Source organism: Pseudobutyrivibrio sp. C4, from assembly GCF_900111635.1.
Classification (GTDB): Bacteria; Bacillota; Clostridia; order Lachnospirales; family Lachnospiraceae; genus Pseudobutyrivibrio; species Pseudobutyrivibrio ruminis.
In genome coordinates, this window is the sequence record NZ_FOHF01000007.1 from 57,672 (window position 1) to 115,342 (window position 57,671).

The window sequence follows — 57,671 nt, forward strand, 5'->3', positions numbered from 1 at the left end:
GAGCAGAAGAGGCTGGTAGAAATAAACTATACAGAGAAAAGTTTGATTTAGTTGTTTCCAGAGCTGTTGCAAATATTAGTACTTTATCGGAGTACTGTTTACCTTTGGTAAAACTTAATGGATATTTTATTAGTTTTAAATCAGGTGATATAAAAGAAGAGGTATCTTTATCTGGAAATGCTATTCAAAAATTAGGTGGCTCTATGGAAGAACTTGTATATTTTTCTCTACCTGATACTGATATTAGTAGATCATTTATTATTATTGATAAGAAAAAATCTACACCTAAGGCTTATCCTAGAAAAGCTGGTACTCCTAGTAAGGAACCTTTAAAGTAATATTTTCACATGAAACATTAATATGGGGGATGGTTTATGGTAAATGACTTCCTAAAAAAATATCAGGAAGAACTTATTTCTGAAAAAATACAACTAAAAGAAGATATGGATTTATTAGAAACTAAGATAAAAGAAGAAAAAAAGTTTCTTAATGTATTAGAAGAATCTAATGAATCTTATTTTGTTGAGTTTACTCCTAGAGATATTAATGCCAAAAATAATGAAAAGGCAGCAGAAATACGTCAAATTCTTTCTGAGTTAGAATCACAAATGAGTAATAAAACTAAGCAAATGAAGTTTTATGATAGCAGATTAGTAGAACTTAATGCTTTGATAAACAATACTGCTGTTATAAATAGACCATCTGATACTAATAACAATCAAACTACTATTAATGATAGTATTGATGATAGTTTTAAAAATCAGCTTGTATCTATTAAAGATATTATAGTTTTGGACCCTTATAGAGCAAAAATTGAATTAGAAAAATTAATTTCTACACTATAAAATAGTTACCAAAACTAAATATAGAAAATGTTTCACGTGAAACATTTTCTATTTATTAGCATTATAAACACAAAATATAGTATAAGGATTTTTGAATCAACTTCTATATATTGCTATTTTTAACAATAATGTTTCACGTGAAACATTTCTAAAGCGGATATAATTAATCAATATCTAGTAAATAAACATCCATATATCGCAAACTAAAACAGAAATTCTTGGTAGAATTGAATATATTGGAATGATATAATTTTACTGTTCACAAATTTAAATACTAAACTATAAAAGAGGGAGACAATAAATGAAGAGAGTAATTGCAATAGCCAACCAGAAGGGTGGAGTTGGTAAAACTACTACAAGTATTAACCTTTCAGCATGTTTAGCTGAAGCAGGAAAAAAGGTTCTTGTTATAGACACTGATCCACAGGGAAATGCAACAAGTGGACTTGGTCTTGATAAGGATGAATGTGAGAATACTGTTTATGATTTAGTTCTTGATCAATGTAGTATTAAAGAATGTATGTATAAGGTGGAAAATATTCCAAACCTTACTATTATTCCTTCAAATGTAGACTTGGCCGGAGCGGAGATTGAGCTTCTTGGTATTAATGAAAAGGAATATATTCTTAGAAATGCAGTTGACTATGTAAAGGATGACTTCGATTATGTAATCATTGATTGTCCACCATCTTTGAATATGTTAACTATTAATGCTATGACAACAGCTGACTCAGTACTTGTACCAATTCAGTGTGAGTATTACGCACTTGAAGGTATTAGCCAGTTGATTCACACAATCGATCTTGTACAGCAGAGACTTAATTCAAAGCTTAAGATTGATGGCGTTGTATTTACAATGTACGATAAGAGAACAAATCTTTCTTCTGATGTTGTTGATACAGTTAAGAATAATCTTAATGCAACAGTATATCAGACAATCATTCCTAGAAATGTAAGACTTGCTGAAGCTCCATCTCATGGACTTCCAATTAATTTATATGATGAGAAGTCTGCTGGTGCAGAAAGCTATCGTAATCTTGCAAAAGAAATCATTGGAAGAAAGGATTTATAATTATGGCAGCTAAAAAGGGAGGATTAGGTAAGGGACTTGATTCCCTTATTGTTAATAAGAACGAGGGTGTAGTAGTAGCAAACCCAGAGCAGCACGGTGCACCTGTTGAAGTAGAAATTGATAAGGTTGAGCCAAATAAACTACAGCCTAGAAAAAACTTTGATGAAGATAAGTTACAAGATTTAGCAGAAAATATTAAAATACATGGAATCATCAATCCACTTCTTGTTCAGGACAGAGGTTCATATTATGAGTTAATCGGTGGCGAGCGTAGATGGAGAGCTGCTAGAATTGCTGGTCTTAAGAAAGTACCAGTAATCATTATGAATCTTAGCGAGCAGGAATTCGTAGAGATTTCTCTCATTGATAATATTCAGCGTGAGCAGTTAAACCCAATTGAAGAAGCCATGGCTTTTGCTAGACTTATTGATGAGTTTAAGCTTAAGCAGGATGAAGTAGCAGAGCGAGTTTCAAAGAGTCGTACTACAATTACAAATGCTCTTAGATTATTAAAGCTTGATAAGCGTGTTCAGGATATGATTGTAGATGATAAGCTTACTACAGGTCATGCTAGAGCAATGCTTGCAATTACTGATTTAGATAAGCAGTATGAATTCGCTGAGAGAGCATTCGATGAGAAGATGTCAGTTCGTGATGTAGAGCGCGAGGTTAAGAAGCTCTTAAACGACAAGGCTGATAAAAAATCTAAGGCTGCTGGTCTTGATCCACAGCTTGCTGCAGTTTACCAGCAGACTCAGGAAAAGCTTAAGGGTGTACTTGGCACAAAAGTATTTATAAATGCAAAAGATAATAAATCAGGAAAGCTTGAGATTGAATATTATTCGCAGGATGAGCTTAACAGAATCGTAGATTTGCTTGAATCTATAAAATAAACATATGTTCGATTGGAGAAATAATAATGATAGAACAATATCTTGGAATTAGTACAGACTACATTGTAATAGGACTTGCAGCACTAGTTCTGATAATGACAATACTTTTAATTGTATTTATCGTGCAAATGCATAAGCTTAAGAAGAGATATAAAATCTTTATGCAGGGCAGCGATGCAAAATCATTAGAGGATACACTTGTTTACAGATTAGAGCAGGTAGATGAGCTTATCGAAGCAAATGCTAGCAATGAAAGAAATATTGATGCAATCTTCAAGAACATGAAGGATTGCTTCCAAAAAATTGGTCTTGTTAAATACGATGCATTTAACGAGATGGGTGGAAAGCTTAGCTTTTCACTTTGCATGCTTAATGAAAAGAACTCTGGTTATATCATTAATGCAATGCACTCAAGAGAGGGTTGCTATACCTATGTTAAGGAGATTATAGATGGTAACTCTATAATTCAACTTGCAGAGGAAGAGGAGCAGGCTCTCAATCAGGCTTTAAATGTTTAATGGACGGTATATGATGCATAAATTTTTACCAGCAATTGGATTTAGTAAACTTAATAAAGAAACACTAGAAAATCTTATTCAAGAAATAATTCTTCGACCTGATTACCAGGAGTCTGCAATAGATTTCGAAGGTAATCAGTTTGTTGAGCTTAGATATATGGTGGCAGACAATGTTGGACTTGTTTTGCGTGGAATCTATAACGATAAAGATGAATTTATTTTAGATTACTATTATCCAACTTATCTTGGTGAGAGTATATCATCTAATAACGAGGTAGATGTAATAAAGCAATCTGATAAAGAATGCTATCATGTTATGGTGGATGAATTAAGATTAGGTGTTAATCTTATTTTTCATCTCCAAAACATGGGAGAGTATCTCAGAAGAAATAACACCAACGGTAAAGGTGTTAAGCGTGATATTAGATTGGCAGCTTTATCTTTGGAGGGAAAAGTTATTCTTCCTCTTTACGACAATGAAAAAAGTCGTATAAAGGAGAAAATGAATAACAAAAAGCGTATTGATCTTGTAGAGCAGGCTAGAGAGGGAAATGAAGAAGCTCTTGAAAGCCTTACAATGGATGAAATTGATTTATATCAGCGTATTACAAGAAGAGTCTCACGAGAAGATATCTTGAGTGTCGTGACAAGTTTCTTTATGCCTTACGGAATAGAGAATGATAAATACGAGATTATGGGTGACATTCTTGATGTTAAATCTGTTGTAAATCATCTCACAATGGAGGAATTATATCTGCTTGTAGTAGAAAGCAATGATGTAGTTCTTGAAGTGTGCATAAACAAGAATAATTTATATGGAGAACCTACAATAGGACGCCGTTTTAAAGGCACTATTTGGCTACAGGGAACTGTTGATTTTTCTTAAGCTTTAGATTAAAATCAAATAGTTGTCGAGTTTGAGTAGCTCAGCTGGATAGAGCGTCCGCCTCCTAAGCGGAAGGCCGTGGGTTCGAATCCCATCTCGAACATGATTGGAAGGAGTCTATGAAATAGGCTCCTTTTTTTAATTAGGAAATATAACACTTTGTCCACACAAAATTCGCAACTTTGGGGTAAAATACCTTTGTATGGAGAATTGTATATTGTATAATATAGAGGAATAACACAATTCTAGGAAAAGGGGGAAAATAAATTAGAGGAGGACGGTAGTGTATGGCAGATTTAAGTTTAACTAAAGAGCAACAGGATACTCTTGGAGAAATTGCGAACATCAGCATGGGTTCATCTGCAACATCTCTAAGTGCATTATTAAATAATTTAAAGGTAGATATCACAACACCCAAAATCGAGTTAATTCGTAAAAGCGAATCGCTTGATGATTATCACAATGTTTGCGTGTTGGTACATATAAATTATATTAAAGGATTATCAGGAAGTAACGTATTAATCCTAAAAGAAAATGATGTAAAAATAATCGCTGACCTTATGATGGGTGGCGATGGAACAAATACAAGTGGTGAAATTGGCGAGCTTCAGCTTTCAGCTGTTTCAGAAGCTATGAATCAGATGATGGGAAGTGCAGCAAGCTCAATGTCACAGCTACTTAATAGAGTAGTGGATATTTCACCACCAAAAACAGATAATATCGACGTAGAAAGCGTAAAAATATTCGAGAGATTATTTGAATCACCTGAAATAGATTTTGTCAAAATAACATTTGATTTAAAAATAGGAACGATAATAGATTCAGTTATGGTACAGCTGTATCCTATTTCGTTTGCGAAGGATATGGTATCTCTATTTGAAAAAAAGGATTAACTAGGGGGCACAATGGACGAGAACACAAAGAAAATTCAAACAGAAATAGCCAAGGATAAGATTCAGATTATTCTATCCAGCATAGCACTTGCTGTGTTAATTATCATGGAGTTTTATATCATGATAAATTTCAAAAGCAATTTCATGGCTATGGCGGTAGGAATACTTCTGATGATAGTTGCTTTGTTTTTCCTTATAAGTGCCATGTTAGATATATCTCTTAAACAAAAGAACATGGAGCAGGAAAAGTATGAGGAAATCTACAATGCACAAAAGGCATCGTATCTCGTCATAAAGAAAAGCTTTGATGAAATGGATCAAAGACTTCGAGCAATTGAGGAAAATAGTGCTTTACCTGCAGAAGATATCATAAATGCACAGAAAGCAGTAGCAAAGGTTACTATTTCACGAAGCAAGGAAAACACAGATGCGTTGATGAACTCAAATGATGAGTTAATCAATCAGCTGGTAAATATCCAGGAAAAGCTTGAAAACAGTAACAGTCAGATTCTTGAAAAACAGCAAACTTTATTAAAAGAAACAAACCTTGATATACAACAAAAGATAGCAGCACTTACATCACAGATATCAAATATCGAAGGTAAAATTCAAAATGGAATTCCTGTTATGGCTCAGCCAATGCAGATGCAGATGACACCACCTCCAGTGATGCCAGTAATGCCTGAACCTGCAGTAGCACCTGAACCTGAACCAGAGCCAGTTATGGAAGAACCAATGGTTGAGGAAGTTCCATTAGAAGAACCAGTAGTAGAAGAAGCTCCAGTGGAAGAAACCCCTGCTGAAGAAATACCAACAGAAGAACCAATTGAGGACGTAGGCCTTGACTTAGACGCTGTAATCGAAGAAGAATCTACAGAAGAGCCAGTCGAAGACCTTGGCCTTGATTTAGATGCTATAGTAGAAGAACCTTCATTGGAAGAGGAAATTCCAGTAGAGGAATTGCCAGGAGCTGAAGAACCAGTTGATGATATAGGCCTGGATTTGGATGCAGTGGTAGAGGAAGAAGCTCCGATAGAGGAACTTCCAGAAGTAGAAGAGCCGGTAGAAGACTTAGGACTTGATTTAGACGCTGTTGTAGAAGAAGCTCCGGTGGAAGAGGATATTCCAGAGGAGCCAGTAGCAGAAGAAGCCTCAGTGGAAGAAGTAGTTCCAGAGGAGCCAATAGCTGAAGAAACTCCAGTAGAAGAAGTGATTCCAGAGGAGCTAATAGCAGAAGAAATCCCAGCCGAGGAGCCGGTTGTAGAAGAACCTGCAGCTGAAGAAGCCCCAGTAGATGACATAGGTGCAAACTTGGATGCTCTGTTAGAAGAGGTTGGAGATATTCCAGAAGAGGAACCAGAGCCGGAACCTGAACCGGAGCCAGAGCCTGAGCCAGAACCAGAACCAGAAGATGATTCAATAGTTATCCCAGATGTAGGAATAGATTTAACTGATCCTAATAGGGTAATGAGTCCAGAAGAAATAGAAAAGCTATTTGCAAATATATAAAATTAAGATACCTGTCTCAAATCAGAGGCAGGTATTGTTATTTTTATAATCAATAAATTATAATAAATAAGCGTGTTGGAATTTTCAGATAATTATAGTAAAAAAAGTTGTTAAAAAACGAAAAAAAATAAAAAAAAGACTTGCAAAAATGTTAATCAGGCTATATACTTATATTCGTTGCTGAGGCAATAACAAATAAATGAGCGCGATTAGCTCAGCTGGCAGAGCACCTGACTCTTAATCAGGGTGTCCAGGGTTCGAACCCCTGATCGCGCATTTGACCATCGAAGTTTCTTCGGTGGTTTTTTTATATCTAAAAAATATATAAAATAAAAGCCTTGATTGTAATAATCAAGGCTTTACTATTATCTACTTGTAATGAGCTTACAAATTGGATTTCCTTTACTAGAAAACTTTTCTTCATATTCAGTCATAATATTGCCGGCGTTCATAGTCTCATCATTATGTAAATCGTAAGTTACGGCATCAAGTTTCCATAAAGGATGATTGTCTATTTCTTCTACAGAAAAATCAAATAAATCTCTGTTGTCAGTTTTGAATTCAATATGTCCTTCCTTAGAAAGAATTGAATTATATCTGTTTAAGAAAGTAGAAGATGTAAGGCGACGCTTTGCATGTCTGTCCTTTGGCCATGGATCGCTGAAGTTAAGATAAATTCTATCTACTTCATGGCAAGCAAAGATATCAAGTATCTCAGCAGCATCAAAACAGATAAAGCGAAGATTAGGAATTTCTTCATCCTGCACCTTCTGAACGGCTCTAAGTAAAACAGAAGTGTATCTTTCGATACCTATATAGTTGATATCAGGGTTCTCTTTTGCAAGAGTAGTGATAAACTGTCCTTTACCCATTCCGATTTCAATATGAATAGGATTGTCATTGCCAAATACTTCTTTTTTATATGAGCCCTTGAGCTTTGTAGGATTCTGAATGCAATAAGGACTATTTGCAACAACCTCATCAGCTCCTGGGATATTTCTTAATCTCATAATAACCTCCAAAAATAAAATCAAAATGGATTATAACATAAAAATCGTAAGATTAGTATTGCAACAGACTAAATAGAGAAGTTATACTAAATAGTCGTAAAGGAAAAAGAGTATGAATATAAAAAGAAAACTTGCAAAGGCATTAGCCTTTATTTTTATTGCTAATAGTATATTTACAATGAAATCAATCCAGGCAGAGGCTGCAGATTATTGGCCTAGTGGAGTTGATGTAGTGGCGGAATCAGCCATTGTAATGGAAGAGGAAACAGGTACAATTCTGTATTCTAAAAATATGGATGATGTACATTATCCTGCCAGTATCACAAAAATAATGACTGCACTTATCGTATTGGAAAATTGCGATTTGGATGAGACAGTCACATTTTCGGCAGAAGCGGTATATGGTACAGAGCTTGGTTCTTCAAGCATTGCCAGAGATGTTGGAGAGGAAATGACTGTTGAGCAGACGCTCTATGGAATGATGCTAGAATCAGCAAATGAGTGTGCATACGCATTAGGCGAGCATGTTGCTGGTGATATGGATAGCTTCGTTGATATGATGAACGCCAAAGCCAAGGAGCTAGGCTGCAAGAACACTCACTTCAACAATTCCAATGGTCTTCCTGATGAAGAGCATTATACAAGTGCTTATGACATGGCGTTGATTTCAAGAGCTGCATACAAGATTCCAAAGTTTGCAGAAATAGTTGGAACAAAGAACTACACAATCCCAGCTACAAATAAGCATTCAGATCCAACGCCACTTAATAACCACCATCAAATGCTTCATTACTACAAGACAAATCAGTATTTGTATGAGTATTGTTTAGGTGGTAAAACAGGATACACTGTAGTGGCAGGCGCAACACTTGTTACATATGCAAAGAAAGATGGAATGACACTTGTGTGTGTTGTAATGAAAGATACAACCACAGATGAGTATACTGATACAACAAACCTGTTTGAGTACTGTTTTGACAACTTTAGCAAGTATGCAGTAGCGGATTTTGCTTCAATATCAGAGGATGATGTTAATGTAACAGGAATCCTTAGTGAAAACAGTGAATTAATAAAAGTAGATGAAGATGGAATAATCGTTATTCCAAAGACAGCCAGCATATTAGATGTAACCTCAACAGTAGTTCCTTATTCTGATTCGGAAGATTCGTCAGTTATAGGCCAGCTACAATACTCATATGCAGATAAGTCTGTAGGATATGCAAATCTGATATTTACAAACGCAGAAACAGCCGGAAGCTATCCATTCGATAATATTCCTGTAGAAAATGGTGGAAGCGGTAAAGAATATATACAAGTTGACTATCCAAAAATTGGATTAGTAATCCTTATAGTTCTTGCGGTTATTTGTTTGATTATGTTTATAAGAAGTAAATCAAGTGAGATACTTTTATTCAGACATCGATTCATGAGCAGACATCAAAGACCACAAAAGACAAACATGACTATCATTAGAGATAATGGTAAGAGAAGAAAAAGACGTAGATAAACGACAAGAAATGTCCTAATTCTTTATAATAACGACATAGTATAATAAAAACGACAGCCTATTTTTACTAGACTGTCGTTTTATATTTTCACAGACATCAAAATTATTTTCACGTTTGTAGAAAATATTTATCTATTAATCAGACTATTTATCAGAATTTCCAACTGATGCTTGTTGTTTGTAAACAATATGATTCCATTTGAAGAGTTAATCATGGTGATTACCTTATCTGCAAATGTATCTGATTCAGAAAGAAGCTGGAATAGATAATCCTTATATTTTCCATCGGCCTTCAAAAATAAAGTTTCATAATTCTCAAAAGGAGCAAGCTCGCAATGAGACTTTGTCATAAGAAAAGCGATTTCTTTATCCTGGCCAAGCTGTTCTTCAGTTTTGTTTATAATGAAATAGCCTCGATCATCCTTTGGCATACCAAGAGCTTTCACTGCACGTTGAACCTGTTTTGTTAAGCTGTCACTGGCAGGATATAGAGACTGGAAGTAGCTCATGAAATCAGAAGCGCTTTTGAAATGTTCATTTGTACCTCGCTCAAGGACCTCGGTCATTAGTATCTTTTTAATTACCTTCTCACATTCTTTACGAGAAGGATTTTTTCTAAGAGTGATTTTTTCTTCAGACATATATTCCTCCAAAAAGACAATATTAATTGCTATATTTGTATTATAGGACAAATATACGACAAATAGAAGACAGATTATAAAATATAATAGAACTAAGGATTAGTTGACACCTCAATAATAGAATGTGATAATGAAGAAAATAACCTCGTAAAGCAAGCAGGAGTGGAAAAAATGGAAAACTTATTTTCAAGAGATGAAAAGAAGCAGTATCAGCTGGAGCAGATTAATGATTTAGTAGAAGCTAACGGCGGATTAATTAAAACAAGTGAAATTGAAGCCCTGGGAGTAGACTATCGTCGCGTGCTTAAGTTCGTAGAAGAGGGATATTTAATCAGAGTAAAAAGCGGATACTACACTACAAAGTATTTTGAATGCAGTGAAGAACAGTGGATTTATAAGTTGTTTGGAGAAGATGGCATCCTCACAATCGAATCTGCATTATGGGTATATGGTTATTTGAAGGATAGACCATACAAGTGGAGTATTGCGATTAATAAAAACACAAGTAAATCTAGATTCCATATTGATTATCCAATTGTGGAGCCATACTATACAGAGCCAGAAGTTCTTGAGCTTGGTGTAACAGAAGCAGATTTCGCTGGTGGTCGCATGAAAATCTACACTAAAGAAAGACTTATCTGCGACGTTTTGAAATATCAAGAAAAGATAGATAGAGAAATATTCAAAACAGGAGTATTAGCCTACATCATGGATGAGAAAAAAGATGTAGCGAAGCTTATGGAATATGCCAAGGAACGTAAGGTCCTTAAAAAAGTCCAGAATATGATAGGTGTGTGGTTGTAATGATTAACAAAGGAAACATAAAGGAAAAGTCGGAACAACTTAATATTCCTTTCAAGAATTTGCTTTCTGCAGCAGTATGTGAAATTGTAATAGAACTGCTTGCCAATGGAAAATATTGCAACGAGCTATATCTTTGTAATTCAGCAGAATTCAAATCCGATGTCTACAAAGATCTTTGCATCAGTAATATCTACTACGAGTATGTAAGAGACCTTGATGACAAAATGGCAATCCTTTATATGCGAGATATATTGAAGGAGATAATGGCCAAAGGAGCTCTCGAGGGCATGGCGGTAAATGGTTCTGTTGGAGAAACAGGAATTAGTTTAAAGATAACCGTCGATGATATGTATATTCCAATTAATCTATATTTCAAAAAGCACGGTGCAAGCCATGAACCGGAAAAGATTAGTTTGGAACTCATTGCCTATGGAAATCGAAAAGTCGATGTGCTCATCAATCCAAAAGAGGAAGAGCTATCAAAGCATTTGCTTGAAATAATAGATAAACTAGAGCTTATTAACAACATGGATCATTATTATGATGCATATGAAATCCTTACATCAAATCCAGTAAATGGACGAAAGGTGAAGGACAGATTAACTGAGCTTGTAAAAGAAAAAGGTATAACCATTGATGATTCAAGACTTAATATGCTAAAAAGCTACGGTGACTACACCTACATGAAAAGAAAGTGGAAGGTTGAGTTGAGGCAAAAAAAGAAGTCCGAGCCACAGTGGTCGGACGTTAATAATTGCCTAATGAATTTTTTAAGCCCAATCTGGGACGCCATGGAAAAGAACATGGTCTTCCTTGGAGATTGGATGCCACAGCTTAAGCGCTTCCTTGATTAAGGATTAGCAAACAAAGTTGTGTTTTAAAATGGAGAAAACAGCATAGTAATAAGAGCTTCTGTCGTTTACTTTGTAGAACTGTTGCTCCATGGAAATAGATGAAATGCTCTTAATAATTTCCGTATCCACAAGATTGGTATAGCATCTAGCCTGAATGTAACTCTTGGTAGTTTTTTTGAAAAAGATACCTTTGAAAAGAGGGCCGATGCAACGCTTGTGATAAACACCACAGATGGTATTTAAAAATTCACCATCAAACTTAAAAGATGTGATGTCGTAATTATATGAATGGTCATAGAGATAAGCTGCAATGCGTGGATCCATAAATGGAGTGTCCACTGACATGAAAAAAGCTCTATCTCCTGAAATCATTGTAAGGCAGGAAAGAATGGCGCCTACAGGGCCGGCGTTTCGATAGATATCAGGGATTTCCTGAGCATCAAGGCCCAAATGAGTAAGGTCACCACGCTCATTTACTGAAAGGTAAATTTTATCAAAAAATGGACTGAATTTATCGTAGATATATTCAACCATAGTTTTATCTTCAAAGGGTAAAAGTGCTTTCTTTGTACCCATGCGGGAACTATCGCCACCGCAAAGGATAACTAAAGTCCTATTCATAACATCCTCCTTGCTTTGATAAAATCCATTATATTGATTCTTTGTAGAAAATAAAAGCTAGAAAATGAGTTTAGAAAAAATATTAGAAGATTATTCAAAATCGAATATGTATCCATTCCACATGCCAGGCCATAAGAGAATGATTGATGGACCATACAAAATTGATATGACGGAAGTGGATGGAGTGGACGATTTGCATGACCCGCAGTCGGTTATAGCAGAGGAGCAAGAAAGGTTAGCTAGAATTTATGGAGCTGATAAAAGCTTTATTCTGGTTGGCGGCTCTACTGTTGGAAACCTTGCTGCGATATACAGCAGCTGCAGTGAAAATGATTTGATATTAATCCAGAGGAATTCCCATAAAAGTGTTTATAATGGTGCAATCCTAAGACACTTGAAGGTTGGATATATTAACTCCAAGGCAGATGAAAATGGAATATACAAGGCAGCAACTTTAGAAGAGATTAAATCTGCAGTAGAAAAGTATGGTCAGCCTAAAGCAATTTTACTGACAAGCCCTACATATGAGGGATATCATTGCAAGCTGGAAGATATTTCAAAATACTGTCACGCAAAAGGCATAATACTGATAGTTGATCAAGCTCACGGAGCACATCTAGGATTCAATGATGAATTCAAAGAATCTGCAGTTGGTAAAGCAGACATAACTATCCAAAGTCTTCATAAAACTCTGCCGGCACTTACACAGACGGCGGTAATCCACGTGGATGGAGATAGAGTTGATAGTCGAAAGATTGCAGCAGCTTTGGATATTTTCGAGACTAGTTCACCAAGCTATGTACTGATGAATTCCATTAGTCACTGTATGACCATTCTTGAACAATCTGCGGATATGTTTAGGGATTATGTGGATAACTTACAGGATTTCTACAAGATTAGTGGACAATTAAAGCACCTAAAAATAGTCGTTGAATCTGGCGAAACAAAGGACCCGGGAAAGCTTGTAATAATTACAAAGCACACAAATATCTCCGGAGTGGAGTTGGCTAGAATCCTTAGGGATAAATACGAAATAGAAACAGAGCTTTCAAGCTTTTCATATCTGCTTGCCATGACAAGCATTATGGATTCCAGGGAAGGTTTTGAGAGATTAAAAAAAGCATTGCTTGAAATTGACAAAGAACTAGAAGCAGGCAATATTGATGTGCCAATGGTCTGGATTGATAGTGAAAAAATAATGGAGCCTTGGGAAGCCAAGAAAGGCGCAGGTCGACAGGTCAACCTGGCGCAGGCTACAGGACTTGTCTGTCAGGATGAGATTTGTCTTTATCCGCCAGGGGCACCTGTTGTAGTACCTGGAGAAGTCATTTCAGCGGAGGCAATCAAACTGATCCGCCAGGCAAAGGAAAGTGGAATACACGTAACAGGAATAAATAATGACTGTATCTACGTTGTCAATTAGCCTTGGCTGAATTATACTTTAGATACAAAAGAAAAAAGAGGACAAAATGGGAAGTATTTATTGCATAATGGGCAAAAGCTCATCGGGAAAAGATACAATATTTAAGCTTTTGCTAGACAAAGGGGATTTAGACCTAAAGCGAATTGTTTCATATACAACCAGACCAATCAGAAGTAATGAAAAGCCTGGTGATGAATACAATTTCGTTTCCATCGAAGAAAAGGATAAATTAGTAGAGGCGGGAAAGGTAATCGAAATTCGTAAATACGATACTGTTCACGGTCCATGGTTCTATTTTACTGTAGATGATGGCCAGATTGATTTATCGAAAAATGATTATCTTATCATTGGTACAGTTGAAAGCTTTGTAAAGATTCGTGATTATTACGGAAAAGACGCTGTTTTGCCGATATATATAGAGGTAGATGATGGTGTTCGTCTTTCGAGAGCACTTGAAAGAGAACGCAGTCAGGAACACCCAAAGTACGAGGAAATGTGCAGACGATTCTTGGCTGACCAGCAGGATTTCTCACAGGAGAATCTGGATGCAGCGCAGGTTTCAAATGTCTTCAAAAACGATGATGACAGTAGAATCACTTGCGATAGAATCGCCGCCTTTATAAAAGATAGAAGGGGTTAGCATGGATATTAGAGTAAATGATGTGAGCCAAGTTCAACCTACAGACCAGGCAAAATCCACAGCACCTGTAGATGACACATTCAAATTTACACTTGCAGCAGCCGTAGATGATGCTGAGCTTCAGGAAAAGCTCACAAATCTTTTAAACGACATAACCACTCAGGGAAAGCTTTTGTCTGAGCATATGGACATTCGTGACATGAAGCGATATCGCGGATTGGTCAAGGATTTCCTTAACGAGGTTGTAAATCGAAGCCACAAGTTTTCGCGAGAAAACTTTTTAGACAGACGTGGCCGCCATAGAGTTTATGGTATGATAAAGCTTGTAGACGAGCATATGGATGAGCTGGCAACAGCCCTTGTTCAGGATGAAAAGGACCACATTGATATATTAAATAGAGTAGATGAAATCAGGGGATTGCTCCTTGATATAATCACCTAGATTAGGAGAATTTTGTTAGATGAGCTTTGCGCAGATAGTAGGGCAGGAAGAGGCAAAAAGCCTATTAAGAAATGCAGTTAAAACAGGAAATCATAGCCATGCCTATATTTTCAGCGGTGAAAAAGGCTCAGGAAAGATGATGCTTGCAGAGGCATTTGCGGCAATGCTTCAGTGTGAAAATCCATCTGAAGATGATGCTTGTATGGAATGTCATTCCTGCAAACAGGCATTATCAAGAAACAATCCTGATATTATTTACGTTAGAAGAGAAGATGGCAAAAACAACATCAGCGTAGATGTAGTACGTGAGCAGATTGTAAATGATGTTGATATCAAGCCATATAGCAGCAAATATAAAATCTATATCGTAGATGAAGCAGAGAGAATGAATCCTCAGGCACAGAATGCCATTCTTAAGACCATTGAGGAACCACCTGAATACGCGATTATCATTCTGCTTACAGCAAATCATAATGCATTTCTTCAGACAATCTTGTCTAGATGCGTTCTTATCCAAATGAAATCCGTAGATACAGAAAGCATAAAGCGGATATTGCAGACACAGTATGAGACTGTTGATTATCAGGCTCAGATGGTGGCCAGCTTTGCCCAGGGAAATGTGGGAAAAGCCATAGCGTTAGCTACAGACGTCACCTTTAATGATGTAAAAAATCGCGTTGTTGCTCTTTGCAAAAAAGCAAGCAAAATGGATGAGCAGCAGATAGCCGACGAAGTAAAATCCATCAAAGAGGACAACGATAGAGATAAAAAAGAAGATTCCGATAATGAGAAATTTCAGCCATTTATCGAGCAATTGCTAGATTTAATAACTCTTTGGTATCGAGATGTGCTATTATATAAATCGACATCGAGGGATGATTTACTGCTATTTTCAGAGGATGCCTTCGATATTCACGACCAGGCACAGAGCCTGTCATATCATGGCCTAAACGAGATTTTTGATGCAATCTCAGAAACTAGAGCCAGACTAAATGCAAATGTCAATTTTGAATTGACCATTATGCTTCTTATACAGAGGATGAGAAATCCTGAAAACTAAAGGAGACACTAGATGATAAAGGTTATTGGAGTACGCTTCAGAGGAGGCGGAAAAGTATATTATTTTGATCCAAACGGCATAGAGCTTAAGCGTGAGGATCAGGTTATTGTTGAAACAGTTCGCGGTGTAGAAATCGGAACAGTTTTACTTGTAGACAAGGAGATTTCGGATGATGAGGTTCCAGGACCTATCAAGAAAATCATCCGCAAGGCTACCGAGGAAGACGCTAAAAAAGCTATAAAGAACATTGAAAAAGAAAAAGAGGCTATGCGTATTTGCGAGGAGAAAATCGCAAAGCGTGAGCTTGAAATGAAGTTAGTTGGTGCTGAGTACACATTCGACAACAACAAGCTTATTTTCTATTTCACAGCAGATGGACGTATTGATTTCAGAGAGCTTGTAAAGGATCTTGCAGCAGTGTTCCATACACGTATCGAGCTCCGTCAGATTGGTGTTCGTGACGAGACAAAGCTTATGGGTGGCATCGGAATCTGCGGTAGAGAGCTTTGCTGTAAGAGCTGGCTTGGTGACTTTGTTCCAGTATCAATCAAGATGGCAAAGGAGCAAAACCTTTCACTTAACCCTACAAAAATCTCAGGACTTTGCGGCAGACTTATGTGCTGTCTAAAGAACGAGCAGGAAACATACGAATACCTCAACAGCCGCCTTCCAGGAATCAATGACTCAGTTACAACTCCTGAGGGAATCAAGGGTACAGTTCAGTCAGTAAACGTTCTTCGTCAGACTGTTCGCGTTCTTTTTGAAGATGGCGATTTAAAAGAGGTAAAGGATTATCCTACATCAGTTCTTAAGTTCAAGCCTCGTAAGAAAAAGGTACAGGTTTCTAAGGAAGAGGCAAAGGAACTTGCCGACCTGGAGGATAATTAATGAATAATCTGTTGCAGGAAGACGAGCGACTAGATGATTTACAAATAAATGGATATCAAATAATTCAGCATCCTGACAAATTCTGTTTTGGCATGGATGCTGTCTTGCTATCGGGCTTTGCTAGTGTCAAGGAAGGAGAAAGAGTGCTGGATTTGGGAACGGGCACAGGGATTCTGCCTATTCTTCTTGAAGCCAAGACCGAAGGAAAGCATTTCACTGGCCTTGAAATTCAGCCTGAAAGTGCAGATATGGCACGACGTTCAGTATTGTTTAATCATCTGGAAGAGAAAATTGATATAATAGAAGGTGACATCAAAAGTGCTAGTGAAATCTTTGGGAAAGCTTCCATGGATGTTGTCACCAGCAATCCACCATACATGACAAATCATCATGGATTAAAGAATCCAAACGACGCAAAAGCTATAGCTCGACACGAGCTGCTTTGCACCCTGGATGATGTGGTGAGAGAAACAGCAGCTGTTTTAAGGCAGCGAGGCAGATGTTATTTTGTACATAGACCATCACGCATAGTAGAAATCTTTGAAGCCATGAGAAAGTACAAGCTTGAGCCAAAGAGGATGCGCCTGGTTTACCCATACGTGGACAAGGAACCAAACATGGTTCTGATAGAAGGTGTGCGTGGCGGCGGAGCCCAGCTTACAGTGGAGGCGCCATTGATTGTTTACAAGGAGCCAGGCCAGTACACAGATGAAATCTACGAGATATACGGATTAGATAAATAATTATCTTCCAATAGGAGATTATAAATGTCACAGACAGGAACAGTATATTTAGTTGCAACTCCAATAGGAAACCTTGAGGATATGACTTTTAGAGCAGTAAGAATCCTCAAAGAGGTGGATTTAATTGCAGCAGAAGATACAAGAAATTCAATAAAGCTATTAAATCATTTTGAAATAGACACACCTATGACCAGCTACCACGAGTTCAATAAAGTGGAGAAGGCCATCACTTTAATAGAAAAATTAAAAGAAGGTCAGAACATTGCGGTAATCACGGACGCAGGCACACCTGGAATATCAGACCCAGGGGAAGAGCTTGTTAGGATGTGTTACGACGAGGGAATCGAGGTCACATCAGTGCCAGGACCAGCAGCATGTATCACAGCTGTTACCATGTCTGGACAGGCTTGTAGAAGATTCGCTTTTGAGGCATTTCTTCCAAAAGACAAGAAAGAACGTCGTAGAGTTCTAGAGGAGACCAAAAACGAGACAAGAACTGTCATTATTTACGAAGCACCACATCATCTGATAGGCACATTAAAAGAGCTTGCGGAGGTGCTTGGTGAGGACAGAGGCATCACACTTTGTAGAGAGCTTACAAAGAAACACGAAGAAAAAGAGAAGACCACAATCGGTGGAGCTTTAAAATCCTACGAGACCAAAGAGCCTAGAGGAGAGTACGTTCTTGTTATAGCTGGCAAATCTAAAGCAGAGGTTTTAGAAGAAGCAAGAGCGGCATATGAGGACATGACCATTGAAGAGCACATGGATATGTACTTAAGCAAGGGCATGGATAAAAAGGAAGCCATGAAGGCAGTGGCAAAAGATAGAGGAGTCAGCAAGCGAGATATTTACAACGCTTTGCTATAGGAGATAGGAGAATATAATGCATTTCATCGTGGATTTGTTTACAAACAAGATTTTTTTAGCACCTGCAGCAGGATGGTTTATTGCGCAGATTATTAAAATCATTATTGATACTGTAAAATCAGGTTTTTGCAAGGAGAGACTATACGGCGGAGGGGGAATGCCAAGCTCTCACTCAGCCACAGTTACAGCGCTTATGGTTGTGACTGGCGCAATTTACGGGGCTTCCTCATTTGAATTCGTAATGGCATTATTCTTTGGAATCGTTGTCATTTATGATGCAAGAGGAGTTCGATTTGAAACACAGCGCCAGGGCAAGGCACTGAACAATCTTAACGAAGAGCGTAAGGAAGAAGGCAAGCAGCCACTTGATATCAACAGATTTAAGGAAAAGATGGGTCACACCATTCCAGAAATTGCTGTTGGAATACTCATCGGAATCATCTGTGCTGCAGTTGTTTTACACCTTAACATTTAGAATTTAAGAAGGGGGGAAATGTTTTGGATAAAATTGAAGAACTGAAAAATATGATAGAAGAATCATCGAAAATCGTATTTTTTGGCGGAGCAGGAGTATCCACAGAGAGCGGAATTCCAGATTTCAGAAGCAAGGACGGTTTGTACAATCAGCATGATGTCAGATTCGATATGTACCAGCCAGAGTATCTACTTAGTCACAGTTGTCTGATTAGGGAGCCAAAGGTTTATTTCGAATTTCATCGTCAAAAGATGGATACACGAAACATCGAGCCAAACAATGCTCATAAATATCTGGCAAAGCTGGAAGAAATGGGTAAGCTCACAGGCGTGGTTACTCAAAATATCGACGGCCTACACCAGAAGGCTGGCAGTAAGAAAGTCTATGAAATCCACGGCAGTGCACTTCGTAATTACTGCATGAACTGTGGAACAAGCTATCCAGTAGATTTCATTTTCGATTCAGAGGATGAGATTCCAAAGTGCGATTATTGCGGTGGCACAGTCAGGGCAGATATCACTCTCTACGAAGAGGGATTGCCTGAGGACGCAGTAGAAGGCGCAATCAGAGCCATTTCAGAAGCAGATATGATGATTATTGGCGGAACATCACTTACAGTGTATCCGGCAGCATCATTTGTTAATTATTTCAGAGGAAAATACCTGGTAATAATCAATCAAACCGATTTATCTGTTCGTAGAGCAGAGAACACACTGGTGATTACCGACAGAATCGGACAGGTGTTTACAGAATTAGCAAAGCTTCAGGGAATAGAATTGTAATTCACTGAGAATAATACAAAAAATACAATAAAAATTCAGTTAAGCCTTGAAAAACGCACAGCTTCATGCTATTATCTTAATTCGTGGTATAAAACATTTATATCCTTGCTAGGCTAGCATTGCTAGTTTGGCCAATAGACCAAAAGGAGGTAGAAAGCATGAACAAGTATGAATTAGCACTCGTTGTTAATGCGAAGATCGAAGACGATGCAAGAACTGCCACAGTTGAAAAGGCAAAGGAGTATATCACTCGCTTTGGTGGACAGATCTCAGACGTCGATGATTGGGGCAAGAAGAGACTTGCTTATGACATTCAGAAGATGAATGAAGGATACTATTACTTCATCCACTTCGATGCTGAGCCAGGCGTACCTGCTCAGATCGAGGAGAATGTTCGCATCATGGACAACGTACTTCGATTCTTATGCGTTAGAGCTGACGAGGCTTAATAGTATAAGATAAGGAGATTAATTATGAATAAAGTTATTCTTATGGGACGTCTCACAAGAGACCCAGAAGTTCGTTACGGTGGAGCAAACAACAGCGCTGTTGCAAGATTTTCATTAGCAGTTGATCGTAGATTTAAGCGTGATGGAGATGAGCAGACAGCTGATTTCATTAACTGTGTTGCATTTGGCAAGACAGGTGAGTTCCTTGAGAAGTATGCTCGCAAGGGCACAAAGTTCGTAGTTGAAGGTCGTATTCAGACAGGCAGCTACACAAACAAGGACGGCCAGAAGGTTTACACTACCGATGTTGTATGTGAGAATGTTGAGTTCGCAGAGAGCAAGAATTCTCAGGGCGGCGGAAACAGCAGCTTCGACGGTGGCGCAGGTTTCGCACCAAGCTCAGATGCAGGCGACGGCTTCATGAATATCCCTGATGGAATTGACGAGGAATTACCGTTCAACTAAGTCAAGGCAACGAAAGCTTTGACTAACATCTATAGGAGGTTAAATCATGGCTTTTAATAAGACAGGCGATGGTCAGCAGAGAAGAAGACCAATGCATAGAAGAAAGAAAGTCTGTGTTTTCTGTGGTAAAGATAACGTTATCGACTACAAGGATACAGCAAAGCTTAAGAAGTACATTTCTGAGCGTGGAAAGATTCTTCCACGTCGTATCACAGGCACATGTGCTAAGCACCAGAGAGCTCTTACAGTAGCTATCAAGCGTGCTCGTCACGTGGCACTTATGCCATACGTACAGGATTAATTCTTGATATGATTATAAAGCACTTTCTAGGGAAACCTAGAGAGTGCTTTTTTATATTTAAACATCTAAAATCAGCCTTCCATAACTTGTTACTGGCTTTCTGAATTTTGCAGGATATAGCAAAGAAATAAGTGGTTAATATAATTATCGACTTTTTTATTCAAAGCCTAGTTTTTAGTAGGTCATAAATTATCCTCAATTTTGTTGTATTATCACCATATACAATTATGTCAAGGATGAAATCAACCTATGAAGCTTAGTCTTAAGAGAAAAATTATATCTATAAATATTATATCGCTAATTCTTGTTATCCCATTTTTTATATCTGGGGTTTCTTTTGCTGCTTCAAGCAATGAGAATACCATCATTGTCGGCGTTCCAACAGATAGATGTCCTATGATTTATATAGATGATTCCGATGGTTCAATCATTGGAATTGGTCCAGAATTACTTCGTATAGCCTGTGATAACATTGGCTATAACGTTGAATTTAAAGCTATGGAAGAACCTTCGTTGAAGGATGCGCTAGATAATACATCCTATGATATAGTCATGCCTTTAGGAAGCGAAATTGAAAGTGCATCTGGACAGTCATCAATCGTTTCTGACGATTTAATGCTAACTCCTCTCACTGTTGTAACTTCTGAGGGCGATAATGTATCAGACATTAATCGTGCAAAAATTGGAATGCTTCAGTCTCAAGCTGGTATAGCAGACACGGTAAAAAGCTTATATCCAGATATTGAAGTCATACTTTATAAAGATATGTCCAAGTGTGTAGAAGCCCTACGTAAAGACGAAGTTGACGCATTACTTCAGAATTCCTACGTTTGGAGTTATGTCCTTCAGAAGCCTTCATATATCGATTTACATGTTCAACCAACTACAATGCTTTCAATGGATTTTAGAGTTGGTGCTTTAGATACACCTAAAAATCAGGCGCTTATAGAAAAACTTAATGAAGGTATTGCTATGATTAGTGATACCCAGCGTCAGGCTGTTATTTTAGATTATACTTCTCGTAAACTGTACAAATATGATGTACAGGACTATCTTTACGCCAATAGATATGTCTTTATCATGTGTGCAATTATAATTGTTCTTGTAGCACTTCACTTTCTAGCAAAGCAACAACTGTTAAAGGAAAGAACCCAAAATCAAATTCGCCAAATGATAGACTATGACTCACTTACTGGTGCTCTTAGTATGGCCGGATTCCGTGAAAAAGTAAAAGAACTACTACTGGAAAATCCTTCCACTCCATATATTATTTCTTACAACAACATTAAGAATTTCAAATTCATAAATGACAAAATGGGAATGAACTCTGCTGATGAACTTCTATGCTTCTGGGTAGAAAAATCATTGGAGTATTTCTCTGACAAAGAGGCTATGGCCAGAATTGATGCAGATCATTTTGCTGTTTTATGCTGCCTACCTGATGACAACGGTTTCGAAGCAATGGAAACAAATGTATTTGAACCAGTCAAAAAATATTATATTAATCAGGGCAACGACTATGAAGTTCAGATATCCAGTGGTCTTTATGTCTTAACTCCTGAAGATTATAAAAATATTAACGTTGATAAGATGCTAGACTGTGCTAGATTAGCTGAAAAGAAAGCACATCTATCTATTACCGGGGGGTACGAAGTATATAACATAGATCAATGGGAAGCAGGAAGACTGCTTTCAGATATCTGCGGTCATTTTTCTACTGCTGTAAAACAGAATGAAATAAAAGTCTGGTATCAACCTCAAGTCAACTATAGAACTGGTGAAATCATAGGCGCAGAAGCTCTCTGTAGATGGAACCACGAAAAGCTAGGTTGGTTGAGCCCAGGTCAATTTATCCCAATGCTAGAACAAACTGGTCTCATCTACGATTTGGATTGTCTAGTTTGGGAAATAGTTTGCAAAGATATTCATAGATGGAACGAGCAAGGATTTAAACGTTCTATATCAGTTAACCTATCTAGATTTGATATAGAAAAGAACAAAAACATCTCAAAGCACTTCAAGAATCTTATCGAAAAGTACGATATTGAACCTTCTCAGCTAAGAATAGAAATCACTGAGAGTGCCTATGCTGATGATAACGAATTACTATTAGAGACAACTGCTCAGCTACAGGATATAGGATTTGAAGTTGAAATGGATGACTTTGGCAGTGGCTATTCATCCCTAAATATGCTTACAGAAATTCCAGTTGATGGAATTAAACTTGATTATGTTTTCCTAAAAAACACTAAGAACTTTGAGAAAAGCAAAATTGTGGTCAAGCATATCCTACAAATGCTTCGTAACCTAAAATATAAATATATTGCTGAAGGCGTGGAAACTAAAGAACAAGCCGATTTTCTTATTGCTATAGACTGTGAACGAATGCAAGGCTTCTACTTCTACAAGCCAATGCCTGTAGAAGAATTTGAAATTCTCGATTTCGATAACATAAACAATAGACCACACTAATAAAAAATCTAATATTTTTCCATGGTCGGAATTAATTTTGCATTCACAGAGGCTGATTGCCTAAAGAAAGCACAAGCTCAATTCAAGAGAGACTACAAGAGCGTTGAGCTCACAGGTATCAGCATTTATATTAAGCCTAAAGAACATAGAATCTACTTTGTTGCTAACGGAGATAAAGTTGGTTCTACAGAGTTGTAATATTGTATTATAGGCTGCCGATGGCAGCCTTTTCTCATGGACTATCTTTCATTAATAGGATCAATACTGATATTCTGTGTGGGCTTAAATTTTTTTGGGGGCAAAGAGATTATGGGTTTTGTTATATTCTTGTAGGAAAATTGTAGGGTTTATGTAAGGGCCCAGAGTCTTTTTCTTTATATTTTATAATCGTGAATTACAGTCGCATCGAATTGGTGCGGCTTTTTTATTTGTAAAGGTTGTCAAAGCTGAATACTATGGTGTTTCAACAGCCTTTTTGTTAAAATATATGAGATAATGTAAAGGCGGAAGCAAAAGGACAAAGGAGATAATGTAATTTGAAAAACATAAGATTTTATAAGGCGGAAAAGTACAATACAGATAAATATGAAAAAGTAGAAGATATGATCTACAAAACTATAGATGAAAGGCCAAGAGGTGAATATTTGGCACTTAAGGGGTGTTCAGATAAAGAGTTGGCCTCAAAATTGCTTAAATCAGAAGACTGGGTTCAGGGAACTGGAAAATTTATTGAGGATTACCTCATTCTTACATATGATGGAAAAAGATACTACCGCAAAATAGAAAATGTCGGAACAGATGATGATATTGTTTTCGAAGATTTACATGATTCTAATGAAAAGGATGTTATTTATGTGACTTCTATAGTTTTTGAGCCAGAACCTGAGTTGGAAGAAAACGAACCTAGTGATCCTTACATTTCGCAGTATCCTTTAGATGATATACTTGATAAGTTTTTTGTGTATTGTGAAGACATGTACGAAAAAGAGAATGAGAATGATAAGAATCATTCATATGTTGAATTTGCAAGTGAAAAAATAGAAGAAATTAGGGATTTACTTTCTATTATTGGCAAACATGTTTATAACAAACTTGAAGGCGAGTATGTATATCTCAAAATAGAGTAACTGCGTAGATTGTAAAAAGAGCACTTTCTAAGGGGACTATTGCTAGATAAAGAGAAAGAACTAGGAAGTATATAAACATGGATCATTTTTATTTTATTAGACACGGGGAAACCGTTTGGAACGTAGAAAATAAAATTTGCGGTGAAACAGACATCGAGCTTACAGAAAAAGGGCATGAACAAGCTATAGAAACAGGAAAAAAGATATTAGAGCAGGGAATTACTGCGGATGTAATCCTAACATCGCCTCTTGTAAGAGCAAAAGAAACAGCAAGACACATTTCTGAGATTACAGGAATACCTATGGAAATAGAGCCAAGGCTCAAAGAGCAGAATTTTGGAAGATATGAGTCCACGCCAAGAGATGGAGCAGAATTCCATGAAGCAAAAAAGGATATGGCAAGCAGATTTGGAACTGGTGAATCTATGCTCCATCTTGCTCAGAGAATATACAATCTTATAGATGATATAAAGGCATCAGATAGAGAGGTCATATTGGTAGCCCATAATGGAATTGCAAGAATGGTGGAATCCTACTTTACAGAAATGACAAATGAGGAGTTTTCATCTTGTGGAATTAAGAACTGTGAGGTTAAGAGATACGATTTTTAATATAATTCAGTAATTATAACATCATGAAAGTTGAGGGGGATAGAATTATGAATAAGAAACTGAGCATAGCACATTTATTGATTATAGTAGCCTGGCTCATTCCTTATATTCCATTATTGGAACTACGTCAGATTGTGACGCCTTTCGTAGTAACGGTTGTTTTCATATTTATTGATGTAGTTAAAAGTAATGCACATAAGGAATATAATCAATATATTTTTAAAGTATTATGTGCCAATATCGTAGGAATGATAATTACGACATTAGAGTATGAATTCTCGAACTATGCATTTTGGCAGGATGCTAACTTTGGACCAGGGATGGGAATTGTCTTTGCTGGGATTTGGGATATTATATATTGTTTTTTATTGGCTATAGCACTTCTAATAGGTTATGTTGCAATCAAAATTAAGCTTACCCGCTAAAATATATAAGGCTGCAAGGAGTAATCTTTGCAGCCATTTACTTTACGGGGTGTGGCTCAGATGGTAGAGCGCTACATTCGGGATGTAGAAGTCGCGCGTTCAAATCGCGTCACTCCGATTATTAAAAACTAAGGTTAGACAATAGAATAACTAAATCCCAGCATGTAAAAGATTTTAAACCCCAATATCGATATTCATTCCAGAGAGGAGGCCAGCATCGGCTTCCTTTCTGTTTTTTTGATAAGGATTATCTTCGTTTGGATAGGCAATCTTGGTGTGGGTGGTGCCGCCTGAAACGTAGGTGCGGCCACACTCAGGGCAGACAGCAGTATGGATAGAAACAGAGGCCTGAAGGACTTTGCCGTCGCTTTTTTCAGCTTTGTCGTAGGCATTATTTACGTGCTCTTGCTCATGGCCGCGGACACGAGCCGCAGCAGCATTAGGTGATATATGAGCAGCAGATTTAAAGGATACTTGTTCGTCAGATCCGTCCTGGTATTTTCTGCTGGCGCAAGTTTCGCATTCAATTATGCCAGCTCGCTTTGCAGCGCGTTCGCTGGTAATATTCTTGGCCAAGGACTCACTTTTGCCCTCAGCGCGCAATTCATCTGCAATTTTAGAATCAACAGGAGTTGTAGCGCCAGAATTAAAAGAATTACTATATGGAGAAAAGTTAGTGTTTATGCCATTAATACCAAACATAGAATCACCACCTTAAAACGAACAAAGGTCATATATAAAGATAATAACATTAATGTACGTCTAAAGTATGAAGTTGTATAATAGGAGCTAAAATTAGTTATATTAGGGAGTTAGGAAGGAAAAGTCCATGAAAAGAAGGATAGCTTTATCAATATGCTTGGCCTTATCGCTAGTAGCATGCGGCAAGCAAACGGTTATGCAAGAGCAGGTGTCGGCCCAGGAGGCCAACTATAGCCAGCTACAGCCTTTGGAATCTACCACAGAAGATAATGGTGAATATGATTTCACATTATGCTTCGCCGGCGATATCAACTTTGATGAAAATTGGGCCACAACACAGTATCTAAACACATGTGAAAATGGTATCGCGGATTGTATTTCACCGGAGTTGATAAGTACCATGCAGCAGGCCGATATAATGTGGATAAATAACGAGTTTACATACAGCGACCGTGGACAACCACTGCCAGGAAAAGCCTATACTTTCAGAGCCAATCCGGCCAGAGTAGAGAACCTGAAGTTGCTTGGGGTTGATATCGTGGGCCTTGCAAATAATCATGTGTACGATTATGGAAAAGACGCATTGCTTGATACCATGGATACCTTGGATGCAGCAGGGATTCCATATGTAGGAGCAGGCCATAATCTGGCCGAGGCTAGTGAGCCAGTATACATGGAAGTCCAGGGGAAGAAGATAGCATTCGTGGCTGCATCCCGTGCTGAAAAGAACAAGATGACACCACAGGCCACGGATACAGAGCCTGGAATCCTCAGATGCTATGACACAGCCCTTTTTGACGAAGAGATAAAAGAGGCTGATGCTAATGCGGATATTGTGGTGGCGTTACCACATTGGGGCACGGAATATTCCACAGTGCTGGAGCCGGTACAGACATCCACAGCCCACGAGTACATCGACGCCGGCGCGGATGTAATAATAGGCGCCCACACCCATTGCCTTCAGGGCTTTGAGTTTTATAACGATGTACCAATAGTCTACAGTCTTGGAAATTATTGGTTCAACGAAAAGACGTTAGATACCATGCTTATCACACTGCATTGCTATGGCGATAATGATGAGGAAAATATGGACGTTATCATTACACCAGCATTGCAAGCAAATTGCACAACACAGTACGTTGCTGATGAAGCAAAGCAGCGTCAATTGTATGATAGGCTTGAAAGCATATCAGTAAATGCGCAAATAAGTAATGGCGGAATCGTTACACAGGAAAAGACAGAATAGAGGAGAATATCATGACAGAATTACAAACAGGCAGACCAACGGACACAACGGGCCGTTTAGACAGGGAAATCAGAGTATATGATTATTTGGATAACCTTGGAATAGAGTACAAGCGTATAGACCATGCACCAGCGGATACAATGGAAGTTTGCGCCGAAATAGATAAATCCCTTGGTGCATTAATTTGCAAGAATCTGTTTTTGTGTAACAGACAGAAGACAAACTTTTATCTACTGATGATTCCTGGAGATAAAAAGTTCAAAACAAAGGAGCTTTCAAAGCAGATAAATTCAGCAAGACTTTCATTTGCAGACCCAGAGGATATGCTTAAGTATCTGGATATCGAGCCAGGCTCAGTTAGTGTAATGGGGCTGATGAACGATAAAGACCATGTGGTGCAGCTTTTGGTAGACGAGGATGTGAAAAACAGCGAGTTTATCGGTTGCCATCCTTGCGTAAATACATCAAGCATGAAGATAGCGGCAAAGGATATTTTTGACGTATATCTTCCTGCAGTAGGCTACGAGCCAAGAATAGTTACATTGCTTGGCGAAGACTAGAATTCAAAGGATGGAGGAAAAGACATGGACAGGTTGATACTAGGATATTTGGTCATTGCTAATATTGCAGGCCTCGCCGTAATGGGAATCGACAAAGCAAAAGCCATCAAAGGTGCTTGGCGCATTCCAGAAAAGACATTATTCCTATTCAGCTTAATAGGCGGAAGCATCGGAACATGGGCAGGGATGTACCTGTTCCACCACAAGACAAAACACTGGTATTTTGTAATCGGCATGCCAGCAATTCTGATTATCCAATTGGTTATAGCGGCATATTTAACGGGCTTGATATAGGAGAAAAATCATTAGTGAAATATAAAAATATAGTAGAAGCAAAGTTCATATCACGTCCAAATCGCTTTATAGCTCAGGTTGATATTGATGGGCAGGAAGTAACTGTTCATGTGAAAAATACTGGCCGTTGCAAGGAATTATTGCTTCCTGGCAGGACGGTTTACCTGGAAAAGGCCACAAATCCAGAGCGCAAGACACCATATGATTTGGTTGCCGTTGAGACACCTATCGGGATAATCAACATCGATTCTCAGGCGCCAAATGCGGTGGTGAAGGAATGGCTGGAAAAGCAGGATTACGATTATATTGATCCGGAGCATAAATATGGCGATTCCAGAATCGATTTCTTCATGAAAAAAGGTGAGGATGAATATCTTCTAGAAGTTAAAGGTTGTACACTTATTAAAGATGGTGTAGGCTATTTTCCTGATGCGCCTACAGAGCGTGGAGTAAAGCATTTGAGAGAGTTGGCAAAGGCTACAAAGCTTGGCTATAAGGCAATGGTAGCTTTTGTAATTCAGGTAGATGGAGTTACAGAGGTGCGTCCCAATGTGGATACTCACCCGGAGTTTGGTATCGCTTTACAAGAGGCGCGGGACGCAGGCGTACAGGTGCTGTTTTTACAGTGCCACGTAGAAAAAGATTTATTGGAGATTATTAATTAACAGATGAAACGTGATTATAAAGGAATATTGCTTACAATCTTGGGAGCCTCCTGCTGGGGGCTCTCAGGTTCTGTGGGCCAGTATTTATTTGATGTGCAGCAGATGGATAGCCAGTGGCTTGTGCCGATTCGCTTAGGCTTGGCTGGAATAATACTGATTATCTATTGCCTTGCAAAATATAAAAAAGAGACTTTTAAGCCATGGGCCACACCTGGCCAGTCTATAAACATGCTGATATATGGACTGCTAGGAGTTAGTTGTTGCCAATTTCTATATTTCCTAACGATAGAGCTTTCGAACGCAGCTATCGGCACGATTTTGCAGGATCTAGCACCTATTTTTATACTTTTTGTAACCTGTCTACAGGGAAAAAGATGGCCTAGAGTAGGGGAGATATGTGCAATTCTACTGGCAATCCTTGGTGTATTCTTCCTTACAACCCATGGAAACATCGAAAACCTTTCGGTTGCTAAGGGGGCTCTGATAGCGGGAGTTGGTAGTGCAGTATGCGTAATGATTTACAATGTTCTTGCGCCAAGAATCACCAGCGACACACCTGTAGTTATCGCTCAGGCATGGTCATTTTTGATGGGTGGCGCATTTGGATGCCTTGTCTTTAGAATATGGCAAATCCCTTACACACCAAACATCTACGGACTTCTTGGCATAGCCTTCGTAGTACTTGTTGGAAACATCGGGGCATTCACGCTATACATCAGCGGTGTTAAGCGAATCGGTCCAAACAAGGCCAGCCTTTACAGCTTTGCAGAGCCTATAACTGCTGCAATCATCGGAACTACAATCCTTGGAAACAAGTTCACAGTGTACGATGCGCTTGGTTTTGCGCTGATATTCCTGATGCTGTGCAGTATTACGTTTTCAAAAAAAGAATAGAGATTATAAGACAACAGACAAAAGCTGTTGTCTTTTTTATTGAAAAAATAGATGAAAGTGTCATACTAGAAAATGCAGAAAAAAGGAGACATAATATTATGAAAAAGAAAGCTTTGTTATTAATGTTAAGCGCAAGCCTTATTTTAACAGGCTGCAAAACAATTAAAATTACAATTGAGGATGATGAGGATACACAAGCTACAGATTCAAAGGCGGATTCGCAGACAGAATCCACAGAAACAGCAACTACAGATGATGAGACTGAGGGGCTAGAGAACAACGATGAAAATATCACAGAATCACCAGCAGCTATCACCATCAAAAATCCATCATGGGATAAGTTCAATAACACAGGATTAAATGCTGATGATTACCCACATCTTTCCCTTACCAAGACAAAGGAGGAGAGTCAGGACTGGCTCGATACTGATGTGTGGTGCCAGAAGAATGGTTTCGAGTATCAGAAGCTTCCATACTCAGATGGAACATTTACATACATGGGGCTCTATCCAAAGGATGATTATTCATGCACAGCACTTACAATTTCATCCGAGAGCACAGGGGATATCATTTATTATTTGGATTTATACGAGCTTTGCTATGGACCAGATGAATCAGGCAGATATTCACAGGCTGTGCAGGATATTCAGTATGCAGTGATGGATGAAAATGCCAATATCCTTTATGTTTCAATCATGCACAACGGATATTCTAGCGAGAACCCATTATCAAGCCACATCGTAGCTATCGACCTTCAGAAAAATGAAGTGATTTGGCGAAGCGAGCCACTTGTATCAGGCCTTTGTAACTTCATCGTGGATGATGATACAATCATCTGCGGATATGGTTTTACATCCGAGCCAGACTACATCTACTTGCTTGATAAGCACACAGGCGACAAGGTGGATGAGATTTCGGTAAAATCAGCACCAGAGCAGTTTGATATCAAGGGTGACACACTTTATGTGGCCACATACAACACAGCCTACGAGTTTACTATTCAAAGATAGAAAAGGATAAATAAATGAGCGAAAACGAAAAACTTCAGTGGGAAGAGGTATCCTGCGAACATATTGTAAATGACGAATGGATAGATTTCAGAAAAAGCAGATACAGATTTCCAGATGGAAGAGAATTTGAGCCATACTACAGCTACAGCCGCCGCGACTATGTGGTAATAGTAGCCACAGATGAAGAAGGAAATTATATCTGCGTAAGACAGTATCGTCAGGGAATCAAGCAGGTGACTACAGAGTTTTGCGCAGGTGGAATTGAGCGCACAGATGGCAAAGAATACGGAAACCGCCATGATGCTGGCAGCACAGAGGACGCTCTAGCGGCAGCAAAGCGTGAGCTTATGGAGGAGACAGGTTACGAAAGCGATGACTGGAAGTTCCTCCTTACTGTTCCATCAAATGCTACTATGGCTGATAATTATGCTTACATCTACGTTGCGAAGAATTGCAGAAAGGTGAGCGGGCAGAACCTTGATGAGACAGAAGTCTTAAACGTTCATCTTTACAATAGAGCACAGATTGATGAGATGATTGCCTCAGGTGAATTCCCACAGGCTAATCACATTCTTGCGTTGCTCCTTGCAGATAAGGAAGAGAATAAATAATAAAAAAGTGATTACTCCGATAATACAGAGTAATCACTTTTTGAATTCCATAAAATCCATTCATCATAGCCGGCATCGTAGACAGCCTGAATTTCGCTGTCGATGGCGGCTTTGTCATATTCTATGTGGCCTTCCAAATTTTCAGCGGTGAAGGCCTGAAGCCATGGGCGAACGGTCGATTTATCCTCATCTGGGATGGAAGCCAGCGCATCTGCGGAGCCTGATAAAGCACCGTAGATGGTATCGTAAGGATTGGCATCAGGTACATCTAGACCGAAATCTCCGGCAGCATAATGAGATGGATAAATCATTGGGCTGATGCAATCAACAGTTGAGGCGAAGTCAGTGTAGCTTTGGCCGATGTGCTTTGCATCCACATCACTTGTAATAATTGTTCCGAAGACATTGGCGCTGACAGGAGTAAAAGCTTTTTCATGAACAGCAGAAGTGATTTGTGAAAGGAAGCTGTTGATGTATTCTTGTCTGCTTTCATCATCAGAGGCAACGCCATAAACAGCATCTTCCGAGTTCTGGCCTACTGGAAAACGAACATAATCAAGCTGAATCTCATCAAAACCGAGGAGAGCGCAATCTACGGCAATGTCTGTCACATAATCCCATACTTCCTGTTTGCATGGATTAACCCATGCATTTCCCATTGAATCAACCACTGGCTCACCAGTTGAATCCAGCAACGCCAGCTCAGGATGAGCCTCAGCTAAAACTGGGTCCTTAAAGCAAGAGATTCGGCCGATGACGTAAATATCGTTATCGTGAAGAGTTTGTAAAAGCGCTTTAATATCCTTTATGTATGGGATACAAGCTTTGGTTTCGTCGGTATCTGGATTGTCTAGATAAAAGGAGACGTTTCCGGAATCTTCCTTAATATCAAGTACAACAGCATTCAAATCAGTGGAGTTTATAAGATCTATTAATTCATCCATTTTTTCAGTGCCGGCAGTTGGCGCAGTCACATAGATGCCATGGACCTTAGGATGTGAGAAGGTATGTTCATCAGGTGAAATAATAGGAGCGGATCCATTATCATCACTATGTTCTTTGATAACGGTGGCTTTACTAACCGAACTTATAATCAGCACGGCAACAAGAATGGCCGCGGAAATTCCAAATGCAATAGCTAAAGGTAAATATCGTTTAATATATTTCATAAAAATCTCCCCAAATGTATGTTAGGTATAATAATACAACATATTTAAATAATTTTAAAACGCTCTGGCAAAATAGTGTTAGAATTAGAACAAGAGATTTGTTGTAATGAGACCGATTCTATGATACAAAATATAGTAAAAATCTTAGGATAATAGGAGTGGATATGACATATTTAACTTGTTTTTTTCTCGACAATGAGAAGGATATTATTGTAAATCTCTACAAGGATCTAGACAGGATGTATTATGTCCTGACCACGCCAAATCACAGTACAGGTAATCTTATTCGTAACATTTCAAAGACCTGTAACCTTCCACTTTCACAGGATGACAATGGAATGCTTATTATCACAGACGAAATCCCATGTTTTATAGATGGAAATAATCAGGAAAGCTATATCTTCAAGCTGGCAGACACTGAGATTGCCAGCATTTATCCTGATGGCACGGTAGATAGAAAAGCTACAATCCCAGCCATTGCAAAGACTCTCATGAGTCAGACAAAGGATTTCAAGCTTCCTGCTGGAAAGACAATATTCAAGACATTCATCCGAAAGGATTTAAAATTCAGAGCAGATTTGCACACCCACATGAACGGCAATTTGACAGGCGATATCCTTATTGCATTGGGAATTGCTCACCAGATTCGCTATCCACTTTATTATGTAAAGAAGCTGGAGCTAGAGCTTACTGATGCCCAGTGGGAAAAGGTAAATGCCCAGCGTGAAAAGGTTGCCAGACAGTTCGTATCATCAGATTTGCAGGGCAAGTATTTGGACCGCAGAATCAACGACAACACATTTATAAACTTTGCAGACCTAATCCTAAACAACCTGGATAATGCAGAGATGAATATCGTAAAGATTAGAAATTCTCTGGCTGTTATCAAGGATGGACAGGCCGTATTTACAAACCTGGAAAAGGTTTACCTGTATCGCTATGTATTCTGTAAAGGAAAGGAAAGCGAGGAGCAGATACCTTTTGCAAAGGTGGATATGATTCCAGATGAGGATGTTAAAAACGCCCTTAAGCAGATGCTTCGTGATAGGGAAAATCCTGATTATTGCCACAATACAATCTTCCAGGATAAGCTTCTTTGGATTGCCAGAAGCTACAAAAAGCAGGGCGTTTGCTATGCAGAAATCAGTGACACAACCCTTGTTAAAAAGTACGAATCAATCGAAATGCTTAGACAGGTTCATGCAGTTATGCCAAGCATTTACCAGGAGACAGGTGTCATGATTCGATTTCTTGCAGCGATGCGTCGTATCCCTCTTACAATCGTTAAGGATGCTGTCACTCCAGCCAACTACCTGGAGCAGAACTTAGAGGTGCTTAAAGCAACAGCCCTTGATCCATATGTGGCAGGCTGCGATTTCGTAGGCGAGGAGATAAACGATATTATCACCCTCAAGCCTGCCTTCAAAGAAATCGTAAAGATTGCAAAGGCTGATCCAAGCTTTGTTATCAGAGTTCATGCAGGAGAAAATGATAGCCAAAAGGACAACATCGCCCATTCAATTGCCTGCGTAAAAGAATCATTGGAGCCAGGCCAGCAGATGCCAAAGATGCGATTAGGCCATGGACTTTATACATATAGCCTTGCTTCAAAGAAGGGCAAGGAGACTTTAAAAGAGCTAAAGGAAAACAACGTGGTTCTTGAGTTCCAAATCACAAGTAACGTGCGTTTGAACAACCTGAACTCACTTCAGAATCATCCACTTAAGCAGTACCTTGAAAAAGGAATTTCCTGCGTACAGGGTACAGATGGTGCAGCCCTCTATGGTACAAACTCTATCGACGAGCAGCTTTCTCTGGAGAAAATGCTTGGTCTTACGGACGAAGAATTAAGAAAGATGCACGATTCCGAGAGCAAGATAATCGAAGAAAGCCAAAAGGCATATTCAGTAAAGAAGGCAGCCTTCACAGAGCTTTTAGGCGAACGCGACATGGAGGAGGTTCTCCTTGAAAAGATGCAGGCCGTTACCATTTCAAAGGCAAAGGCCAAATCTGCACCAAAGCTTGATGCCAACACAGAGCTGAAGGACCAGATTGAGGAAATCACATGGGATAGAACACCAGTGGTTCTCCTTGGTGGAAGTTTCAACACAGAAAACAGAACAACAAAAATCAGCGCCAATGCTATAAAACAAATGGATGACATGCTCGAATACATGAGCCCAGATGAGGTTTGCTTCGTAATCGGTCACAAGCTTTCCGGTTATGAAAAGTACTTGCTAGACCACAATGACAAGGGCTTCAGAATCTATTCATTTGTGCCTGCTCTTATCACAAAGAAAGAGGCAGAAAAGATTAAGGAAGCTGATGTTAAGGTTCGAGTTTCAATCGAGGCTGAAGGAATGGGAATATACAAAAGTATTAACTATGAGATTTTCGAGCGTCGCCCATCAGTGGTAGTAGCCTTTGATGGAAATAGTGCAGCAGCCAATCTTATCCAGGAGGCAAAGAACGGAAAGGGCCGCTCAGCCATCCTTATTTGGAACCATTCCAAGACTCTTATGCAGAAGGCAAAATCCCTTCACGGTTATGTATATTCTTTCGATGGGGAGACACCTTTGACGGATATTTTTGATTCACTAAAAACTAAATTTAAGAGCAAATAAATAGCTCAAATTTATTTACTAAAAAAAGCAAATGAGCTATATTTAAAGGAGCGAATTTTAGCGACATAATAACAAAAAGGAAGAATATTTGTTAAGGAGGCAAAAATGGGTTTTTTTGATGATTTTGGAAAAAAGATTTCCGATGCTAGTCAAGGAGCTATTGCAAAGACAAAAGATTTTGCAGATGTAGCAAAGCTAAACTCAAATATTTCAGATGAAGAGCGAAGAATCAACAATGCATATCAGCAGATTGGTAAGCTCTATTTTGAAATGCATCTTGAAGACTTTGAAGATTGCTTCAAGGATCACTTTGCAGCAATCAATGAATCACTTGGAAAGATTCAAGATTACAGACAGCAGATTACAAACATTAAGGGTGTTGTAAAGTGCCCTAACTGCGGAGCTGAGGTTCCTAAGGATTCAGCATTCTGTAGCTCATGCGGTACAGCAGTACCAAAGCAGGAGGCACCTGTTGATGTACCTGCAGCAGAAGCTGAGGTAGTATCAGCACCAGAGGCAGCTCCAGTAGAGGAAGCAGCTCCTGTTGAAACACCTGTAGAGGAGGCTCCAGCAGTAGAAGCCCCAGTAGAAAAGAAGTGCCCATCATGTGGTGCAACACTTGAAGACGGTGCATTATTCTGCACAAATTGTGGAACTAAAGTAGAGGAGAATTAATAGTTATGGAAAAGACAAAATTAGGTTTACCAGTAGGTTTATTTGGAGCATTTGCAATTGCAGCAGTTGGTTTTGGCGGATATGTAGCAACAGCTCTTGTAGTAGGATATGTTCTTCTTAGAGAAGAAAACACATGGTTAAAGAAGGCAGTAGTTAAGGCTGCAGCAACAATGGTATTCTTTGATTTCCTTATTGCATTAGTTGGACTTATTCCAGACGCTGCTGATTGGGTTGTATCTCTCATCAATGTATTTGGTGCAGATATCTACGGAAACTTTGTTTCAGATATCTTCAACCTTGTATGCCGTGTTCTTAGCATTTGCGAAGATATCATCTTCATCGGTCTTATCTTCAAGGCTCTTAACCAGGGCACAATCGCTATTCCATTTGTTGATGGTTTAGTTGAAAAGAATATGTAATACAAATTTCATCATTTAAACAAACTAATTTGTTATACTGACCCCACAGTAAAGGTGGGATGCAGTATGGATTACAATTGGGAAGACGAGAGCAAGCCTTACAGCTCGGATGATGCATACGAGGATTTAGAGAAGCTTAAAGAAATGCTTCACGAGGCTCAGCGTAAAATCAACAGAGGCAAGCTTGAGAAAAGCGATATTGATTTGAGTATCAATATCGAAATGGATGAAAATAATAAATAGTGTTTAAACCCCTGATTATTTTTAATCAGGGGTATTTTTTTATATAAACCGTGAAAACTCGGTGAATTTTGCAAAAATGATTGCGTGCTACTTAATAAAAAATATATAATGAATCCGTAAATTAAATAAAGAAATGAGGAAAAATTATGTGGTTATTTTTTACCCTCGCAACAACCTTTATCTGGGGTCTTGCGGAGCTATTCTATAAGAAGGGAGCTAACCCGGACGAGAAGTTCGCTCATTTGAAGATATGCGTTTCCGTAGGTGTCATCATGGGTATGCATGCAATCTTTACATTGCTTACTCAGGATATTGGATACGATCCAATCAACCTTGTTCGCTATCTTCCAGTATCCCTTTGCTACATTCTTTCAATGGCATTTTCATTCTTTGGAATGCGTTTCATTGAGGAATCAATCTCAGATCCAATCGAGAACACATCAGGTGCCATCGTATCACTTATGTGCGTAATCATCCTTGGTGAGACAATTGCAACAGGCTCAATCATCGCTATCGTAATCATCGTTATCGGTATTCTTGGACTTGGCTTCCTTGAGAACAACGGTGATACAGACAGAAAGAAAAAGCTTGGAAAGAAGATGGCAATTATCGCATTTGCGATGCCATTCTGCTATGCAACACTTGATGCACTTGGAACATTCCTTGACATCTATTATTTGGAAATGGAAACAAGCCCACTTGCAAACGTAAACGAGGCAACAATCGAAGAGGTAGCTAACACTTCTTACGAGCTTACATTCTTCATCGTTGCAATCATTCTTTTAATTTTTATGTGGAGCCGTGGAGAAAAGTTTGAGCTTCCAAAGCAAAGAGATAAAGTGCTTGCAGGTGTTTGCGAGACAGCAGGTCAGTTTACATACGTATATGCTATGAGTGGAAACGGTGCAATCGCTGCGCCAATCATTTCAGCAGTATGCGTAGTATCACTTACACTTTCAAGAATCTTCCTTAAGGAAAAGCTTACAAGAAAGCAGTATCTATTCTTGTTCCTTGTTATCGCAGGTATTCTTATTTTAGCGACAATTGAGGGAGACTAAAAATCGTAAATACGATATAATTAAGATAAATAAGGAGACACAATGGGGCGTACATTATATTTAGAATGTAATTCAGGCATTAGTGGTGATATGACTGTAGGTGCGCTTTTAGACTTGGGGGCTGATAAGCAATATTTATCAGAGGTCCTAAGTACAGTAAAGGCTGAGGGCTTCAAAATCGTATACAGCAGAGTGAAGCGCGCAGGCTTGGATTGCATGGATTTTGATGTAATCCTTGATGAGGAGCATGATGGACATGATCACGATATGGATTATCTTTATGGACATCTCCATGAGGAGCATCACCACGACCACGAACATAATCATGAACATAGGGGCATGAAAGAGATAAATCAAATTATTGATTCTACAGCCCTTACAGATAGAGCAAGAGAGATTGCTAAAAGAATTTTTAATGTGTTGGCAGAGGCAGAATCAAAGGCTCATGGGGTACCAGTGGAGCAGGTTCATTTCCACGAGGTGGGAGCAATTGATTCTATCGTCGATATCATTTCCATTGCAGTTTGCATGGACAATCTGGATATCACTGACGTGATTGTCCCAAAGCTTTATGAGGGCCAGGGAACTGTCAGATGTCAGCATGGCATTTTGCCAGTGCCAGTGCCAGCAGTAACCAATATTGTTTCTAAATACAAAATTGGATTAGAAATTCTAGACATCAATGGAGAGTTAGTTACTCCAACAGGAGCTGCCACAGTTGCAGCACTTAGAACAAGCGACACATTGCCAAAGGAATTCGTTATCGAAAAGGTTGGCATGGGTAGCGGTAAACGAGACTACGGTTTAGCAGGTTTTTTACGAGCAATGATTATTAAATAATCGGGGAGAAAAGGGGTTTCTACATGGAGAAGATTGAAGAATTTAAGGATTACTCAGCTAGTGAAGTTTTGTATATGCTAAAGGATTTGCCTGACGCATGCTGCGTTTTCAGGATTATGACAGATCCTTTTGGAACTGTACATGACATGCAGTTCATTTTCGTAAACGAAAAATACGCATCTTTAGTTGGAAAACCAACAGCGGAATTAATGGGTGCAACATACTATACAACTGTTGCAAACAGAGATGAGGATTGGATTAGACTGAGCTATCAGGCTGCAGTCATGCGCCAATCTGTCATCAACCGCACTTTCAATACACAGTTCAATAAATGGTTCGAATTCTGGGCAGTTCCAGTTTATAAAAAAGGCTTTTGCGCCTTCATCATTCATGATGTTACAGCTGAAAAGCGCAAGGAGGAAACCCAGGAAATTGTATCTAATTCTAATAATCTAATCTTGGATTGCGCCAAGGTTCTTTCCACAAGCGATTTTAAAAGAGGTATCAAGGCTACACTTAAAGCTCTTGGAACAAAAATAAAGGCAGACAGAGTCTATATTGTAGAGTCTAAGGGCGGTGACCTGGGAGATATCTATGAGTGGACAGATAGAAAAAGCGGCACAGGCTTGCCAAACAGAAAAGACTTTGAGCGATTCGATTTCTTCACAATGTGGGATAAGCAGCTGCTGGAGAATAGAGTTGTAATTGTTGAAGATACGAAAGAAATCATTAAGAAAAATAAAGAAGTATACGAGGATGTGCTTCAGGGAACAATTTCACGTTATATTATCACGGCTATACAGGACAAGGGTGAGACAATCGGCTATCTTGTAGCTGACAATTTCTCATTGTACCTGGATATAAATCTGGCAGAAGTATTTGAGACAGTTGCCATCTTCATATCGGAGGAGCTTAGAAACTACATCCTTGGTCAGGAAATGCAATATATGAGTTCCCATGATGCTATGACAAACCTAAGAAACAGGAATGCATTTACAGCAACCCTCAACATGATAGAGGGTATGAAGATACCTGTTGGCGTGTGCTTTGCTGATATTAATGGTCTTAAGGCAATCAACGATGAGCAAGGCCATGATGCAGGTGACGAGCACATAAAAGAAGCGGGAGCCATTATAGAATCAGTCTTTAAAAAGAAATATAGCTACCGAATTGGTGGAGATGAATTTGTGGCAATCGTACCTCAGGTAGAAAAGGAATATTTTGAGGAGCTGGTAGCAAAGCTTCGTAAGAAATGTAAAAAAGTATCAATGGCCATAGGAGCAACATGGCAGGAAAATGCAGAAAATATGGAAGAGATGATTAACACTGCCGACAAGCTGATGTACAATGATAAGGCAGAGTTTTATTCTGCAAATAACGATCGAAGACACTAGGATTTATTATGGCAAAACAGAAAAAGCAGATTGAATACAGATATTATGAGATTCCTGAAGGCCATTATGTAATGGCGCTTTTGGGCGATAGTTGGGTTCGCAGTTACGGAGCGGAGCAGGAAAATCTGCTTCATTTCCACAACTACATGGAAATTGGTTACTGCTACTGGGGCAATGGCCAGCTCACAATCGAGGAGGCTAATGTTAATTACAAAGGCGGTATAATCACCATCATCCCAGAGAATATTCCACACGAGACAAAAAGTATCAACAACGGAATCTGCAAATGGGAGTATCTGTACATCGATATTAACAGCTTCATAAAAAAGGAGATGCAGTTCAAGCGCATGCTTCCTGAGGAAGTAATAAAGCGCCTTAACAATCAGGGCTATGTAATTCAATGGAATCAGAATAAGACCTTGAATACCATTGTTAGAAACATCATTGAGGAATATCGTGAGCAAAAGCCTTACTACAAGGAATCTGTAAAGGGCTATCTGAGAGCATTCATAGTGGAGCTGCTTCGTATCAACGAGGATATGAGCTCTTCCCTTACAATCGAGGAGAAGCGCTTAAATAGCTACATCGAAAAGAGTATTAATTACTTTGCAGAACACTATGCAGAGGAAATAAAGATGGCAGATGTGGCCGATGAATGTGGTCTTTCTGAAAGCCATTTTAGACGAATATTCGAAGAGACCATGAGCATGAAGCCTTTAGATTATTTGAATATGGTTCGAATAGACAAGGCATGCGAGATAATCCAGAACAAGGATTATGCCATGGAAGAAGTTGGATTTAGAGTTGGATATCAGACTCCATCCACCTTCAATCGTAATTTCAAAAAGCTTACTGGTAAGACACCTTACCAGTGGAAAAAAGAAGAGAATCATTTAGGAATAACAAAAAAGAATTATCAAATCAGTGCCAAGAAGGGATGGTAATTTAGCTAACGCTAAATCACCATCCTTTTTTCACGTTCTTAACATATTTTCGTAGAAAAACAATTATTTAACAATCTTTGATAGTCGAATTTGCACTTTTTTAGAGCAAATTTGTCAGACAATAACTATATATAACTAGTATTATGACCATATGAGGGGTAGGTATTGGGTAATAAGTTGTGCATGATGCACAATAACCCCCGAACAATTTAAACAAATAAGGAGAAGAAGAGAATGAAGAGAAGATTACTTTCACTCATGTTTGTTGGTGCAATGGCAGCTTCTATGGTAGCATGCGGCAGCTCAAGCTCAGACACAGCAGCAACAGGCGATGCTGCTACAACAGAGGACGGCGCAGCTGCAGCCGACGTTCAGTCAGATGACGAAAACACACTTACAGTTTACGCTTGGGACGAAAACTTCAACATCCCAGCACTTCAGGCAGCTGAGAAGGATTACCAGGAAGTAAATCCTGATTTCCATCTTGAAATTATCACACAGTCACAGTCTTCAGATGTTGAGAATGCTGTAACACTTGCAGCAGAGGCTGGCGACTACAGCACATTACCAGATATCGTACTTTTCCAGGATCACTACATCCAGCAGTACGTTACAAATTATCCAGATGCATGGCAGGATGTTGACGATGCAGATTGCGATTGGTCAGGACTTGGAGCTGAGAAGCTTTCATACTCTACAATCGATGGCAAGCATTACGGATTCCCTGTAGATGCAGGAACAGCAATCTTTGCTTACAGAACAGACCTTCTTGAGCAGGCTGGTTACACAATCGATGATGTAACAGGTATTACTTGGGATGAGTTCGATGAGATTGGTAAAGATGTATACGCTGCAACAGGCAAGTACTTACTTTGCATGGACGGCGATGGAAACGACTTATTCTACATGATGCTTCAGGCTGAAGGTGCTTCACAGTTCAAGGATGGTGAGCCATACTTCACAGAGAACCAGCAGCTCGTAGATGTATTTAACGTAATTGTTAAGCTTGCTCAGGACAATGTTCTTTACCTTGCAAATGACTGGTCAGATTACACAGATCAGGCTATCCAGGGCGACATGGTTGCAGGTGTTTACAATGGTAACTGGATCATTCCTACAATCGAGCAGGTTGCAGATAACGCAGGTAAGTGGGAAATCACAACAGCTCCTACACTTACAGGTGCAGAGGGATACGCTTCAAACGGTGGTTCTTCACTTTACATCACAGCTAACTGCTCAAAGACAGACCTTGCTAAGGACTTCTTAGCTTACACATTTGGTGGTCGTTCAGCAGAGGACGGACAGTCTACAACATATGATGAGGCACTTACAAACGGTGGTGTTATCGGAACATGTGCAGCAGCTGCAGAGTCAGATGTTTACCAGCAGGGTGTTGCTTACTTCAACGATCAGCCAATCTACGCAACAATCGTTGAGTACACACAGCACGTACCAACAGTTGAGCAGTCAGATTATCACTACTCAGCACGTACACAGCTTGCTACAGCTCTTCAGAGCGTACTTACAGATGGCGTAGATGTTGATACAGCACTTGAGAATGCAGAGCAGCAGCTCAGATTTGATATGGGATTATAATTCCAATCAATAAAAAAGTACTAAAAGATAATTTTTGGGGAAGTGGTAAACCCACTTCCCTTTTTTAAAAAGAAGAGGGAATCGCCGTGGAAAAGAAAAGAAGAGGAATGACGCTTGCTAATAAGCAATTAGCAGCGGGCTGGATTTTTCTTACACCAGCAACAATACTCATTTTCATAATGAGCTTTTATCCAATTATTAAAGCTTTTATTACATCATTAAAAACAGGTAAGGGTGTCAATATCGCATTTGCTGATCCACTTACCTACAATTACACTCGAATGCTACAGGATAGTATTTTCATGACATCCATGAAAAATACATTCTTTTATTTAATAATACAGGTCCCTATTATGTTGGTACTTGCCATCCTTTTGGCACAGCTCCTTAACAACAAGGACTTAAAGTTCAAGGGACTTTTCAGAACATGTATCTTTTTACCATGTGCTACATCACTGGTTTCATACTCTTTGATTTTCAAGTCAATGTTTGCAACACAGGGTCTTATCAATTCAGTTCTTATGAAGATTGGTATCATCAGCGAGAACATCAACTGGCTTGGAACTCCAGCAACAGCAAAGGCCGTAATTATCATTGCTTTGATTTGGAGATGGACAGGATACAACATGGTATTCTACCTTGCAGGACTTCAGAACATTGAATACTCAGTATATGAAGCTGCAAAAATCGATGGTGCAAGTGGTTGGAAGACATTCTGGTACATTACAGTACCACTTCTTAAGCCAACAATCGTTATGACAGCAATCATGTCAATCAACGGTACATTACAGCTCTTCGACGAGTCAATGAACTTGACAAGTGGTGGACCTGCAAACTCAACAATCACAATGTCACACTACATTTACAATCAGGCATTTGGTCAAGGTGTTGGTCAGTTAGGATACACATCTGCAATGTCATTTATCGTATTCATTTTGGTTGGTATTCTAGCGTTTATTAGTTTGAAAGTAGGTGATTCACGTGACTAAAAAGAGAAATAAATCAATGATACAGCGTAGGCTTATACCTACTTACATCTTTTTGATAATCTGCTCGCTAATATCAGTTTTCCCATTGTATTGGATGATTGCAGCAGCAACAAATGAATCACTTGCAGTAGCTAGAGGTTCAATTGCATTTGGAAATCAGCTTGCTGTAAACTTTGAGCATTTACAAACAGCTGTACAGGGCACACTTTGGAGCAGTATGGGAAACTCATTCTTCTACTCAATTGTGCAGACAGTATTTACACTTTTTGTTTGCTCAATCGCAGGCTATGGCTTTGAGCTTTATCACGACAAGGGCAAGGATAGACTTTTCGGAATCCTTCTTCTTGCTATGATGGTTCCTGCAGTAGCAACAATGGTTCCTTTGTACGGACTTATTTCAAAAGCAAAATTACTTAATACTGTATGGGCTTTCATACTTCCAGGAATCTCAACACCATTTATGATTATGATGTTCAGACAGAATTCTCGTAATTTCCCACCTGACATCATGGAAGCAGCCAGAATCGATGGACTTCCTGAATGGAAGATTTTCTTCAAGATGTATGTTCCAATTCAGAAATCAATCTATGCAGCAGCTGCTGTTATCACATTTATGAACGCATGGAACGCATATATGTGGCCAAAGGTAGTAATGAGCGACAACCGTGCTCAGACAATGCCAATGTTCATCGCAAACATTTCAAGTGGTTACACCGTAGATTACGGTATGACAATGCTTGGCGTATTGTTCTGCTCAGTACCAACAATGTTTGTATTCTTCGTACTTCAGAAGCAGTTTGCAGAAGGAATTACAGGATCGGTAAAATAAAATGAATGAATTCAATTATGAAATTGTAAAAGACCCAAGAGTTTTTCAACAAAATAGATTAGATGCTCACTCAGACCACGAGTATTACGACAGCGAAGCATATGCATACGGTGAAAAATCTAATTTCAAGTACTCTTTAAATGGCACTTGGAAATTTGAATTTGCCAAGAATTATGAGTGTTGCGACAAGAACTTCTATGAGGATGGAAGAGATTGTAAGGGATGGGACGATATTAAAGTCCCAGCCCATATACAATTAGAAGGATACGATAAAATCATGTACGTGAACACTCAGTATCCATGGGATGGTCACGAGGCCGTAGAGCCTGGCGAAATACCAACAGAGGAGAATCCAGTTGGTAATTACGTCAAGTATTTTACAGTTCCAGAATTCATGAAAAATGGTCCAATCTACATCTCATTTCAGGGTGTAGAAAGTGGATTTGCACTCTGGCTTAACGGCCAGTATGTTGGTTATAGCGAAGATTCCTTTACTCCAAGCGAGTTCGATTTAACACCTTTCATCAGAGAGGGCGAGAACAAGCTGGCAGTTCAGGTGTTCAAATGGACAGCTGGAAGCTGGTGTGAGGACCAGGATTTCTTCAGATTTTCAGGCATTTTCAGAGAGGTTTATCTGTATACAGTTCCGGAGACACACATTCGCAACATCCGTATCCAAACCCTTCTAGATGACGATTATAAGGATGCTACTCTTGTAATTGATATGGATGTTGTGGGAGAGGGACTTGTTCAGATGACTCTTTCTGATGATGATGCAGATGTGCTGAACAAAATGGCAGTAGAAAATGGCAAGAATCACATGGAAATTCATGTGAGGGGGCCAAAGCTGTGGAGTGCAGAACATCCTTATCTTTTCGATTTACAGCTCAATGTATTCGGCCCAACAGGCAGACTTTCAGAGGTAGTAAAGGAAAAGGTAGGCTTTAGAAGATTCGAGATGAAGGACCATATGATGCATATCAATGGTAAGCGCATCGTATTCAAGGGTGTTAACCGCCACGAATTTTCTTCATCAACAGGACGTGCCCTTTCAGAGGAGGACATCCTCAAGGACATCATTACAATTAAGCAAAACAATATAAATGCAATCCGTACAAGCCATTATCCAAACCAGACATTCTTCTACAGATTGTGCGATATCTTTGGATTGTACGTAATAGATGAAACAAACTTAGAGACTCACGGAACATGGCAGACACCTATCCAAATCCTGAAAATGAGGGATGATAGCTACGCTGTTCCAGGAGATAGACCAGAATACACAGACAACGTTATCGACCGCGCCCACAACATGTTTGAGCGTGACAAGAATCATCCATGTGTCCTTATTTGGTCACTTGGAAATGAAAGCTACGGCGGAACAAACCTTAGAAAGATGCAGGACAAGTTCCATGAATGGGACAGCACACGTCTTGTACATTACGAGGGTGTTTTCAACGATAGAAGAGTAGATTTATCAGATGTTGAATCTACAATGTATGTCTATGTAAAAGATATTAAGAAGTGGCTTTCAGAGCATAGAGAGAAGCCTTACATCAACTGTGAGTACATGCATGCCATGGGAAATAGCTGTGGCGCCATGAGCAAGTACACAGAGTACGCCTATGAGGAGCCATTGTTCCAGGGCGGATTTATCTGGGATTACATCGACCAGGCTATCACCAAAAAGGATGTAAATGGCGTTGAATTCGAAGGCTACGGCGGAGATTTCGACGATAGACCAAACGACGGCAGCTTCTCAGGAGATGGCATCTGCTACAGCAAGGACAGAGAGCCTAGCCCAAAGATGCAGGAGGTTAAATTCGATTATTCAAACATCAAGATAACCTTTGATGAGGGCAAGGCCATCATTGAAAACAGAAATCTGTTTACAAATACAAACGAATACACAGCCATTCTTACAGTAGAAAAGCTTGGGGATTTGATAGCAGAAGAGGAGCTAGTGATTGATTGTCCTCCGCTTGAGACTACGGAATATGCGCTAGAGCTTGATTTACCAAGGGATGATGAGTATGTAGTAACCCTTTCATTTGTTCTTGCAGAAGATACAATGTGGGCAAAGGCAGGCCATGAAGTAGCTTACGGTCAGACTACAGTTGGTCGATTCACCTTCGAAAGAGGACCAAAGCAGCAGCTTAAGGTTACTCAGGGCTTCCACAACCTGGGTGTAAAAGGCGATGATTTCGAGGTGCTATTCGTAGGACAGAAGGGCCTTAGCTCATACAAATATCACGGAAAAGAGCTGTTAAAGCGAATCGTAATGCCAAACTTCTGGCGCCCAATGACAGAAAACGATTTGGCAAACCAATTGCCATTCAGAGCAGCTCAGTGGAAATTAGCAAGCAAATACATTTCAACATCTGTTATGGATCAGGGAATCAACGAGTTCCCGCAGGTAGATGCCACAGATGAACGAGTAAAGGTAACTTACACCTATCACTTGGCTACAAAGCCTGCAGGAACATGTCAGGTAGAGTATGTGGTATATGCAGACGGACTTGTTGAGTGTAGTTTAAGACTTCCTGCATCAGCGGAAATAGGCGAGCTTCCAGAGCTTTCCATGACATTTGCACTTGATAGCCAGCTTGAAAACCTGGAATGGTACGGCAAAGGTCCAGAGGAAACATACAACGACCGTGACCATGGCAAGCTAGGAGTATTTAGAAATAAGGTAGCTGATAACATGGCTAAATACTTAGTGCCACAGGAATGCGGAAATCACCAGGATACAAGGTACGCAAAGCTTACCGACAATCGAGGAGACGGAGTCCTCTTCCTTACAAAGAACAATGGATTCTCGGCCCTTCCTTACACAGTACACGAAATCGACGAAGCAATGCATCCAACAGAGCTTCCACCAGTTCATTTCACACACGTGCGAATTGGCAAGCAGATGGGTGTTGCTGGAGACGATACCTGGGGTGCAAAAACACATCCAGAATTCATGCTAGATAATAGCAAAGACATGGAGATTTGCTTTAGTTTCAGGGGTATATAAGGTATAATTAGATTCGGCTACACACGTGGCCGGATCTTTTTATTTAGGAGGTAGGATAATGTTTGAATCAAACGACACATTCGTAGAAGAGGCAGTAAAGGTTATAGAAACAGCCCAGGATAAAACAAAAAAAACAGGTGCTGCTGTAGCAACATTTGTTTTATTAGTTGGAACGGTTGGCTATTCAAGAGGGATTTTAACACTTATAATGGCGATTTTGCTCATTATTATGGGTATATTTACGATAATCTTATATTCGAACAAAAACATCGAATATGAATATGACTACACAAATGGTAGCCTTGAGATTGCGAAAATCATTAATAACGAAAAGAGAAAGAAGGTTGTGACAATCGAGTCTAGTGAGATAAAGATGGTTGCAGCAGTTGGAACAAACGAATCACTTAAGTTTGATCATGTTCAGCTTAAGACATATGATTGTTCAGCACACGATGAAGACGTAAAAGATTACATCTTAGTAGCTCATAGCGAGGCAAAAGGCAACGATTTCAAAGTAATATTCAATCCTACAGACAAGTTGCTTACAGCAATGGAGAAATACAATAAGAGAGACATTTATCGTTAAAATTAAAGGAGAAATGTGATGAACGAGCAGGAGTTAAAAGTAATTTTTGAGGAAAAGTTCGGCCAGGGTGGCGATATTCGCACATATTTTGCACCAGGCCGTGTAAATCTTATAGGAGAGCACACTGATTACAACGGTGGCCACGTATTCCCATGTGCCCTTACAATCGGTACATATGCAGTTGCAAGAAAGCGTGAAGATAGAGTTATCAAGCTTTACTCAGCAAACATCGAGCACGTAGGAGTTATCGAAAGCTCACTTGATGACCTTACAAATAAGGATGCATATCACTGGGCAAACTATCCACTTGGCGTAGTTTGGGCTATGATTGAGAAGGGTTCAGAAATTAAATCAGGATTTGAAATGTGTGTTTGGGGCAATATTCCCAACGGTTCAGGCCTTTCATCATCAGCATCACTTGAGGTACTTACAGGCACAGTAATCACTGATTTATTCGGTATCGACAAGACAATGACAGAGTTAGCCCTTATCGGACAGTACTCTGAGAACAATTTCAACGGATGCAATTGCGGTATAATGGACCAATTTGCGGTTGCAATGGGTAAAAAAGACCACGCCATTTTCCTTGACTGTGCAGATTTATCCTATCAATATGCCAGCGTAAAATTGGACGGAGCAAAGATTGTAATCACAAATTCAAAGGTAAAGCACTCACTTGTAGACAGCGCATACAACGACAGACGTAACGAAAGCTCACAGGCTCTCGCTGATCTTCAGACAGTATGTGGCATCAGCACACTTGGCGAGCTTACAGATGAAGAATTCGAAAAGTATGGCTCTGCAATCAAGGACGAAGTAAACTATCGTCGTGCAAAGCATGCCGTAGCAGAGAACCAGCGTACAATCAAGGCTGTAGATGCTCTTAACAAAAACGACATCGAGACATTCGGCAAGCTTATGAATGCCAGCCACGTATCACTTCGCGATGATTACGAAGTATCATGCGAGGAGGTTGATTTCCTTGTAGAGACAGAGTGGAGCGTTCCAGGTGTAATCGGCGCCCGAATCACAGGCGGCGGATTCGGCGGCTGCACAGTAGCCATCGTAAAGGACGAAGCTGTTGAGAACTTCAAGGAGACAGTAGGAAAGGCATACAAAGAAAAGTATGACTTAGACGCAGAGTTCTATGTAGTAGACATAGGTGATGGAGCTAGAAGATTAAGCTAAGCATAAGAATTATCATAATCTAAAGAAAAGCCAATATGTAGGTTTAATCCGTACATATTGGCTTATTTTAATTGCTACCTTTTATAGGAAATGGGCACGAAGCTCTTCTGCAGGAATTGGTGAAAGGTAAGCTGGTGCGATGTCGAATACTGTCTTTGCACCTGTAGCGCCTTCCTTGTTCATGCGAGAAATTGCTCTTGCATATGCTGTAAGAACTGCGCCTGTAAACTCTGGGTTTGAATCGAGGTTTAAGCTGTACTCGATTACGTGCTTGTTGCCATCAAATCCTGTCTCGCCTGTGTAGATAACGCTTCCGCCATGTGGTAAACCACTGTGGTTCTTCTTCAACTCTTCCTCAGAGATAAAGTTTACTGTTGTGTCATAATCTGAGAAGTAGTTAGGCATTTCCTTGATTTCCTTCTCGATACGTGCCTTATCAGCACCTTCCTCAACAACTACGAAGCATTCTCTTGTATGTTTTTCTCTTGTTGTAAGCTCTGGATTCTCACCATTTCTAACTCTCTCAAGTGCTTCTGGAACTGGAACTGTGTACTGTCTAGCATCAACAACACCTTCGATACGACGAATTGCATCTGAGTGACCCTGGCTAACGCCCTTGCCCCAGAATGTGTAAGCCTGTCCCTTTGGAAGGATTGATGTTGCGTAAAGACGATTCAATGAGAACATTCCTGGATCCCATCCGCATGAGATAAGACCAAGCTTTCCAGCTTCCTTTGAAGCCTTATCTACATTTGCAAAATGCTCTGGAATTCTTGCATGTGTATCAAATGAATCAATTACATTGTAGAGCTTTGCGTACTTTGGTGTCATTTCTGGTAAATCTGTAGCACTACCTCCGCAAATAACAAGTACATCTATATCTTCTTTTCCTGTATCCAAATCTGCTGTAGATTTAACAGGTGCGTTAGACTTTACTGTAACTGTACTTGGATCTCTTCTAGTATAGATAGCTACAAGCTCCATGTCTTCGCTAAGAGTAACAGCAGCTTCTACACCACGTCCAAGATTTCCGTATCCTAAAATACCAACTTTAATCATGTCATACCTCCATTATTCTTTTTAATCTTTTGTAATTTTAAAACAAGGATTAGTTGTATGCAACTGTTTAGATTAAAAAAGAGACTATCCAAATGGATAGCCTCCTCACATAGCTGCTTTCTTTATTTAGATAAATTTATAAATTGTAGTTGAGTGAGCCTTCTGGCCAGCCTTTGCAATTGGCTGCTCAAATTCAGGTACGTTCACTGCATTTGGGAAGTACTGAGACTCGAAGCATACTCCAAAGCGCTTGCCGTAAGGGCAGTCACCCTTGCCGATGTGGCTGTCATCAAGGTAGTTGCCAGCGTAAAGCTGTACGCCAGGTAAATCTGTGTAAACTTCCATCTTTCTGCCGCTAACAGGATCTTCAAGTGTACAACTTGGCTTTGTAAGAGATGGATTGTTTAGGCAGTAATTGTGGTCGAAACCGCCTGCCCAGTTGAGCTGGTCGTAGTCAGCCTCTGTATCCTGCTTGAGAGCCTTAGGAGTAGTGAAATCCATTGGAGTTCCCTTTACTTCACGGCATTCTCCGTGAGGAATAGACTCTGAATCTGTGTGAGTATATTTGTCAGCATCAATCCAAACGATGTGATCCATAACAGAACCTGAGTCGTGACCGTTCAAATTGAAGTAGCTGTGGTTAGTTGGGTTGAAGATTGTATCAACATCAGAAACCCCTGAATATTCAAGCTTTAATGAGTTGTCATCGCCAAGAGTATATGTGATTGTGATATCCATTTCTCCTGGGAATCCGCACTCGCCATCAGCCTTGTGGCATGTGAATGTGATATGGCTGTCATCAACGGACTCTACATTCCAGATGCGCTTGTGCATTGGATGGAAGCCTGAATGAAGATTGTTCTTGCCGTCGTTGGCATCGAGCTTGTACTCAACACCATTTAAAGTAAATTTAGAATCGCCGATACGGTTGCCATTAGGGCAGATGCAGCATCCAAATCCAGGTGAATTCTCAAAATAATCCTCAATATTGTCATATCCTAAAACAACATCTGTAAGAATTCCTTCCTTATCTGGAACCCAAAGCTCTAAAAGATTACAACCAAAATTCATGATTTTTGCCTGCATACCATTCTTATTGATAAGAGTATATGCAATCATGTCTTCGCCGTTTTTAGTAACGCCTACTTTTTCTTTTTCCACGATAAAAACCTCCCTATAAAAATAACTACCCTAATGATAAATGTATGTGGTTTTTAATACAAGAGATACAAAATAATTAATCAATTTATAAAGGTAAAAATGTCAAAGAAATGACATTATGGTAATATATTTATATCAAAACAAGGCGGTCCGCGAATGAAGGCCAATAACAAGAAAATCTTTCGACTAATCAAACTTCAAATAGTACTGTTACTGCTGCTGGTTTCGGCCGTCACCTATTACTATGCCAGCGGTTATGCAGCTCAAGTCTCTGAGTTAAAATCAGAGGCTACTTCTCTTGTAAAAAAATCCACGGAAGATACATTCAGACAGATAGAAACCAGTGAAGTATACGATGCAAATGGCAACACGATTTCTGTGTTGAAGGGCGAAAAGGATGTGTACTACATCACCTACGACCAGATTCCACAGAATGCAGTGAAGGCATTGGTTTCCATTGAGGATAAAAAGTTCTTCGAGCACAATGGTATTGATTATAAGGGAATTGCCAGAGCCCTTTACACCATGCTAAAGGATAAGGAAATCACCCAGGGTGGAAGTACCATCACCCAGCAGCTGGCCAGAACAATCTTCCTCAGCAATGAAAAGACCTGGCAGCGTAAGGTGGAGGAGATATATATTGCATCGGAGCTGGAAAAGAAGTATTCCAAGGAACAGATATTAGAGTTCTATTTAAATAATGTTTATTTCGCCAACGGATATTATGGCATTGAGGCGGCAGCCAAGGGCTATTTCAGCAAGGATATTTCGGAGCTGACTCTCTCGGAGGTTTGCTATTTGCTTGCCATTCCAAATAGCCCAACCTACTACGACCCGGTAGTAAATCCGGAAAACACAATCACAAGACGGAACACTATTTTGTCGTCGATGCTGAAGGACAAGGTGATCAGCGAGGCAACTTACACGTCAGCAGTCAACGAAGAAATCGTGCTGACAAGACCAGACAGTATCAAGAATAACTACGTAGAAACATACGCATATTACTGTGCAACCAGGGCGCTGATGAAGGCAAACGGCTTCGAATTCAAGACAGAGTTTGACTCGGACGAGGAAGAGGAAGCCTACAACAGGGCATATGATGAAGCTTACAATCAGTGGAACACTACATTATTTACATCAGGATATCGAATCTATACATCCATAGATTTGAACATGCAAAATGAGCTACAGGCGGCAATAGATTCTCACCTGGAAGATTTTACAGATGTCAATGAAGATGGCATCTATACCGTGCAATCCGCAGGAGTGTGCATCGACAACGAGACAGGCATGACAAAAGCCATAGTTGGAGGACGTAGCCAGGATGTGACAGGCTACACATTAAACAGAGCCTATCAAAGCTTCCGCCAGCCAGGCAGCTCAATCAAACCGCTTATTGTTTACACACCAGCCATCGAAATGGGCTACACCCCAGACAGCAAGGTGATGGATGTAAAGACGGCGGATGGTCCGGAAAATGCAACAGGCACCTACTCAGGAGAAATCACATTGCGCCAGGCTGTGGCACAGTCCAAGAACACAGTCGCTTGGCAGTTGTATTCGGAAGTGACACCACAAAAGGGAATCCAGTATCTGAAGAACCTGGGATTTTCCCACATAGAAGATGACGACTATGGCATGGCAGCATGCCTTGGAGGCCTCACAGTTGGCGTAAGTCCTTTGGAAATGGCAAAAGGATATGCCACTATCCAAAATGATGGCTACATGCGAGAGCCAGATTGCATTTTGCAAATCACTGATTCTGAGGGAGAGGTTCTTTACGAAGCCCAGGAAGAAGAGGTGCAAGTTTACGAAGAAAATGCTGCCAGAACCATGACAGATATGCTACAATCGGTAGTGGCTGAGGGTACTGCCAGAGGCATCGACCTTGGTGAAATGCCAGCAGCAGGCAAAACTGGTACCACCAACGACAACCGCGATGGATGGTTCGTTGGCTACACCAGATATTACACCACAAGCATCTGGGTTGGCTCTGATCAGCCCAAGAAAATAGCGGGCTTGACTGGCTCATCTTACCCAGCTAAAATCTGGGAAGAATACATGAATACCATTCACGAAGGCTTGCTTCCTGCAGAGTTCAAAAAGCCAGTGGAATACATCGGCACAGAAGAGCAGCAGGATGAGGTGGAGATGGATGAAGAGGGCGAATCAGAAGAGGAGCCATACGGCGTCTTTGATGAGGAAAATCCTGGGGAAGCCCCTCAGGAGCCTAACACATACAAAATTATTACTGAGACTTTCGACGGCACGGAAGTGCCAGAGGGCGCAATACCAGATGGCGCCACAGATATAGAGATAACAACCACCACTGAAGAAGTGGAGGATCAGGTTGAATAGAAGTAATATGGAGGATTTTGAAAGAAATGGCAAAGTACGGATTTGGATTGGATCTGGGGGGAACAACATGTAAGTGCGGCTTATTCACAGCAGAGGGTGAGCTACTTGAGAAGTGGGAGGTTCCTACAGACACATCAAACGGCGGTGTAAACATCCTTAAGAATCTTGCACAGACAGTTGTTAAGAAGATGGATGAAAAGGGCATTGCTGCTGACGATGTAGCAGGCGTAGGTATCGGAATTCCTGGACCTGTATCAGATGACGGTGTTGTAAACCGTTGTGTAAACCTTGGTTGGGGCGTTTTCAATGTAGAGAAGGAATTCTCTGAGTGCCTCGGCGGTCTCAAGGTTAAGGCTGGTAACGATGCAAACGTTGCAGCACTTGGTGAAGCTTGGATGGGAGCTGCAAAGGAATATTCAAGCTCAGTTATGGTTACTCTTGGTACTGGTGTTGGCGGTGGCGTTATCATCAACGACGATATCATCAGCGGTGCAGCAGGTGCAGCAGGAGAAATCGGTCACATCAGAGTAAATTACACAGAGGAAAATACTTGCGGTTGCGGCAATCACGGATGTCTTGAGCAGTATTGCTCAGCAACAGGTATTGCTCGTCTTGCAAAGATTCGCCTTGCTCAGAATGATGACGCAAGCAGCCTTAGAGATGTAGAGACACTTGATGCAAAGGCTGTTTTCGACGAGGCAAAGAAGGGCGACGTAGTTGCAAAGGAAATTGCAAGACGCGCTTGCGAATATTTGGCACAGGGCCTTCAGGTAATCTCTTGTGTAGTAAATCCAGAAGCTTTCGTTATCGGCGGTGGCGTTTCAAAGGCTGGCCAGTATCTTGTTGATGAAGTAGAATACAGATTCAATCAAATCGCATTCCACGGCTGCAAGAGCACAAAAATCGTTCTCGCATCACTTGGAAACGATGCTGGTATCTACGGCGCAATGAAGCTTATCCTTTAATTAGAAATAAAGCATACAAAAAGGCAGGTCATTACGACCTGCCTTTAATAATGCATATTTATTTTTTAATAACGCCAGCGTATCCCTTGCCAACAAGAACACTTGCAACATCTGTAAGTGTCTTGAATTCTACGTCGCGGCCACTTGCCAACCAATCCTTGTAAATAGATGTGATTGCCTTTGTGTATGAACGTACAATTGAAGGATGCTCAGTCTGGTTGAAGAACTTAGAAAATTCGTCACTGTTCAAAACCTTATCTACAACTGCATTGTAGAAGAATGAATATGACTCATCGCACATAAGCTTCTTCTGTACCTTGCTGCATGACTCAAGATATTTGTAGAAGTATGTGATACATCCACTAAGATCCATATCTAATGCATACTTTCCAATGTGCTCTAATAAGTCTGAAGAAACCTCTTCTTCAATTTCATCAATCAAATCATCTAAAGATGTATAGTGAAGATAAAATGTCTTTCTGTTGATTCCTGCTCTTTCTGTAAGATCGGTAATTGAGATTTCGCGATAGTCACGTGCTAGTACGAGTTCGTTAAATGACTTTCTAATTGCGGTAAGAGTTCTTCTTACACGTAAATCTTTGCTTCGTTCTCTCATGTTATACTCCTTTTCTTATTAATTACTTCCCTAAGGCGGATTAAGCAATAAATCCATTCTCTAACGTTTAGTACTCCCCTATTCAAGTCCTATCATTATGTCTATTGTCTACTATACCACGGATGAGGTCGCTCGTGGACTTTTTAATAGAATTTTAATATTTTTTTTGTTGCTTGGACACAATTTAGAGTGTATAATGCAAATTGTCCGAAACCGAATTGTCCGGAACCGAACATTCCGAAGTCGGACATTCCCAAAGCAAATTAAAGAAAGAAATTATAGAGGAAAGGAGAAGAAATGTGTAGAAAGGAATTTGACCAAAAGACACATATAGGTTTTTTGTGCGGAAGCATAGGTCGTGAGATTAAAGACGCTATTAACAGAGGCGCCAGCGACAACAAAATGGATCTTTGCACTACCAAAAACGGATGGCTTATTGGTTATTTCGTCAGACAGAAAGAGCCTATTTTCCAAAAAGATTTGGAAAAGATTTTCCATTTCCCTAAATCTACATTGGCAGATATGATTCAGACCCTGGAGCGAGATGGCTTGATTGCCAAGGTCCCAGTAGATGGTGACGGACGCAAAAAGCAAATCATAGTTACAGAAAAGGGGATGGAGTTTCATCATCTTATAGAGAACCAAATACTTGAAGTAGAAGAATATGTAACAAAAGGTATCTCTGAGGAAGAAATCGCCACTGTGATTCGCGTCCTTGATAAGATGCAGCAGAACGCTAGGGAATATAAATCTTACGTAGAATTAAAGAAGGAGGATTAAATTTGGTAAAGAGATTATTACAGGAAACAAAAGAATACACCGCAGCAGCACTAGCAACTCCTGTTTTTATGATTCTTGAAGTAGCAATGGAAATGATAATTCCACTTCTTGTAGCAGATTTAGTTGACAAAGGTGTTGAAGCGGGCAACATGAGCGAGATTTATCGAATCGGTGGATACATGCTCATTTGCGCAGTTGTAGGTTTATTTGGTGGTGTAATGGGAGCTGTTTACGGAAGTAAGGCTTCTGCAGGCTTGGCCAAAAACCTTAGAAAGAAGATGTTTGAAAACATTCAGACCTTCTCATTTGAAAATATCGATAAGTTCTCAACAGCAGGACTTGTTACACGTCTTACAACAGACGTAACAAACGTACAGAACGCATTTATCATGGTTCTTAGAATGGGATTCAGAGCACCAGTTACAGTTATCGTTGCTATGATTCTTTCTTTCAGAATCAATGTAAATATTGCATCGAACTTCTTTATTGCAATGGTCATCATTCTTGCATTCATGACTTTTGTACTTATCAAGACAAGACCATTATTCGAAATTCTTATGAAGAAGTACGATGACTTGAACGCATCTGTACAGGAAAATGTCACAGGTATCAGAGTTGTAAAGGCTTACGTTCGTGAGGCATTTGAAAAGACAAAATTCGTCAAGGGCAGCCAGGGCATCTACAAGGCAGCAACAGCTGCAGAAAAAATGATCGCCTTCACAATGCCAATGATGAGTGCAGTTATTTATGTATGTATCATCCTTATCAGCTGGTTTGGTGCCCATGAGATTGTTATCGAGGGCACACTTACAACTGGAGAGCTTGTTTCGTTATTCTCATACTGCATGAACATTCTTACGTCACTCATGTTCTTCGCTATGATTTTCATCATGGTTACAATGTCAATAGCCAGCATGAAACGTATTTATGAAGTACTTGAGGAAAAGACAACAATCACAAATGGTGAGAATCCAATCTATGAAGTGCCAGATGGATCAATCCAGTTCAAGGATGTTGTCTTCGGATACAACAAAACAGCAGAGCGCCCAGTTCTCGACCACATCAATCTTCAGATTAACTCTGGCGAGACAATCGGCGTACTTGGAGGAACAGGTTCAGCAAAGACTACTCTTGTTTCAATGATTTCACGTCTTTACGATGTGGATGAGGGTGAAGTTCTTGTAGGTGGCAACAACGTTAAGGATTACGATGTTGAGACAATTCGTAATCAGGTTGCCGTAGTTCTTCAGAACAATGTACTTTTCTCTGGAACAATTGCTGAAAACCTTCGTTGGGGCGACAAAGATGCAACAGATGAGGAAGTAAAGCGTGCAGCAAAGCTTGCATGCGCAGACGAATTCATCGAGAAGTTCCCAGATGGCTACAACACACACATCGAGCAGGGTGGTACAAACGTTTCCGGTGGACAGCGCCAGAGACTTTGTATTGCGCGAGCTCTTCTTAAGAAGCCAAAGATTCTTATCCTTGATGACTCTACATCAGCAGTAGATACAGCTACAGATGCAAGCATCCGCCGTGCTTTCCGTGAGGAAATCCCTGGCACAACAAAGCTTATCATCGCTCAGCGTATCTCATCTGTTATGGATGCAGACAGAATTATCGTTATGGATGATGGTAAGGTCAACGACTTTGGTACACACGAAGAGTTGATGGCTAGAAATGAAATTTATAAGGAAATCTATGAGCAGCAGACAGGCGCCGGCAGCGGCGACTTCGACAAGGCTCAGGAAGGAGGCGAGGACTAATGCCTAGAGGACCACAACCAGGATCAGTTCCTAAACTGACAAAAGAGCAGAAGGCCGCAAGACGAGGAGTTCTCGGCCGCCTTGTTAAATATGTAGGAAGCAGATACCCAGTACAGCTTGTACTTGTTATTATCTGCATCTTCCTTTCAGTAATCTGCAATGCAAAGGGAACAGCCTTCATGCAG

General features: G+C 39.7%; 62 protein-coding genes and 3 tRNA genes (2 of these 65 cut by a window edge). 57 read left to right on the forward strand and 8 right to left on the reverse strand.

Translation table 11 applies throughout. The features are described 5' to 3' along the window. The 10 genes from rsmG to BMY66_RS11085 all read left to right on the forward strand — a co-directional run. Positions 1-338, forward strand: partial view of a 16S rRNA (guanine(527)-N(7))-methyltransferase RsmG gene (rsmG, locus tag BMY66_RS11040; protein ID WP_090395202.1) — the 3' end only. Its footprint begins 382 nt before the window's first position; only the last 338 of its 720 coding nucleotides appear in the window; its start codon lies beyond the left edge, outside the window; it ends in the stop codon at positions 336-338. 36 nt (positions 339-374) lie between these two features. Further along, positions 375-845, forward strand: a complete 471-nt coding sequence (locus BMY66_RS11045) for a hypothetical protein (protein ID WP_090395203.1) — start codon at positions 375-377, stop codon at positions 843-845. Between the two features lie 301 nt (positions 846-1,146). After that, positions 1,147-1,917, forward strand: a complete 771-nt coding sequence (locus BMY66_RS11050; protein ID WP_033152516.1) for a ParA family protein — start codon at positions 1,147-1,149, stop codon at positions 1,915-1,917. A 2-nt stretch (positions 1,918-1,919) separates the two neighbouring features. Continuing rightward, positions 1,920-2,810, forward strand: a complete 891-nt coding sequence (locus tag BMY66_RS11055; protein ID WP_033152514.1) for a ParB/RepB/Spo0J family partition protein — start codon at positions 1,920-1,922, stop codon at positions 2,808-2,810. 26 nt (positions 2,811-2,836) lie between these two features. Continuing rightward, complete coding sequence (locus BMY66_RS11060; RefSeq protein WP_033152513.1) at positions 2,837-3,328, forward strand: DUF4446 family protein; 492 nt, start codon at positions 2,837-2,839, stop codon at positions 3,326-3,328. A 10-nt stretch (positions 3,329-3,338) separates the two neighbouring features. Next, entirely contained in the window at positions 3,339-4,214 is an 876-nt protein-coding gene (locus BMY66_RS11065; protein WP_177175659.1) for a DUF3881 family protein, read from the forward strand. A gap of 29 nt (positions 4,215-4,243) precedes the next feature. Beyond that, positions 4,244-4,317: transfer RNA gene (locus BMY66_RS11070), tRNA-Arg, on the forward strand. Positions 4,318-4,501: 184 nt separating this feature from the next. Next, positions 4,502-5,107 (forward strand): flagellar motor switch phosphatase FliY, encoded by a 606-nt coding sequence (gene fliY / locus BMY66_RS11075; RefSeq protein ID WP_044939240.1) that lies wholly within the window; start codon positions 4,502-4,504, stop codon positions 5,105-5,107. A 12-nt stretch (positions 5,108-5,119) separates the two neighbouring features. Next, entirely contained in the window at positions 5,120-6,616 is a 1,497-nt protein-coding gene (locus BMY66_RS11080) for a hypothetical protein (protein ID WP_090395205.1), read from the forward strand. 203 nt (positions 6,617-6,819) lie between these two features. Beyond that, positions 6,820-6,892, forward strand: a tRNA-Lys gene (locus BMY66_RS11085). 89 nt (positions 6,893-6,981) lie between these two features. Here the strand turns inward: BMY66_RS11085 and trmB are convergent. Beyond that, positions 6,982-7,626: a tRNA (guanosine(46)-N7)-methyltransferase TrmB gene (trmB, locus tag BMY66_RS11090; RefSeq protein ID WP_033152503.1), complete on the reverse strand. Its 645-nt coding sequence runs from the start codon at positions 7,624-7,626 to the stop codon at positions 6,982-6,984. A 112-nt stretch (positions 7,627-7,738) separates the two neighbouring features. On the opposite strand from trmB, the gene BMY66_RS11095 reads away from it, so the two are divergent. After that, positions 7,739-9,133 carry a D-alanyl-D-alanine carboxypeptidase family protein gene (locus BMY66_RS11095; protein ID WP_090395206.1) on the forward strand — a complete coding sequence of 465 codons (1,395 nt, stop codon included), beginning with the start codon at positions 7,739-7,741 and terminating at the stop codon, positions 9,131-9,133. A gap of 128 nt (positions 9,134-9,261) precedes the next feature. On the opposite strand, the gene BMY66_RS11100 is transcribed toward BMY66_RS11095, so the two are convergent. Further along, positions 9,262-9,774, reverse strand: a complete 513-nt coding sequence (locus tag BMY66_RS11100; protein WP_074791094.1) for a hypothetical protein — start codon at positions 9,772-9,774, stop codon at positions 9,262-9,264. 171 nt (positions 9,775-9,945) lie between these two features. Here BMY66_RS11100 and BMY66_RS11105 point away from each other — a divergent pair, with 171 nt between their 5' ends. Then, entirely contained in the window at positions 9,946-10,578 is a 633-nt protein-coding gene (locus BMY66_RS11105) for a type IV toxin-antitoxin system AbiEi family antitoxin domain-containing protein (RefSeq protein ID WP_044939232.1), read from the forward strand. Continuing rightward, a complete protein-coding gene (locus BMY66_RS11110; protein WP_090395207.1) occupies positions 10,578-11,432 on the forward strand; it encodes a hypothetical protein in 855 nt (284 codons plus the stop codon). Before BMY66_RS11105 ends, BMY66_RS11110 begins: the two co-directional genes overlap by 1 nt. A gap of 3 nt (positions 11,433-11,435) precedes the next feature. On the opposite strand, the gene mobA is transcribed toward BMY66_RS11110, so the two are convergent. Then, a complete protein-coding gene (gene mobA, locus BMY66_RS11115) occupies positions 11,436-12,053 on the reverse strand; it encodes a molybdenum cofactor guanylyltransferase (RefSeq protein WP_090395208.1) in 618 nt (205 codons plus the stop codon). Positions 12,054-12,117: 64 nt separating this feature from the next. Here mobA and BMY66_RS11120 point away from each other — a divergent pair, with 64 nt between their 5' ends. From BMY66_RS11120 to BMY66_RS11200, 18 genes are all read left to right on the forward strand, one after another. Further along, positions 12,118-13,476, forward strand: a complete 1,359-nt coding sequence (locus tag BMY66_RS11120) for an aminotransferase class I/II-fold pyridoxal phosphate-dependent enzyme (RefSeq protein WP_090395209.1) — start codon at positions 12,118-12,120, stop codon at positions 13,474-13,476. Positions 13,477-13,522: 46 nt separating this feature from the next. Then, on the forward strand, positions 13,523-14,116 hold the full coding sequence (locus BMY66_RS11125) for a nucleoside/nucleotide kinase family protein (protein WP_033152488.1): 594 nt from the start codon (positions 13,523-13,525) through the stop codon (positions 14,114-14,116). Position 14,117: 1 nt separating this feature from the next. Further along, a complete protein-coding gene (locus tag BMY66_RS11130) occupies positions 14,118-14,558 on the forward strand; it encodes a YaaR family protein (RefSeq protein WP_033152486.1) in 441 nt (146 codons plus the stop codon). Positions 14,559-14,577: 19 nt separating this feature from the next. Continuing rightward, positions 14,578-15,618, forward strand: a complete 1,041-nt coding sequence (gene holB / locus BMY66_RS11135; protein WP_090395210.1) for a DNA polymerase III subunit delta' — start codon at positions 14,578-14,580, stop codon at positions 15,616-15,618. Between the two features lie 12 nt (positions 15,619-15,630). Further along, the gene (locus BMY66_RS11140) at positions 15,631-16,506 is read left to right on the forward strand and encodes a PSP1 domain-containing protein (protein WP_044939214.1); all 876 of its coding nucleotides are present in this window, start codon (positions 15,631-15,633) and stop codon (positions 16,504-16,506) included. Beyond that, positions 16,506-17,249 (forward strand): tRNA1(Val) (adenine(37)-N6)-methyltransferase, encoded by a 744-nt coding sequence (locus BMY66_RS11145; protein WP_044939211.1) that lies wholly within the window; start codon positions 16,506-16,508, stop codon positions 17,247-17,249. The genes BMY66_RS11140 and BMY66_RS11145 overlap by 1 nt, the downstream gene beginning before the upstream one ends. A 24-nt stretch (positions 17,250-17,273) precedes the next feature. Next, the gene (gene rsmI / locus BMY66_RS11150; RefSeq protein WP_044939209.1) at positions 17,274-18,119 is read left to right on the forward strand and encodes a 16S rRNA (cytidine(1402)-2'-O)-methyltransferase; all 846 of its coding nucleotides are present in this window, start codon (positions 17,274-17,276) and stop codon (positions 18,117-18,119) included. Positions 18,120-18,135: 16 nt separating this feature from the next. After that, on the forward strand, positions 18,136-18,594 hold the full coding sequence (locus BMY66_RS11155; RefSeq protein ID WP_044939208.1) for a divergent PAP2 family protein: 459 nt from the start codon (positions 18,136-18,138) through the stop codon (positions 18,592-18,594). 23 nt (positions 18,595-18,617) lie between these two features. Then, positions 18,618-19,376 (forward strand): NAD-dependent protein deacylase, encoded by a 759-nt coding sequence (locus BMY66_RS11160; RefSeq protein WP_090395211.1) that lies wholly within the window; start codon positions 18,618-18,620, stop codon positions 19,374-19,376. A gap of 158 nt (positions 19,377-19,534) precedes the next feature. Then, positions 19,535-19,825, forward strand: coding sequence for a 30S ribosomal protein S6 (gene rpsF, locus BMY66_RS11165; RefSeq protein WP_044939204.1), 291 nt, complete (start codon positions 19,535-19,537; stop codon positions 19,823-19,825). A 24-nt stretch (positions 19,826-19,849) separates the two neighbouring features. Then, complete coding sequence (locus tag BMY66_RS11170) at positions 19,850-20,290, forward strand: single-stranded DNA-binding protein (RefSeq protein WP_033152471.1); 441 nt, start codon at positions 19,850-19,852, stop codon at positions 20,288-20,290. A 46-nt stretch (positions 20,291-20,336) separates the two neighbouring features. Further along, positions 20,337-20,591, forward strand: coding sequence for a 30S ribosomal protein S18 (gene rpsR / locus BMY66_RS11175; RefSeq protein ID WP_028234190.1), 255 nt, complete (start codon positions 20,337-20,339; stop codon positions 20,589-20,591). Positions 20,592-20,840: 249 nt separating this feature from the next. Beyond that, on the forward strand, positions 20,841-23,063 hold the full coding sequence (locus BMY66_RS11180; protein ID WP_090395212.1) for an EAL domain-containing protein: 2,223 nt from the start codon (positions 20,841-20,843) through the stop codon (positions 23,061-23,063). A gap of 21 nt (positions 23,064-23,084) precedes the next feature. Next, positions 23,085-23,261 (forward strand): DUF6465 family protein, encoded by a 177-nt coding sequence (locus BMY66_RS13810; protein ID WP_155952525.1) that lies wholly within the window; start codon positions 23,085-23,087, stop codon positions 23,259-23,261. A gap of 338 nt (positions 23,262-23,599) precedes the next feature. Continuing rightward, on the forward strand, positions 23,600-24,190 hold the full coding sequence (locus BMY66_RS11185) for a hypothetical protein (protein WP_090395213.1): 591 nt from the start codon (positions 23,600-23,602) through the stop codon (positions 24,188-24,190). Positions 24,191-24,267: 77 nt separating this feature from the next. Beyond that, positions 24,268-24,801, forward strand: a complete 534-nt coding sequence (locus BMY66_RS11190; RefSeq protein WP_090395214.1) for a histidine phosphatase family protein — start codon at positions 24,268-24,270, stop codon at positions 24,799-24,801. Positions 24,802-24,848: 47 nt separating this feature from the next. Then, entirely contained in the window at positions 24,849-25,226 is a 378-nt protein-coding gene (locus BMY66_RS11195) for a hypothetical protein (protein ID WP_090395215.1), read from the forward strand. Between the two features lie 45 nt (positions 25,227-25,271). Next, a tRNA-Pro gene (locus BMY66_RS11200) sits at positions 25,272-25,344 on the forward strand. Positions 25,345-25,400: 56 nt separating this feature from the next. On the opposite strand, the gene BMY66_RS11205 is transcribed toward BMY66_RS11200, so the two are convergent. Further along, positions 25,401-25,928 (reverse strand): hypothetical protein, encoded by a 528-nt coding sequence (locus BMY66_RS11205; protein WP_090395216.1) that lies wholly within the window; start codon positions 25,926-25,928, stop codon positions 25,401-25,403. Between the two features lie 127 nt (positions 25,929-26,055). Here BMY66_RS11205 and BMY66_RS11210 point away from each other — a divergent pair, with 127 nt between their 5' ends. From BMY66_RS11210 to BMY66_RS11240, 7 genes are all read left to right on the forward strand, one after another. After that, positions 26,056-27,174 (forward strand): CapA family protein, encoded by a 1,119-nt coding sequence (locus BMY66_RS11210; protein ID WP_090395217.1) that lies wholly within the window; start codon positions 26,056-26,058, stop codon positions 27,172-27,174. An 11-nt stretch (positions 27,175-27,185) separates the two neighbouring features. After that, a complete protein-coding gene (locus tag BMY66_RS11215) occupies positions 27,186-27,734 on the forward strand; it encodes a prolyl-tRNA synthetase associated domain-containing protein (protein ID WP_090395218.1) in 549 nt (182 codons plus the stop codon). 24 nt (positions 27,735-27,758) lie between these two features. After that, positions 27,759-28,028 (forward strand): DUF1294 domain-containing protein, encoded by a 270-nt coding sequence (locus tag BMY66_RS11220; protein WP_090395219.1) that lies wholly within the window; start codon positions 27,759-27,761, stop codon positions 28,026-28,028. A gap of 14 nt (positions 28,029-28,042) precedes the next feature. Beyond that, positions 28,043-28,693: a DNA/RNA nuclease SfsA gene (gene sfsA, locus BMY66_RS11225; RefSeq protein ID WP_090395220.1), complete on the forward strand. Its 651-nt coding sequence runs from the start codon at positions 28,043-28,045 to the stop codon at positions 28,691-28,693. 3 nt (positions 28,694-28,696) lie between these two features. After that, entirely contained in the window at positions 28,697-29,587 is an 891-nt protein-coding gene (locus BMY66_RS11230; RefSeq protein WP_090395221.1) for a DMT family transporter, read from the forward strand. A gap of 98 nt (positions 29,588-29,685) precedes the next feature. Continuing rightward, positions 29,686-30,597, forward strand: a complete 912-nt coding sequence (locus BMY66_RS11235) for a hypothetical protein (RefSeq protein WP_090395222.1) — start codon at positions 29,686-29,688, stop codon at positions 30,595-30,597. Positions 30,598-30,611: 14 nt separating this feature from the next. Then, positions 30,612-31,208, forward strand: a complete 597-nt coding sequence (locus BMY66_RS11240) for an NUDIX hydrolase (protein WP_090395223.1) — start codon at positions 30,612-30,614, stop codon at positions 31,206-31,208. A gap of 11 nt (positions 31,209-31,219) precedes the next feature. Here BMY66_RS11240 and BMY66_RS11245 read toward each other — a convergent pair whose 3' ends face one another. Then, positions 31,220-32,377: a putative glycoside hydrolase gene (locus tag BMY66_RS11245; RefSeq protein ID WP_090395224.1), complete on the reverse strand. Its 1,158-nt coding sequence runs from the start codon at positions 32,375-32,377 to the stop codon at positions 31,220-31,222. A gap of 164 nt (positions 32,378-32,541) precedes the next feature. Between BMY66_RS11245 and BMY66_RS11250 the strand changes: the two genes are divergently transcribed. The 14 genes from BMY66_RS11250 to BMY66_RS11310 all read left to right on the forward strand — a co-directional run bounded on the left by BMY66_RS11250 (position 32,542) and on the right by BMY66_RS11310 (position 48,781). Further along, positions 32,542-35,001 (forward strand): amidohydrolase family protein, encoded by a 2,460-nt coding sequence (locus BMY66_RS11250; protein ID WP_090395225.1) that lies wholly within the window; start codon positions 32,542-32,544, stop codon positions 34,999-35,001. Positions 35,002-35,106: 105 nt separating this feature from the next. Then, on the forward strand, positions 35,107-35,676 hold the full coding sequence (locus BMY66_RS11255; protein ID WP_090395226.1) for a zinc ribbon domain-containing protein: 570 nt from the start codon (positions 35,107-35,109) through the stop codon (positions 35,674-35,676). Between the two features lie 5 nt (positions 35,677-35,681). Beyond that, positions 35,682-36,095, forward strand: a complete 414-nt coding sequence (locus tag BMY66_RS11260) for a hypothetical protein (RefSeq protein ID WP_049960438.1) — start codon at positions 35,682-35,684, stop codon at positions 36,093-36,095. 66 nt (positions 36,096-36,161) lie between these two features. Further along, positions 36,162-36,338 (forward strand): hypothetical protein, encoded by a 177-nt coding sequence (locus tag BMY66_RS13815; protein WP_155952523.1) that lies wholly within the window; start codon positions 36,162-36,164, stop codon positions 36,336-36,338. 146 nt (positions 36,339-36,484) lie between these two features. Further along, positions 36,485-37,396: a DMT family transporter gene (locus BMY66_RS11265; RefSeq protein ID WP_090395227.1), complete on the forward strand. Its 912-nt coding sequence runs from the start codon at positions 36,485-36,487 to the stop codon at positions 37,394-37,396. A 42-nt stretch (positions 37,397-37,438) separates the two neighbouring features. Next, positions 37,439-38,236 carry a nickel pincer cofactor biosynthesis protein LarC gene (locus BMY66_RS11270; protein ID WP_090395228.1) on the forward strand — a complete coding sequence of 266 codons (798 nt, stop codon included), beginning with the start codon at positions 37,439-37,441 and terminating at the stop codon, positions 38,234-38,236. 23 nt (positions 38,237-38,259) lie between these two features. Then, a complete protein-coding gene (locus BMY66_RS11275; RefSeq protein ID WP_090395229.1) occupies positions 38,260-39,630 on the forward strand; it encodes a sensor domain-containing diguanylate cyclase in 1,371 nt (456 codons plus the stop codon). 8 nt (positions 39,631-39,638) lie between these two features. Continuing rightward, positions 39,639-40,574, forward strand: coding sequence for an AraC family transcriptional regulator (locus tag BMY66_RS11280; RefSeq protein ID WP_090395230.1), 936 nt, complete (start codon positions 39,639-39,641; stop codon positions 40,572-40,574). 234 nt (positions 40,575-40,808) lie between these two features. Continuing rightward, the gene (locus BMY66_RS11285; protein WP_090395231.1) at positions 40,809-42,170 is read left to right on the forward strand and encodes an ABC transporter substrate-binding protein; all 1,362 of its coding nucleotides are present in this window, start codon (positions 40,809-40,811) and stop codon (positions 42,168-42,170) included. A 107-nt stretch (positions 42,171-42,277) separates the two neighbouring features. Then, positions 42,278-43,159 carry a carbohydrate ABC transporter permease gene (locus tag BMY66_RS11290; protein WP_033154658.1) on the forward strand — a complete coding sequence of 294 codons (882 nt, stop codon included), beginning with the start codon at positions 42,278-42,280 and terminating at the stop codon, positions 43,157-43,159. A gap of 16 nt (positions 43,160-43,175) precedes the next feature. Next, the gene (locus BMY66_RS11295) at positions 43,176-43,988 is read left to right on the forward strand and encodes a carbohydrate ABC transporter permease (protein ID WP_090395233.1); all 813 of its coding nucleotides are present in this window, start codon (positions 43,176-43,178) and stop codon (positions 43,986-43,988) included. Between the two features lies 1 nt (position 43,989). Further along, positions 43,990-47,007, forward strand: coding sequence for a beta-galactosidase, LacZ type (locus tag BMY66_RS11300; protein WP_090395234.1), 3,018 nt, complete (start codon positions 43,990-43,992; stop codon positions 47,005-47,007). A 58-nt stretch (positions 47,008-47,065) separates the two neighbouring features. After that, positions 47,066-47,593, forward strand: a complete 528-nt coding sequence (locus BMY66_RS11305) for a DUF6106 family protein (RefSeq protein ID WP_090395235.1) — start codon at positions 47,066-47,068, stop codon at positions 47,591-47,593. Between the two features lie 18 nt (positions 47,594-47,611). Then, the gene (locus BMY66_RS11310; RefSeq protein ID WP_090395236.1) at positions 47,612-48,781 is read left to right on the forward strand and encodes a galactokinase; all 1,170 of its coding nucleotides are present in this window, start codon (positions 47,612-47,614) and stop codon (positions 48,779-48,781) included. Positions 48,782-48,862: 81 nt separating this feature from the next. Here BMY66_RS11310 and BMY66_RS11315 read toward each other — a convergent pair whose 3' ends face one another. Together BMY66_RS11315 and BMY66_RS11320 are read right to left on the reverse strand one after the other, a co-directional pair. Then, positions 48,863-49,840 (reverse strand): diaminopimelate dehydrogenase, encoded by a 978-nt coding sequence (locus tag BMY66_RS11315; protein ID WP_044939128.1) that lies wholly within the window; start codon positions 49,838-49,840, stop codon positions 48,863-48,865. A gap of 126 nt (positions 49,841-49,966) precedes the next feature. Further along, a complete protein-coding gene (locus BMY66_RS11320; protein ID WP_242942712.1) occupies positions 49,967-51,001 on the reverse strand; it encodes an aldose epimerase family protein in 1,035 nt (344 codons plus the stop codon). Positions 51,002-51,157: 156 nt separating this feature from the next. Here BMY66_RS11320 and BMY66_RS11325 point away from each other — a divergent pair, with 156 nt between their 5' ends. Together BMY66_RS11325 and BMY66_RS11330 are read left to right on the forward strand one after the other, a co-directional pair. Further along, entirely contained in the window at positions 51,158-53,359 is a 2,202-nt protein-coding gene (locus BMY66_RS11325) for a transglycosylase domain-containing protein (RefSeq protein WP_090395237.1), read from the forward strand. A gap of 26 nt (positions 53,360-53,385) precedes the next feature. Continuing rightward, positions 53,386-54,324 (forward strand): ROK family glucokinase, encoded by a 939-nt coding sequence (locus tag BMY66_RS11330; RefSeq protein ID WP_090395238.1) that lies wholly within the window; start codon positions 53,386-53,388, stop codon positions 54,322-54,324. 58 nt (positions 54,325-54,382) lie between these two features. On the opposite strand, the gene BMY66_RS11335 is transcribed toward BMY66_RS11330, so the two are convergent. Next, entirely contained in the window at positions 54,383-54,940 is a 558-nt protein-coding gene (locus BMY66_RS11335) for a TetR/AcrR family transcriptional regulator (protein WP_090395239.1), read from the reverse strand. A 297-nt stretch (positions 54,941-55,237) separates the two neighbouring features. Here BMY66_RS11335 and BMY66_RS11340 point away from each other — a divergent pair, with 297 nt between their 5' ends. The 3 genes in view from BMY66_RS11340 to BMY66_RS11350 are tightly spaced (at most 2 nt apart) and all read left to right on the forward strand, a layout consistent with a single transcriptional unit that may run on beyond the window. After that, the gene (locus BMY66_RS11340; RefSeq protein WP_090395240.1) at positions 55,238-55,720 is read left to right on the forward strand and encodes a MarR family winged helix-turn-helix transcriptional regulator; all 483 of its coding nucleotides are present in this window, start codon (positions 55,238-55,240) and stop codon (positions 55,718-55,720) included. Between the two features lie 2 nt (positions 55,721-55,722). After that, positions 55,723-57,486 (forward strand): ABC transporter ATP-binding protein, encoded by a 1,764-nt coding sequence (locus BMY66_RS11345; RefSeq protein WP_090395241.1) that lies wholly within the window; start codon positions 55,723-55,725, stop codon positions 57,484-57,486. Next, on the forward strand, positions 57,486-57,671 hold the 5' portion of the coding sequence (locus BMY66_RS11350; RefSeq protein WP_090395242.1) for an ABC transporter ATP-binding protein. It continues 1,725 nt past the right edge of the window; only the first 186 of its 1,911 coding nucleotides appear in the window; it begins with the start codon at positions 57,486-57,488; the stop codon falls past the right edge of the window. The genes BMY66_RS11345 and BMY66_RS11350 overlap by 1 nt, the downstream gene beginning before the upstream one ends.

Bases quoted from the DNA above. Each gene is read 5' to 3' on its own strand.
- rsmI (WP_044939209.1), top strand. From the start codon at position 17,274: ATGTCACAGACAGGAACAGTATATTTAGTTGCAACTCCAATAGGAAAC.
- BMY66_RS11310 (WP_090395236.1), top strand. From the start codon at position 47,612: ATGAACGAGCAGGAGTTAAAAGTAATTTTTGAGGAAAAGTTCGGCCAG.
- BMY66_RS11305 (WP_090395235.1), top strand. From the start codon at position 47,066: ATGTTTGAATCAAACGACACATTCGTAGAAGAGGCAGTAAAGGTTATA.
- BMY66_RS11300 (WP_090395234.1), top strand. From the start codon at position 43,990: ATGAATGAATTCAATTATGAAATTGTAAAAGACCCAAGAGTTTTTCAA.
- BMY66_RS11215 (WP_090395218.1), top strand. From the start codon at position 27,186: ATGACAGAATTACAAACAGGCAGACCAACGGACACAACGGGCCGTTTA.
- BMY66_RS11220 (WP_090395219.1), top strand. From the start codon at position 27,759: ATGGACAGGTTGATACTAGGATATTTGGTCATTGCTAATATTGCAGGC.
- BMY66_RS11140 (WP_044939214.1), top strand. From the start codon at position 15,631: ATGATAAAGGTTATTGGAGTACGCTTCAGAGGAGGCGGAAAAGTATAT.
- BMY66_RS11205 (WP_090395216.1), bottom strand. From the start codon at position 25,928: ATGTTTGGTATTAATGGCATAAACACTAACTTTTCTCCATATAGTAAT.
- BMY66_RS11275 (WP_090395229.1), top strand. From the start codon at position 38,260: ATGGAGAAGATTGAAGAATTTAAGGATTACTCAGCTAGTGAAGTTTTG.
- BMY66_RS11170 (WP_033152471.1), top strand. From the start codon at position 19,850: ATGAATAAAGTTATTCTTATGGGACGTCTCACAAGAGACCCAGAAGTT.
- BMY66_RS11145 (WP_044939211.1), top strand. From the start codon at position 16,506: ATGAATAATCTGTTGCAGGAAGACGAGCGACTAGATGATTTACAAATA.
- BMY66_RS11105 (WP_044939232.1), top strand. From the start codon at position 9,946: ATGGAAAACTTATTTTCAAGAGATGAAAAGAAGCAGTATCAGCTGGAG.
- BMY66_RS11055 (WP_033152514.1), top strand. From the start codon at position 1,920: ATGGCAGCTAAAAAGGGAGGATTAGGTAAGGGACTTGATTCCCTTATT.
- BMY66_RS11130 (WP_033152486.1), top strand. From the start codon at position 14,118: ATGGATATTAGAGTAAATGATGTGAGCCAAGTTCAACCTACAGACCAG.
- BMY66_RS11050 (WP_033152516.1), top strand. From the start codon at position 1,147: ATGAAGAGAGTAATTGCAATAGCCAACCAGAAGGGTGGAGTTGGTAAA.
- BMY66_RS11155 (WP_044939208.1), top strand. From the start codon at position 18,136: ATGCATTTCATCGTGGATTTGTTTACAAACAAGATTTTTTTAGCACCT.
- mobA (WP_090395208.1), bottom strand. From the start codon at position 12,053: ATGAATAGGACTTTAGTTATCCTTTGCGGTGGCGATAGTTCCCGCATG.
- BMY66_RS11265 (WP_090395227.1), top strand. From the start codon at position 36,485: ATGTGGTTATTTTTTACCCTCGCAACAACCTTTATCTGGGGTCTTGCG.
- BMY66_RS11125 (WP_033152488.1), top strand. From the start codon at position 13,523: ATGGGAAGTATTTATTGCATAATGGGCAAAAGCTCATCGGGAAAAGAT.
- BMY66_RS11330 (WP_090395238.1), top strand. From the start codon at position 53,386: ATGGCAAAGTACGGATTTGGATTGGATCTGGGGGGAACAACATGTAAG.
- BMY66_RS11060 (WP_033152513.1), top strand. From the start codon at position 2,837: ATGATAGAACAATATCTTGGAATTAGTACAGACTACATTGTAATAGGA.
- BMY66_RS11260 (WP_049960438.1), top strand. From the start codon at position 35,682: ATGGAAAAGACAAAATTAGGTTTACCAGTAGGTTTATTTGGAGCATTT.
- BMY66_RS11295 (WP_090395233.1), top strand. From the start codon at position 43,176: ATGATACAGCGTAGGCTTATACCTACTTACATCTTTTTGATAATCTGC.
- BMY66_RS11255 (WP_090395226.1), top strand. From the start codon at position 35,107: ATGGGTTTTTTTGATGATTTTGGAAAAAAGATTTCCGATGCTAGTCAA.
- trmB (WP_033152503.1), bottom strand. From the start codon at position 7,626: ATGAGATTAAGAAATATCCCAGGAGCTGATGAGGTTGTTGCAAATAGT.
- holB (WP_090395210.1), top strand. From the start codon at position 14,578: ATGAGCTTTGCGCAGATAGTAGGGCAGGAAGAGGCAAAAAGCCTATTA.
- fliY (WP_044939240.1), top strand. From the start codon at position 4,502: ATGGCAGATTTAAGTTTAACTAAAGAGCAACAGGATACTCTTGGAGAA.
- BMY66_RS11270 (WP_090395228.1), top strand. From the start codon at position 37,439: ATGGGGCGTACATTATATTTAGAATGTAATTCAGGCATTAGTGGTGAT.
- BMY66_RS11080 (WP_090395205.1), top strand. From the start codon at position 5,120: ATGGACGAGAACACAAAGAAAATTCAAACAGAAATAGCCAAGGATAAG.
- BMY66_RS11325 (WP_090395237.1), top strand. From the start codon at position 51,158: ATGAAGGCCAATAACAAGAAAATCTTTCGACTAATCAAACTTCAAATA.
- BMY66_RS11240 (WP_090395223.1), top strand. From the start codon at position 30,612: ATGAGCGAAAACGAAAAACTTCAGTGGGAAGAGGTATCCTGCGAACAT.
- rpsR (WP_028234190.1), top strand. From the start codon at position 20,337: ATGGCTTTTAATAAGACAGGCGATGGTCAGCAGAGAAGAAGACCAATG.
- BMY66_RS11045 (WP_090395203.1), top strand. From the start codon at position 375: ATGGTAAATGACTTCCTAAAAAAATATCAGGAAGAACTTATTTCTGAA.
- BMY66_RS11285 (WP_090395231.1), top strand. From the start codon at position 40,809: ATGAAGAGAAGATTACTTTCACTCATGTTTGTTGGTGCAATGGCAGCT.
- BMY66_RS13815 (WP_155952523.1), top strand. From the start codon at position 36,162: ATGGATTACAATTGGGAAGACGAGAGCAAGCCTTACAGCTCGGATGAT.
- BMY66_RS11190 (WP_090395214.1), top strand. From the start codon at position 24,268: ATGGATCATTTTTATTTTATTAGACACGGGGAAACCGTTTGGAACGTA.
- BMY66_RS11120 (WP_090395209.1), top strand. From the start codon at position 12,118: ATGAGTTTAGAAAAAATATTAGAAGATTATTCAAAATCGAATATGTAT.
- BMY66_RS11195 (WP_090395215.1), top strand. From the start codon at position 24,849: ATGAATAAGAAACTGAGCATAGCACATTTATTGATTATAGTAGCCTGG.
- BMY66_RS11230 (WP_090395221.1), top strand. From the start codon at position 28,697: ATGAAACGTGATTATAAAGGAATATTGCTTACAATCTTGGGAGCCTCC.
- BMY66_RS11340 (WP_090395240.1), top strand. From the start codon at position 55,238: ATGTGTAGAAAGGAATTTGACCAAAAGACACATATAGGTTTTTTGTGC.
- BMY66_RS13810 (WP_155952525.1), top strand. From the start codon at position 23,085: ATGGTCGGAATTAATTTTGCATTCACAGAGGCTGATTGCCTAAAGAAA.
- BMY66_RS11290 (WP_033154658.1), top strand. From the start codon at position 42,278: ATGACGCTTGCTAATAAGCAATTAGCAGCGGGCTGGATTTTTCTTACA.
- BMY66_RS11245 (WP_090395224.1), bottom strand. From the start codon at position 32,377: ATGAAATATATTAAACGATATTTACCTTTAGCTATTGCATTTGGAATT.
- BMY66_RS11110 (WP_090395207.1), top strand. From the start codon at position 10,578: ATGATTAACAAAGGAAACATAAAGGAAAAGTCGGAACAACTTAATATT.
- BMY66_RS11235 (WP_090395222.1), top strand. From the start codon at position 29,686: ATGAAAAAGAAAGCTTTGTTATTAATGTTAAGCGCAAGCCTTATTTTA.
- BMY66_RS11335 (WP_090395239.1), bottom strand. From the start codon at position 54,940: ATGAGAGAACGAAGCAAAGATTTACGTGTAAGAAGAACTCTTACCGCA.
- rpsF (WP_044939204.1), top strand. From the start codon at position 19,535: ATGAACAAGTATGAATTAGCACTCGTTGTTAATGCGAAGATCGAAGAC.
- BMY66_RS11180 (WP_090395212.1), top strand. From the start codon at position 20,841: ATGAAGCTTAGTCTTAAGAGAAAAATTATATCTATAAATATTATATCG.
- BMY66_RS11280 (WP_090395230.1), top strand. From the start codon at position 39,639: ATGGCAAAACAGAAAAAGCAGATTGAATACAGATATTATGAGATTCCT.
- BMY66_RS11095 (WP_090395206.1), top strand. From the start codon at position 7,739: ATGAATATAAAAAGAAAACTTGCAAAGGCATTAGCCTTTATTTTTATT.
- BMY66_RS11100 (WP_074791094.1), bottom strand. From the start codon at position 9,774: ATGTCTGAAGAAAAAATCACTCTTAGAAAAAATCCTTCTCGTAAAGAA.
- BMY66_RS11315 (WP_044939128.1), bottom strand. From the start codon at position 49,840: ATGATTAAAGTTGGTATTTTAGGATACGGAAATCTTGGACGTGGTGTA.
- BMY66_RS11065 (WP_177175659.1), top strand. From the start codon at position 3,339: ATGATGCATAAATTTTTACCAGCAATTGGATTTAGTAAACTTAATAAA.
- BMY66_RS11210 (WP_090395217.1), top strand. From the start codon at position 26,056: ATGAAAAGAAGGATAGCTTTATCAATATGCTTGGCCTTATCGCTAGTA.
- BMY66_RS11250 (WP_090395225.1), top strand. From the start codon at position 32,542: ATGACATATTTAACTTGTTTTTTTCTCGACAATGAGAAGGATATTATT.